This is a genomic window from Priestia sp. AB (assembly GCF_028369225.1).
Lineage (GTDB): Bacteria > Bacillota > Bacilli > Bacillales > Bacillaceae_H > Priestia > Priestia megaterium.
This window is the reverse complement of the sequence record NZ_JAQMYN010000006.1, coordinates 230,685-288,355: the sequence shown is the minus strand read 5'-3', so window position 1 is coordinate 288,355 and position 57,671 is coordinate 230,685. Positions and strand designations below refer to the sequence as shown.

Genomic DNA, 57,671 nt, shown 5'->3' with positions numbered 1-57,671 from the left:
TATTTAGCATCGTATGAACGGAATCTTCAATCGGTTTACCTTGATCAAAAATATTGTCAACGTGAAGGTCTTTGTTTTTCTTTTTTAGGCTATTCATTTTTTCTTTAATATCATTTACAACATTTACTGTGTTCGCATCCTTCGCTTTGACAACTTGTACAGCAATTGAAGGTTTTCCGTTCGTGCGAGAAATAGATTCTGCTTTCCCCGTCACTTTAATATCCGCAATTTCTTTTAATTTCACAGTTGGAATAGAAGCTGCGGACGGCGCCTGCTGAACGGCTCCTTGTGTCTGCTTCTGGCTCATTCCTTGTTGCTGATCTTGAGCAGCTCCTTCACTAGGAACAGCTGGAATCTCTAAGTTTTCCAAATCTTTTTCTGTTGTCATCTTTCCGTCTACCACAACAGATTTTTGAGATCCATCCATCGTATACGTACCAGCCGGCACTTTTGCATCAGATGCTTGGATAAGCTTTTTCACCGTATCTTCATCAAGTCCCAGCTGCTTGAGCTTGTCTTGTTTGAATACAAGTTCTGCTTCTTCAACTTGTTCTCCTGACACGCTGATCGAAGAAATCCCCTGCACTTTTTCAACTTGTGGAACAACGGTATTTTTTACATACTTCGTTAATTCTTCTAATGATTTTTTATCATCTGAAATGCTTAATGAAATAATCGGAAAATCACTAATGCTTTGTCTTGAAACATTTGGTTCCTCTACATCATCTGGCAGATCTACGTTTGAAAGAGCTCGTCTAACTTCGTCTTCTGCCTTCTCCATATCTTTACTAAAGCTATATTCAACTTGAATGGTAGCCATATTTTCATAAGAAGATGAGCTAACTGTGTCAACACCGCTCAGTCCCTGAAGCTTTTGTTCAATTGGCTTACTCACCTTATCTGCCACTTGTTCCGGAGTGGCTCCCGGATAAGTTGCACTGACTGTTACAACAGGCGTTGAAATATCAGGAATGGTCTCTAGCTTCATATTAAACCCTGAATACAGCCCTGCAATAATGACAAAGAGTGTTAACAGCCATACTGCAAATTTATTTTTCAATGAAAATTTAATAAACTTCCCCAATGCATATCCTCCTTCAAATATATGTATACTAATAAAATTGACTGATTGGTCACAACAACTTAAAATATAAATGACTAACCGGTCAGTGTCAACCCTAAGCAGGCTCTCTCCTGACTTGTTCATAATAAAGACATATTTACGATAAATCGTTTTTTAAAGGAACTGACTCCCGGTTTTAACTTTGATATATACCTTTATCTTTTTTAGTGTATGATACTATTATCTAACGAAATGAATGGCTAAATTGTTCAATAAAGGAGGTAGAATACATGAAAGAAAAAGAAAAGAGAATAATTGAAGCTTCGATTAAGCTTTTTGCAAAAAAAGGATTTAATGCTACCTCTGTGCAAGAAATTGTAGATGAATGCAACATTTCAAAAGGTGCATTTTACCTGCACTTCAAATCTAAGGATGCACTTTTATTATCAATTCTAAACTTTTACTATGAAAAGCTGTTTAGCTCTGTTTATGCGCTCGACGAGGAAGTAAACGATGCCCGCAGCCGCTATATGAATCAGCTTATCTATTTCTATGAATTTATTACGGAGCACAGAGATTTTATTATCATGCAAATTCGTGAAAAATCTATTCCATTTAACAAAGAAGTGGAGACCTTTGTTCATAAAATGCAGCGAGAAACGTTTTACTTCCATCGCAAAAGCCTCGTTAGCGTATACGGAGAAGACGTAACTCCTTATATCTCGGATTTAACGAAAATCATTGAAGGTATTCATCATTCCTTTTTAGAAATTATTATCTTCAATCAATTCGAACTTACATGTAAAGAAGTAGCACAGTACATAATGGACCGAGTTGATGTATTAGTAGAAGATTTATTAGCTAGAAAACCTCGTCCCCTTATTCCTGCTTCTTTTGGTGAAGATATATACGGAAAGGAAAGAACGACTTTTCTCAGTAAAAATGAGCAGGTAAAACAAGCTCTTGAGGAAATTAAACTTCTGCTAGACACCAGCGATCATATTTCTGATGAGCACGCAGACAGCTTTCACATTTTACAAACGGAGCTAAAAAAAGATAAGCCTACCGCTGCTATTGTAAAAGGCATGGTTGGAAATTTAACGGAACTTAAACCGTTGGAAGAACCGCTTAATCTTTTAACAGCCTTACTCCAACAAAAATAACAGAAGGCTTCAACAAGCCTTCTGTTATTTTTCTGTTTTTGAACTAGATACTCCCCCAGATAACACGAACTTCATAGCTTCTTCCGGCTTAATATCTAACCATTCAATTTCTTCTTTTGGAATCAAAAAAGTAAAACCGGCTACTTGAAAAGTTTGTGGAACATAGACGGCTACGTGGTCTTTTAACGAGTGAATCACCTCTTCTACTTCTTCAGAGGTCACAAACCCTATAACTTTCATTGACGTGCCGGGCATCGTCACTAAAGCGACTTTTGAAAAGGACTTTTTCTCTCCAAGAAAAGATTGAAACGTATCTTTAATAACGGTATATAGCGTTTTAACAAGCGGTATTCTTTCTAACAACCGGTCAATTAAGTTAATGATTTTCCCTGCAAAAAAACGAGTGGATAACCATCCTAAGAACGTAATTAAAAGAAGAGTCGCTAAGATCCCAACCCCCGGTATATAATCCTGCTTCATATAGGGCTTCAATACGTTTCCTAAAATGCTGTCTAAAAAATTAAACACTCTTACCAAAATATAAATAACAAGGATAATAGGGACAATCGTTAAGAGTCCATTAATAAAACTTTTTATGATTGCTTTCATGTCAACACCTCATTTTTTCTGACATACTGCTGTTCATTATACAATGGATTTGTTTTGCTGCGTCTCTTTATTTCTATTCGCACACGTATAAACTAACGACGTTTTATCAAAATAATAGATGGGTACATGAACATACATACTTATATATCTATTTTTGCGGAGGGATATAATTGGGACGTTTAGAATCAAAAATTGCAGTGATTACAGGATCAAGCTCTGGCATTGGAAAAGCAACTGCTGAGCGCTTTGCGAAAGAAGGAGCGGTTGTTATTTGTGCCGATATTAATTTAGACGGTGTGAAAAAAGCAGCACAAGAAATTAAAGATACTGGTGGTGAAGCCCATGCCTACTATATCGACGTAGCTGAAGAAGAAAAAGTAAAAGAGTTCACGGCGGAAATTGAAAAGAAATTTGGAAAAGTGGACATTCTTTTTAACAATGCCGGGACAGACACAGAAGGCGGCAAGCTTCACGAATATCCAGTAGAACTTTGGGATCGCTTAATGTCTGTTGATTTACGCGGAACGTTTCTTGTAAGCAAATACGTTATTCCGCTGATGTTAGAAAATGGCGGATCGATTATTAATAATTCATCCGTATCCGGACTGGCAGCAGACTTAGACCGTTCCGGCTATAACGCGGCGAAAGGTGCTATCACCAACTTAACAAGAACCATGGCAATTGACTACGCTCGTGAAGGTATTCGCGTTAACTCAATTGCTCCTGGAACAATCGAAACACCTCTTCTTGATGATTTATCAGGCGCTGAAGAAGGAAAAAAATTCAGAAAAGCATATGAATGGGTCGATCCGATGGGACGTCTAGGAAAACCGGAAGAAGTAGCCGGTGCTGTATTATTTTTAGCATCTGATGACAGCTCATATGTAACGGGTGATTGCATTACTGTAGACGGCGGTCATATGGCGTATACATGGCCTGGAAAAATGCTTTACGATAAAATGTGAGAATAAAATTAGCTCTATCCCATAAGGTATAGAGCTTTTCCGTTTGAACTTTTTCTTTAAAATAGGCGTGACATTATGTCAAGACAGATGTAAACTTAAAGCAAAATTCTTTGCTTCTAGGAGGAAGACATGAAAACAAAACAATTATCAGAACGTCAGCTTCTTGGCATCGCAGGACTCGGGTGGCTCTTCGATGCAATGGATGTTGGCATTTTGTCTTTTATCATTGCAGCTCTTCACGCTGAATGGGGACTTTCCCCTACTGAAATGAGTTGGATAGGCAGCGTTAACTCGATCGGAATGGCGGTTGGAGCTTTGGTGTTTGGGTTACTGGCTGATCGAATTGGGCGAAAAACCGTTTTTATTGTAACTCTTGTTCTTTTTTCAGTGGCAAGCGGCCTTTCGGCTCTTACTACTACCCTTGCTACTTTTTTAGTATTTCGATTTTTAATTGGAATGGGTTTAGGAGGAGAGCTGCCTGTTGCTTCTACACTTGTTTCAGAGACTGTGGCGCCGGAAGAACGCGGTAAAGTGGTCGTATTATTAGAAAGTTTTTGGGCGTTCGGCTGGCTACTGGCAGCGCTTATTTCTTACTTTGTAATCCCAGCTTACGGGTGGCAGCTAGCGCTTATCCTGACGGCTATCCCAGCGTTTTATGCCATTTATTTGCGCATCAAACTGCCAGATTCTCCTCAGTTTGTGGAAGCGACAAAAGAAAAGAAACCGTCGATTGCGGACAATGTAAGAAGCGTGTGGTCTAAGCCTTATCGTCAATCTACGATTATGCTGTGGGTTCTGTGGTTTTGCGTTGTATTTTCATATTACGGCATGTTTTTATGGCTACCTAGCGTCATGGTCATTAAAGGATTTAGCTTGATCAAAAGCTTTGAATACGTATTGATTATGACATTAGCTCAGCTGCCTGGCTATTATACGGCTGCTTGGTTTATTGAACGCATGGGCCGAAAATTCGTATTGGTCACATATTTGTTAGGTACGGCTGCTAGCGCATATATCTTTGGAAATGCCGAGTCACTTTGGCTGCTGCTAACAGCAGGTATGCTGTTGTCTTTCTTCAACTTAGGTGCTTGGGGTGCTTTATACGCGTATACACCTGAGCAATATCCGACATCTATCCGAGGCACAGGAGCTGGAATGGCTGCTTCTTTTGGACGAATTGGAGGAATTTTAGGACCTCTGTTAGTTGGATATATGTCAACGCAAGGTACGTCTTTAACCGTTACGTTCTCAATCTTTTGTGGAGCTATTTTAATCGGTGTTGGTTCGGTTGTTTTTCTAGGAAAAGAAACCAAACAAAAGCAGCTCGCATAAACAAAGACGCTCTTTTAGAGCGTCTTTGTTGTGCTTATTATTTATTTTCTACCAGCTCTTTTTCATCTGCCTCTACTTCCACGTCACGCTGAGCGAATACTTTCTTGGCTACGCTTAAAGCATTTAACACGCGAGGGAAACCTGTGTATGGGATTAATTGAATAATGCTCTCCACAATTTCATTCGGCTCTAGTCCAGCTGTTAAACCTGTATTTAAATGCAGCTCAAGCTGAGGCTCTGTACCCTGAGTGACCAATGATGAAATGGTAACTAATGCTCGTTGCTTATTGGTTAAACCCGGGCGTGAATAAATGTCTCCATAGGCAAATTCAATAATATATTTCCCAACGTCAGGAGCTAGATCTTTTAAGTCTTCTGTAATTTTTAAATGAGTTGAAATATCATCGTTACTCGTTAATGTATATTCCATTAATTTATCTAAACCTTTTTGATAACTATCTTGTGCCATGTAAAATCAACCTCCGTATTTTTTACTGACACCGCGCGGAATCAATGTTTGTTTTCTTGTATGTTTTCTACACTATCTACTTTAACGCACATTATCTCTTTCGTAAAATACATATATTCAATACAATATATGCATTTTATCTATATAAAGCAGAATGCTGTTCATTCATATAGTGAAGAAATTGCTTAGAGGCATATGAAATATATTTATCTTTTTTTAAAATCAATCCTAAATCCCATGAAATTGAGGGATTAGTAATAGGAACTGCCTTTACAATAGAGGAATCTACTTTTGCTGCAATGGACTGTGGAAAGATAGATACTCCTAAGTTTTCCGCAATCATTTCACCAATAAAATCCCATTGAGAGCTCTCGTAAGCTACGTTAGGTTCAAATCCCGCTTGTTGACATGCCTGAATAAGCCGGTCGTGAAGCGTAAAATCTTCATTAAATAAAATAAATTTTTCTTGGGCTAATTCATTAATTTCCACATGAGTTTTAGAGGCTAAAGGATGGGAATGGTGAACGTATAAAAGCATTTTTTCAGAGATAAAAGGATTAATATCAAAAAGATGTTCATTTACCGGAAGCACCGCTACACCTAAGTCTAACTCTCCTTTTTCTACTGCTTTTTGAACACGATTGGCTCCGTATTCAATAAGTTTAATCGTAATATCTGGATAGAGCTGCTGAAACCCTTTGATAATCTTTGGAAAGAACAGAACTCCAATCAATGGAGGAATTCCAATTTTAATCATCCCTTTCTTCAGATTCATCACATCATATAAATAAGTCGATAGCTCATCAATGGATGCCATGACTTTTTGTCCTTGCGCATACACCACTTCCCCGGCATCCGTTAAATCAATCTGTCGTGCGGACCGATCAATTAATTCTACTTCCAATTCTTCTTCTAAGTTTTTCACCATTTTGCTCAAGGTCGGCTGTGAAATATGGAGGCTTTGAGATGCTTTAGTAAAGCTCCTTAATTTAGCGACTTCTAAAAAATAATTAAGCTGACGAATATCCATCTCTGCTCCTCCTATAGATAAAACGAATATCTTTTATATTATTTATTCATTTTACCTATTATTTTTTAAGATATACAGTAAAAATATAAAGAAAAGATGGACACATAATAAATCAATTTAATCTAAATAAGGACAAATGGGATAAAGGTGCTAGTGTGGACCGCTTGTGACACCGCTGTTGATTTCCGTGCAAGGCTTTGCTTTCCGCGGGCATCGCTGAGCCTCCTCTTCACTTGCGCTCCTGCGGGGTCTCACCTGTTCCGATTTTCCGGCAGGAATCTTCGCCTTGCCCTCCAATCAATACCTAGAAGCTGCTACATGCATGAAACCTACGCTTACTATAACATCAAAAAATCCAAACGATTCATCGTTCGGATATACCTTCACCTAAAATACTGTTGTCCCGTCCTCTTTTACGAATATTATCTAAAATGTTTTGGCTGATTGTGCTGCTTGTTCTAGGCCACTTTCAATAATTTCTTGCGCACGATCTGGAAACTGATTATGTCCCTCAATAATAACAGAGTTCACATCCGTGATTCCAAAGAATTGAAGTACGCTACCTACATATTTAACGGCCATTTCGACCTCAGCTGCTGGACCTTCTGAATAAACTCCGCCTCGTGCATTTAATAACATCACTTTTTTATCGCCTAGTAATCCCACCGGACCTTCTGGCGTATACTTAAACGTTTTGCCTGCTTGATTTAAATAATCAAAGTACGTATGAAGCACGGCCGGCACAGTAAAATTCCAAAGCGGAAAGGCAATAACAATTTTATCTGCTCTCACAAATTGTTCTAAGTAGTAATTAGCAGTTTCTGCTGCTTTGTTCTCCGCTGCCGTCACTTCTAGCCCTCTTGCTAATTTAAACTGACCGTTTATCATGTCGGCACCTAAATAAGGAAGTTCTTCTTTAAACAAATTTAGCTCTATTATTTCTTCATCTTGGTGCGATTGTTGATAGCTTTCTAAAAATGCATCATATAATTTCACGCTAACCGCTTCACTTGCCGATCTGTCATTTGCTTTTATAAAAAGAGTATAACTCATACTAAAACCTCCACTGATTGTTGATACTCTTATTTTATTCGCTTTTTTCGTGCGTTTCGAACGACTTTATAATGAAATACCTTCATACTTTAGTCTGAAAAATCCTATATTAGATTTTATTAAAGAGCAAAAAAAACAAATTGATAACGATAATCATTATCATTAAAATTAGAGAGAATTTAATTATTACTATCATTTAAAGTAAGGGGAGCTTTTTATGTGGTCGAGTTTGGCTTTGTCGCTTCGTGAAGGTTTAGAAGCGTCACTTATTATTGGAATTATTTTAGCTCATGTTACAAAAATTGGCCGAAAAGACTTAAAGTATTCCGTCTTCATTGGCGCTGCTGCCGGCCTTATTTTCAGCTTAGTATTTGGCTTTATTGGCTTTAATGAGGCGAGAGAGTTAGAAGAAGAGTCAGAAGAAATTTTTGAAGGAGTCATGATGCTTTTAGCTGCAGGTCTTATCGCTTACTTTATTCTGTGGTTGCATCGGAGCAAAGAAATGACATCTTCGGTTACATCAAAAATTTCCAGAAGCTCTTCCAAATGGGGATTAATCGTTTTAGCCTTTTTATCTGTCTTTCGTGAAGGAACAGAACTAATTATTTTTAATCTGACACAAGTGAATCAACACGCCTCTTCTATTGTATTCGGCAGTATAAGTGGCATTTTGCTGGCCATCGTTATTACATACATTCTGTTCAAAACAGCTATTAAGCTGAACCTGTGGATTATTTTTAAAGCGCTTGGTGTTTTCCTTATTTTTATTGGAGGAGAGTTATGCGGTGAAGGTTTGGTTAAGCTATTTGAAGCTGGTGGAGAACCCCTTGAGATAATTGGATTTAGTGTATTTACAGTTGCATCACTGTATCTATTCTTCCAAACGGAGTTAAAAAAATTAAGAGTAAGAAAACAAAGATCAGCATCATAATCACACAAAAGCCGCCTAACGGCGGCTTTCTCAGTTTGTAGATGAAACGGGAAGGTGAATCACAACTTCCGTTCCTTGTTCTTCTTCACTTTTAATAAAAATCTCGCCTTTATGCTGACGGACAATAGTTTGTGCAATCGACAGTCCAAGCCCCGTTCCTCCCGTAGCTCTGCTCCTAGCTTTATCGACTCGATAGAAACGTTCAAAAATATGTGCAAGATCTTCTTTTGGAATGCCAATTCCATAGTCTTTTACTTTGATAATAACATCTTCCTGCTTTTTTTCAACGGTCACTTCAATTTTATCCGTACTGTATTTAATTGCATTATCAAGCAAAATAATCAACACTTGCTTCATTTTTAGTTCATCCACTTCAATCATAATGGGCGTTTGATCATAATGAAGAACTAATTCTCTTTTGTATACCTGCTGCAGCTGCTTAACGATTTGTTCAAAAATAAGAACAAGATCTGTTTGCTTCATATCAAGCGTTTGTTCTTTTTCCACACTTGCCAGATCAAGCAGCGTTTCAATCATTTTTTGCATTTTGGTTGCTTCCTCATAGATGGTGTCGATCGCATCGAGCGTAATTTCTTCATTTTTAATCCCTCTTCTTCTTAATAAATTAGAATAACTGCGAATAACGGTTAGAGGGGTTTTTAATTCATGAGAAGCATCGGAAACAAACTGATTTTGCTTTTCAATATTTTCTCGCAAGCGGTCAATCATATGATTAAAGGTAACGGTCATCCCCTGCAGTTCATCTCTCGTTTCGGTTTGAATGAGGACTTTTTTAGGAACACCGCTCTCTTCGATCTCTTTCATCGTTGTGACCATATTTTTAATAGGATGCATAATGACGCGTGATAACCATCTTCCTCCTAAAAGAGACAGTAAAATGGACACAAGCGAACAAAAAATCAAAATTGATAGCAAAATATCTTTACGGGTTTCAAAACCAGTTAGGAGCTCACCAATCTCAAGCGTTTCAACGACTTGATTATTGACTTTGACAGGCATGCGAATAACCAATACTTGCTTTTCTCTGATTTTGCGAAGTTTCACCTTTTTTTTCTTTGAAAATTCGGGCTTAATTTTCACCAGATGAGGATCATTTGATACTTGGTTAATGACTGTAGAATTTTCTGAGACTGTTCGGATAAATGAATGGTTGGTCAAATAAAACTTTAGTAACTCTGGCGAGAGCTCCACGGAATGATCTTGCTGACCTTTTTGAATAATCTCGCGTGCTTTTTCGAATAAAATGTCCTGTTCCATATTCACCGTAGATTTAGTAAAGGAGAAAAAAACAACGATGTTCATGACTAATAAAATAACCACTAGCCATGCTGTTGTCAGCAAATTAATCTTCGTCGTGATCTTCATGTTTCTCCTCTTTCATCATATATCCTACGCCTCGCACTGTATGAATGAGAGAAGTAGAAAAACCTTCATCTACTTTTTTTCTTAAGTGGCGAATATACACATCAATTACGTTCGTTTCTCCTTCATATTCATAGCCCCAAACGTTTGTGAGAATTCCTTCTCTCGTGACAATTTTATTTTTATTCGTAAGCAAATACACGACTAAATCATACTCTTTCGGTGTCAACGTAATGGATTCATTGTTTCTTAGGACTTCCCTTGTTTCAAGATTAATGGTCAAATCACTGATCGTTAAGAGCTCTGCTTCAGCTTCTTTCGTTCCTGATGCTTCTACGAGCGAACGATAGCGAATACAAGAGCGAACCCGTGCTAACAGCTCTTCAATTTCAAACGGTTTTGTCACATAATCATTAGCCCCTTGGTCTAATCCCATTACCTTATCTAGCGTCGTATTTCGGGCAGTTAATAAAATAACTGGCGTAAATACTTCCGCTTTCCGAAGTCTTCTTAGCACCTCAATACCGCTCAGACTTGGAAGCATCACGTCTAGCAAAATGAGGTCATATTGAGCGGATGTTGCCGTCTCTAACCCCGCTTTCCCGTCGTACTCAACATCTACTTCATAATCTTCAAATTCCAATTCAATCTTTAACACTTTCGCAATTTGCGCTTCATCTTCCACAATTAAAATTTTCTCTTTCATGTTATACACCTCTCACCACATGTCTTAAGTGAAAGAATAGCTTCTTTAGATAAAAAAACAACACCTTTTTCAAAAGATGTTTGTTTTTTTATCTAAACCCTACTTTTTCAACATACTTGTCTTTTAGCTTATCCTTATTGTTTGTAAACATGAATGTTTTACGCATGAAGACCAATCGTTTGCTTTTCGCCTAAAATCCAATTGACTACTGCTAAAAGTTCTTCAGGCGTTTGTGCTTCGATTTCTTTATGGTAAGCAGCAATCGCGTTATATAATGTGCTCATTTTATCAGTATCCTGCAGCACTGTCTGCAGCTGACTTTCTAACGATTGATCCGCCTTTAGTTCTTGAACTAAGTTTCGTTCTGTTAAATAGCGTAAATTCACTTCTTCTTGACCTGGTAAAGCAGAATGAACAAAAATCGGTAAATTCTTGCGAAGAGCTTCACTGACCGTTATACCACCTGGCTTTGTTACAATAGCATCCACTTGTTCATACAGTTCATTCATTTCTGTGCGTGATGAAATGTACGGAATCGGTGTAACGTGATGTAATTCCCATCCCTTGATTTCTTCATATAGCTTTTGATTTTTGCCGCATAAGACAAAGTAATGAAAATGGCGCGCATCTTTTAAATCATTGTAGAAATCCATAATATTGCCTAAACCGCTGCTGCCTCCAGCAATTAAAATATTTCGGTTACCAGGATGCTTAAATGTTCTTGTTTTTGTTATTTCTTCATGTACCGGTATTCCTGTGACCATCATATTTTGAAGTGGAATTTCACTTTGAGCACGAAGTCCTTTTTTTACTTCTTCACTAGGGAGAAAGTGAAAATCAATCTCTTCTTTTCCCCATAAATTATTAATAAAAAAATCCGTGTAGACATTTATAATAGGTACATCGCACTTGCCTTTTGCTTTTAATTGACTGAGCAAATAAGAAGGAAACCCATGTGTGCATATAATTAAATCCGGATTTTCTTCTTTAACTAAGTGCTCCATTTTTTTTGCGAATACGTGATGATACCATTTGAATGAATGAACAGGCGGTTCATAAAAGAGATGTTTGTATGCCATATTGTACGTTTCTGGAGCATAACGAATCCATTTCAAATATGTGCCTGTGACCACTTTTTCTAATAGTTCGTTTGTATAGCTTAATAAATCTATTTTTTTATAACAAATATTTGTTGTTCTTCTTTCCAATATATCCATTAACGCCTCTGCCACTTGATGATGGCCAGAAGGCATTTTTAGAAGAGGTAAAAATAAAACCTTTTTCAACTGTTTCATCTCCTATTCTAAAAGCAGTTTCTTCCTCTCCTTTTTATATCATTAAATGCCCTTGAATTTCGGATTTTAATTGATTTTTAATGTGAAATTCATCGTTTTTTTAGAGTGTCAATCTAAACTAAGAGTGAAAAGTACTGCATAAGGAGAAAACAAATGAACCTCAATTACGAAGTATTTCAATGGATTAACTCGTTTGCTGGTAAATCCAGCGCAATGGATTCTGTAATGATTATCATCACGAATAGCGTTCCTTATTTTATAATGGCTTGTTTGCTTTTGCTTTGGTTTAGCGGAAAAACAGAAAGAACAATTTATCACCGTTATACGGCTTTATACATGTTGTTTACAATTGTACTTTCTCTATGTATCAATGAAGTCATTCACCTAGTGTATTACCACCCGCGTCCGTTTGTGACTCATCACGTTCATAAACTGATTCCGCACCCGGCTAATTCATCTTTTGTGAGTGATCATTCAATTTTAGTCTTTTCTGCTGCTTGGATCATGTGGTTACGGAAAAACAAATGGAGAAGCATCATTTTTATATGGGCTGTCATTTCGGGCCTTTCACGTATTTACGTAGGCGTTCACTATCCAGCAGATGTACTTGGAGGCATGGTGATTGCGGGAGCTATCGGATGCTTTATTATATACGTTTCAGCTAAAACAGCTCCTTTTATTCAGCGATTATTCTGGATTCACGATTTGATTATCAAGCATATTCCGTTTCTATCTCCCTATACGCATGAACAGATTAGCAAAAAAAATCATTCAGCTTAAAGAGGCTGAGGCAAAAATAGTTTAGCTGAAGTGAAAAACGAACCACTAATCAAACAGTTTGATTAGTGGTTCGTTTTTTTTGTTATGGTGAACGTAGATTTTATCTGTTTCGTTCCTTCCAGCAGTTGATTGGAAGGCAAGGCGAAGACTTCTGGGGGAACAGTGGAACAGGTGAGACCCCCGCAGGAGCGCAAGCGACGAGGAGGCTCAGCGGCCGCCCGCGGAAAGCGAAGCCTTGCACGGAAATCAACTGCGGCCGAGCAAGCAGTCTAGATTATATATCCAGATTGTTCGCCTTTGGATGGGATTCATTTCGTTACGTCTCAGCCTCTTTCTTTGTTATTTTTAAAAAACAACGTTCACTTTCTTGACTTTCACTTTTATTTATTTTATATTAATTGATGTATCAAACATTGATGTATCAAATATTAATTCATCAATAAATATCATAGAAAAAGGGAGCGACTTTCTTGTCACATTCATGTTCTGAAAAAGCAAATGTTCTGTATGCTCTGCAAGAAGTTAATAAACAAATTAATCAAAAGTTTGAGCATTGTACCGGTGTTAGCCAATCACGTCTTGATATTTTACATCAGCTTTATGAAACAGGTGAAATGAGTCAAAAGGCGCTTCAACAGCAAGTAAACATTGACAATGCTGCAATTACAAGGCATTTAAAGCAGCTCGAAGAAAGAGATGTTGTATCACGCCGTAAAAACCCTGATGACAACCGCGTAACATTTGTAAAGCTTACGAAAAGCGGACATGAAAAAATCGGTGCATTTCGAAACGAAAAAGCTCGCTTTATTGATGAAGCATTTAAAGATTTCAGCGAAGAAGAACAGCTCCTGCTTTCCAAAATGCTCGAGCGTTTAAAAGTAAACATTTCGGCCATTGAACGGTCATAACATTTTTAACATAAAGGAGAGTTCATCATGACACAAACAAAAACACTAAACAATGATTTCCAAGATATTATTACAGGACGCAGATCTATTCGTTATTACGACCCATCTGTCAAAATCAGCCGTGAAGAAATGAAAGAAATTTTAACCGAAGCGACGCTAGCTCCATCTTCTGTTAATGCACAGCCTTGGCGCTTTCTAGTAATTGATAGCCCTGAAGGAAAGGCAACATTAGCTCCGCTTGCTAAATTTAATCAATCACAAGTAGAAACATCAGCAGCTGTTATTGCGATTTTCGGCGATTTAAAAAGTGAAGAAAATTTAGATGAAATTTACGATAAAGCTGTTGAACTAGGCTATATGCCACAAGAAATTAGAGATATGCAAATCCCTAAAATCAAAGCGCACTACGCAGCTGCTTCTGAAGAATTAAATAAAGAAACAGTATTAATTGACGGCGGTTTAGTATCTATGCAGTTAATGCTTGCTGCACGTGCTCACGGTTATGATACAAACGCTATTGGCGGTTATGAAAAAGATCAAATTGCCGAAGCATTCGGTTTAGACAAAGAGCGCTATGCACCGGTTATGTTACTTTCAATCGGCAAAGCAGCAAATAGCGGTTACCCGTCTGTACGTTTACCAATCGAAAAAGTAGCTCAATTTAGATAATAAAAAAAAGGTGCTGTATATTCAGCACCTTTTTTTATCCTCCACTAACGGGCGGAATAAATGCGACGGTATCTCCCGTTCCAATGGTTTCTTCATCTGTTACAAACTCTTCGTTGACTGCGGTCATCGTTTGCTTCAGAGAGGACAGCTTATACGTTTTTTGCACATATTCCTTTAATTCCTTCACTGTTATATCTTGCTTATCAACTGTTACTTGTTCCACTCCAGCCTCTTCACGTATAGCAGCGAAAAATAAGACGTTAATCATTTTTACATCTCCTTCATTGGCTTTCCTTCAGGATATTCTTTCGTTTCTAACTGATCTCCAATCCATTTTGTTCCGTCTTCCCAAAATTCCTTTTTCCAAATTGGCACAATTTGCTTAATACGTTCAATAGCATACTCGTTTGCTTCATAAGCTGTTTTGCGATGCGGAGAAGAAACGGCAATAACTACTGCGACTTCTGTTATTTCAAGCTTCCCGATTCGATGAGTAATAGCTGTCAAAGCATCGGGCCACTTTTCCTGAATTTCGTTACCAATTTGGCTAAGCATTTTCACGGCCATTGGCACATAGGCTTGGTATTCAAGAGAGAGCGTCTTCTTGCCTTTTGTAAATTCTCTTACCGTTCCAATAAATGTCGTAATAGCTCCCGCGTCTCTTCTAGAAACTTTTGTAATTATTTCATCTACGGCAATTGGCTGATTTACTACTTCAAATAAGTGCTGGTTCATCTTCTTTCCCCCACTTCTTTCAATAAAAAATTAAGATAAAGCTCGTCTTCTTGTAAGTGAAATATTGGATATGCTCGCTGCACTTCTTTTTTAAGCGGAACGTGACTAATCACGCACATAATATTGGTTAGAGAGGAAAGCAGAACAAGATCTTCTTCACTTCGAATCAAGACTGCTTTTGGATAGGATTCTTTTTTATATCCTTCAACAAAAATGACATCTGGCGAAAAAAATTGATAAAAATCAATCAGTTTTTTTAGGCTCCAGTCTTTACTATCTGCCGTAAGCTGAAGGATTCCACCTCCCTCTACACCTGCCACATCGGCACCTGCTTGCTGGTGGCGATGACTGTCTTTTAGCTCACTGCTGCTATCTGGAGGTCCGCCGTGTCCATGGTGCTTAATAGAACCTACACATAGATTGAATTGTTTCGCTCTTTTAATGAGCTTTTCCACTAAAGTAGTTTTTCCGCTGTTTTGAAACCCAACTACTTGTAAAACGGTACAACAAGCTACCAAGGCCATTCACTTCCCCGCACGTCATCTAGCAATAAGACGTCAACCAGCATTCCTTCTTTGTATCCTCTCGTCCCTCCAGGAAATATAATTAATGTATCCGCATGAGCTAAAGAAGAAACAGCACTAGATTTTGTAAAGCTTAATGGAGAAGCAATCAGCTGTCCTTCCCTGTATGAAAGCCTGCCAGATACAAATCGCATAAAAGGATTTGGCTTTAAGAAGTCCTTTCCTAACAAAGCTTTTTCTTTTCGAAGATGAGGGGTTCTTTTACCCGCATATGTACTGATTACCGGACGAGCCAGAAGTTCAAAACCGACATAGCAAGCTGTAGGATTTCCCGAGAGGCCAAATAAAAGCTTTTCTTCCATACGAGCAACCGTTGTTACACTGCCTGGTCTCATTGCTATTTTATTAAAAAGAACTTCGGCTTGTAATTGTTTATACACATCTGGTAGATAATCATAGTCTCCTACTGAAACGCCGCCTGTTGTAATCAGCATGTCCACTTCTGATAGTGCAGCTTTTACCGCATTGTAGCACTGACTTAAATCATCAGGCATAATACCAAAATAGTTCACTTCGCCTCCAGCTTTTTCAATTTGCGCACGCAGCATATGAGCATTGCTATTACGAATTTTGCCCCGTTCAACAGGATCACTCACTTCCACTAGTTCACTTCCAGTTGCAAGTAATCCAACTACAGGTTTTTTGAAGACAGCTACGTTACTATAGCCAAATGTGGCTAAAAGAGCTGCTACTCCCGGAGTGATATACGTTCCCTTTGAAGCTAACACAGTGTCTTTTGTTGTTTCTTCTCCTTGAAAAGAAATGTTATCTCCCTTGTTAAACGAACGCTTGATTTGAACGATCGGCTGATTGTCTTTCGTATATTCTTTTGTTACTTCAAGCATCGCAACCGCATCGCAGCCTTTAGGAATAGGAGCTCCTGTCATAATACGCACAGCCTGCATCGCGCTGACTGTATGTTCAAAAACAGAACCCGCTCCTATTTCTCCTCGAACAGCCAGTTCTACTGGATGAAGTGATGATGCTTCTTTCGTATCTTGCGACCGAACGGCAAAACCATCATATGGAGAACGATCAAAAGCAGGAATATCATGATCTGCTATTAAATCTTCAGCTAAAAATCTGCCGTGAGCTTCTTCAAGCGCAATGATTTCTTGCTTTCTGTTTTTTGCATACTGCATCACTCGTCCAACGCATTCTCCGACAGGGATAGGAGTTCGCTTTTCTCTCATTCTTTTCACTCCTTTACTCATCCTAGTAAACGATAATATAAGCTTCTCGCAAATTGAATATCATTCGTTCCATGAATAAATACACGGCCATCTTGAAAAATTACAAAGCGCTGCTGTGGAAGCTGACATGACAGAAGATATGGATTGCGATCCACTTTCCCCTGTTTTTTTAACCGTTTTTCCAATTCATCGAAGTTGTACAAATGGCGCTGCGAGGGTCTGATTTGAACCGTCTCTCTGCCGCACAGAACTTCTGTTTTAAGCTGATTTTCATACGCTAAGTACGGATATGTTTGGGTTGATCCGCAAGAAGAACATTTATCACTTTTCATTTTGCCCGTCTTAAATTCAGCATGCTGATTATTCCAGACGTCAAAGGTTAGAAATGTGTGGCGCAAAGCTTCAACATCTTCGACTAAAATTTTTAATGCTTCGGTTATTTGATAGGCTGCCACAATTTGAACAGCGGGACTAATAATTCCTGCTGTCTCACAGGTTGCTCCTCCGACAGGCACTTTTTTCAATATGCAGTGCAGACAAGGGGTTACATTTGGGATAACGGTATAAGTGGCGCCATAACTCCCTACACATGAGCCGTATATCCAAGGAACTTCATACTTATGTGACAAATCATTTAAAATAAAACGGATGTCGAAGTTGTCTGTCGCATCGATGATCACATCGGCTGTTTGGACGATACTTTCTAAATTAGCAGGCTGAGCATCCATCACCAGCGCTTCAATCTTCACTTCCGTGTTTATTTGACGTAAACGATTTTTTGCTGCTACAGCTTTAGGTAGTTTGTTTTGCGCATCTTGTTCTGTATAAAGCTGCTGACGCTGTAGATTACTCCATTCTACATAATCACGATCTACAAGAGTCAATTTTCCAATTCCAGCACGCACGAGGGCTTCTGCGCTAGCGCTGCCTAGAGCCCCTGCACCTACAACTAAAACATGCTTACTTCTAATTTGCTGCTGCCCTTTGTTTCCAACAGGCTGGAAAAGCTGCTGACGTGAATAACGTTCTGTCACTCTTTTCTCTCCCTTCCTCATTCAATCTCTGACCTCACTGTCTATTCCTTGGTCAAAGATATTTCTTTAAAAACATGCTATTATACACATAAAGCTACGCTGCTTTACGGAGGCTTTTTTGCATAAATATACAAATATATTTTGATGGAGGTATTTAATAAATGTCCATTGCAGGCATTGTATTAGCAGGAGGAAAATCTTCTCGCTACGGTCAACCCAAAATGTTTGAAACCTATAACAAGAAATCATTTTACGAATATAGTATAGATGCATTAAAAGAAAATCACGTCACACCTATACTTGTGTCTACCAACCAAGATTTACTCCCTTATTTTCAAAGAAAGGATGTTGCATTTGCAGTTGAAAAATGCCCGTATCAAGGTCCTTTGTATGCAATTCATCACGCTTTAACTGCGATCGATTGCTGCGCTGAATGGTTCTTTATTCTTTCTTGCGATATTCCTTTTATTAATGCTGAGTTTGTTCATCACATGATCACACTGACCCAAACGGACTCACCTGACATTGTTCTTCCTGTTCAGCCTGATCACATTCACCCGCTTCTAGCACTCTATCACCGTAGAACGCTTCCTCTTATTGAACAACTCGTTACACAGGGTGAAAGAAGGCTTACGCAATTGTTGAATCAGACAAACGTCCTTCGCGTGCCTTTTTCAGCAGAAGATCCCACTTTTATAAATGTGAATCACCGCAGTGATTGGCATGTATAAAGCTTCTTTGAATTATCCACCAATATGAGACATTTCCACTTTTTCAGCGCCTTGGACCTGTCTTCCATTAGCTCGTTCGTCTGAGTAACGATCTTTCCGATGATTCCAGATATCAGAAATGGTGTCACAAACAGTATGATCAGAGGCCTCTGACCGTATCAGTGTGCGGAGGTCATATCCTTTTGACGCGAACAAACAGGTATAGAGCTTTCCTTCAGCCGATACTCTTGCGCGTGAACAAGTGGAACAGAATGAATCTGTGACAGATGAAATGATACCAATTTCCTCTTCTGTCCCGACGTATCGATACCTGGTGGCTACTTCTCCCGTATAATGAGGTGTAATTTCTTCAAGAGGCATTTCTTGTCCAACTATATCAAGAATTTGTTTCTTTGTTATAACCTCATCCATTTTCCAGCCGTTTGAATTTCCAACATCCATATATTCAATAAAACGCAGCGTATGTTTTTTGTCTTTAAAATAGTGGGCCATCGGAAGAATATCCTGCTCATTCTTGCCTTTTTGGACAACCATGTTTATTTTGACTGAAATCCCCGCAAGAGCTGCTGCTTCTATTCCTTCTAATACTCGTTTTACGCTTCCTCGGTTTCCATTCAACTCTTGAAATCTCACTTCATCAAGCGAGTCTAAGCTAACGGTTACTCTTGATAATCCCGCTTTTGATAAGGCTTCTGCATGCTTCTTTAACAGTGAGCCGTTTGTTGTTATGGCAATATCATCTATACCCTCAATTTGCTTCAGACGATTGATTAGATCTGGCAAGCCTTTTCTTAGCAGCGGCTCTCCTCCCGTTATACGCACTTTTTTTACTCCTAGCGATGCGAATAATCTAGTGAGTCTCTCTAATTCATCAAACGAAAGAATGTTTTCGGCAGGTAAAAATGGATAGTCTGCCCCAAAAATTTCTTCAGGCATACAATATCGACAGCGAAAGTTACAGCGATCTGTTACTGACAAACGCAAGTCTCGTAAAGGACGCTTTAAAGTATCAACTATAGCGTATGACATCTGCCTCATCTCTCCTCTCTCTAGCTGTCAGCTTCTCCACAGCAGATTAACTCTCTCTTAAAATTCTTTCCGGGCATGTATAAATATTCAACGAATCATTTCGAATAAACCCTACCGTTGTAATTCCCAATTCTTCTGCTAGATTTAAAGCAAGTTCAGTCGGGGCGGATTTTGAAAGAACCACTTCACACCCGATCTTCGCTACTTTCAACAAAATTTCTGAAGAAATACGGCCGCTGAAAACGACTACTTTATCTCTAATTGAAATATGGTGTTTTAAGCAATACCCGTATAGTTTATCTAGAGCATTATGTCTACCAATGTCCATTCTGCTAAGCATAAAGCCATTTTTATCACAAATAGCAGCATTATGAACGCCACCCGTTTCTTGAAACGTAGCAGCAGATTGCTGCAGCTTATTCATCAATTGAAAACAATCCTTGATTGAAAGTTCTACCGATATATCGTTCATTTTTTTAGCAGTCAGTGCATCATTTATAAAGACAAACCCTTGTCTGCTCGCCCCGCAGCAAGACGTAATATATCGTTTATTTTGAAGGTTTTGAAAATACGGGTTTAATTTATCTATTGTAACATGAACATACCCTTCTTTTTCTTGAACCCATATGTTTTTAATGTCTGTGTATGCTCGAATAACCCCTTCAGATGCTAAATAGCCAATTACCATATCTTCAATGTATTGCGGGCTACATACCATCGTGACAAACTCTTCTTCATTAATTTTCACAGTCACAGGAAACTCCGTTACAATTTTATCTTCCACGCTTTCCATTTGACCATTTTTAAATCTAAGAACTGTACGCTTCTTAACGGTCGGGTTCATGTGATGTCTCCTTTTTTAAATAATGTTTTTATCAAAAACGAATACGGAAACCGCTATATTTTCTTTTATTTTCATATCTGAAAATAAATTAACCAACTTCGCTCCTACCAATTCTTCTAACCCTTCCGGCGGATTCGATGCATATACATCTTGGATCATTTTTGTTCGAGCTAGATGAACCATGTCACATCCTTCAGCAGTGCTTGCAATAAATGTTTCTGTCGGAGTTAAATTCCCATACAGTGTTGAGACAGCCATATTTTCAACAAAAACCGTATGTATTCTTTCCGGTCCTTTTCCAAATAAATCTTTTCGAAGCTTCCGAATAATATCATTAAATTCATGAATAGTTTTTGACATAATCAACGCTCTCCCACCGATTAAAATTAAATTGTGCATTTTATTCCTACAGTTTTTTTATCATAAATCAACACTTCAAAAAATAAAAGCCTAAAATCTTTGCAGCAAAACTTTTGAAGAGAGTTGGGTATTTAAAAAAGTTGTGCATTTAAAAACGTAGCGATATAATTATAAATAACCGAGATGGAATAATAATAATGAATTGTTATTACTCTATCACTTTTTCTTAACGATATAAATGGGCCGGATTGGCATATTAGTAAGACCTGCTAGTAAACTATTCCACCATGATTGCACTTCCCTTATTTATTTAGGCGTGTGTATTCATGGTGGTTTTTTGTTTTTATATAAAGGAGGAAAACAAATGAGTCGTGAAATCATCACTGTTCATATAAATGGCAACGAATACAAAGCAGCTTCAGGCTCTACCATACTTGAAATTATTAATCAGCAAAGCATTGAGCACCCTCAGATTTGTTATGTTCCTGAAGTGGATCCTATTCAAACTTGTGACACATGTATCGTTGAAATGAATGGCGAGTTAGTTCGTTCTTGTTCTACAAAAGCTGAAAACGGCATGAAGATTGAATTACAATCAGCACCCGCAAAAGCAGCACAGACGGAAGCAATGGATCGTTTATTAGAGAATCATTTGCTATACTGCACCGTTTGCGACAATAACAACGGAAACTGTAAATTACATAACACAGCCGAAATGATGGAGATTGAACATCAAAAATACCCCTATACGCCAAAGGCCTCAGAGAATGAAGTCGATATGTCTCATCCGTTCTACCGTTATGACCCTAATCAATGCATCGCTTGTGGACAATGCGTAGAGGTTTGTCAAAATCTTCAAGTTAATGAAACACTCTCTATCGACTGGGAAGCAAAACGTCCCCGCGTTCTCTGGGATGACGGTGTAGCAATCAATGAATCTTCTTGTGTGAGCTGCGGTCAATGTGTAACCGTATGCCCTTGTAATGCCTTGATGGAAAAATCCATGCTTGGAGAAGCTGGATTTATGACTGGGCTTCCAAAAGACGTTTTAAATCCAATGATTGATTTAGTTAAAGAAGTAGAACCTGGATACAGCGGAATTTTTGCTGTTTCAGAAGTGGAAGCCGCTATGCGCGAAACACGCACGAAAAAAACAAAAACTGTCTGTACATTTTGCGGAGTTGGATGTTCATTTGAAGTATGGACAAAAGGCCGTGAAATCCTTAAAGTTCAGCCTAGCTCTGATGCTCCCGCAAATGCCATTTCAACCTGTGTGAAAGGAAAATTCGGCTGGGATTTTGTAAACTCTGAAAAACGTATTACTAAGCCTTTAATCCGAAAAAATGGTGCATTTGTAGAGTCGTCATGGGAAGAAGCCCTCGACTTAGTAGCAAGCAGGTTAAGCTCTATTAATCAGCAGTATGGACATGGATCAGTTGGTTTTATTTCTTCTTCTAAGATTACAAACGAAGAAAACTATGTTATTCAAAAGCTGGCTCGCCAAATGTTTGAAACAAATGACGTAGACAACTGCTCTCGCTACTGTCAGTCTCCTGCAACTGATGGATTATTTCGAACAGTGGGAATGGGAGGCGATGCCGGCACGATAAAAGACATCGCAAAAGCTGGACTGGTTATCATCGTTGGAGCTAACCCTGCTGAAGGTCATCCTGTATTAGCAACTCGCATCAAACGCGCCCATAAGCTTCATGACCAAAAACTAATCGTCGCAGATTTGCGCAAAAACGAAATGGCTGAACGCTCTGACATTTTCATCAGTCCAAAACAAGGTACGGACCAAGTATGGCTGATGGCTGTAACAAAATACATGATTGACCAAGGATGGCACAATGAAAAGTTCATCCAAGAAAACGTCAACTATTTTGAAGACTTTCACTCTTTGCTTGAAAAGTACACGCTTGAATATGCTGAACAAATTACGGGTATTCCAGCAGCAACGCTCATTCAAATAGCTGAAATGATTCGAGACGCCGATGGAACCTGTGTGCTGTGGGGCATGGGCGTAACGCAAAATACGGGAGGCTCTGATACATCAGCGGCTATCTCAAACCTGTTGCTTGCTACTGGAAACTATCGACGCCCTGGAGCAGGCGCTTATCCGCTCCGAGGCCACAATAACGTCCAAGGAGCATGTGATATGGGAACTCTTCCTGCTTGGCTTCCAGGCTATCAGCACGTGACAGACTCAGTCGCCCGAGCGAAATTTGAAAAAGCATACGGTGTAAAAATTAAAGATAAGCCAGGGCTTGATAATATTCAAATGCTGCATTCAATTGATGAAGGAAAAATGAAGGCCATGTACCTTGTCGGAGAAGATATGGCTCTTGTTGATTCAAATGCTAACCATGTACACGAAATATTATCAAATTTAGATTTTTTTGTCGTCCAAGACATTTTCCTTTCGAGAACGGCTCAATATGCCGATGTTGTACTTCCTGCTGTTCCTTCTCTTGAAAAAGACGGAACATTTACCAATACGGAGCGACGTGTCCAAAGATTGTATCAAGCATTACCAACGCTCGGTGATTCAAAGCCGGATTGGTGGATTGTTCAAGAGATTGCCAACCGCTTAGGTGCGAACTGGACGTATACACATCCTGGTGATATCTTTGCAGAAATGGCTAGTCTATCACCTCTATTCAGCCAAGCCAGCTACGAAAACCTTGAAGGCTGGAATAGCTTCTTATGGGGGAGCTTAGAGGGAAAAAGCACGCCGTTACTTTACGTCGATGGGTTTAATTTCCCAGATAAAAAAGCGCGCTTTGCTTTATCACATTGGGTACTTCCCGCGGAATTCCCAGAAGAATATGATCTACACATTAATAATGGAAGAATGTTAGAACATTTTCATGAAGGGAATATGACCAATAAATCGAGCGGCATCCAATCAAAAGTACCGGAAGTATTTGTAGAAATTTCACCTCAGCTTGCCAATGAGCGTGAAATTGAAGAAGGTTCGCTTGTCAGATTAATTTCACCGTTTGGAGCAGTAAAAGTACAGGCATTAATTACAGAGCGAGTAAAAGCAAATGAGCTGTATCTTCCAATGCACTCTGTTCATAAAGATTCGGCTATTAACTTCTTGACGGGACCTGCAGTGGACCAACGAACAAATACGCCGGCTTACAAACAAACAAAAGTACGGATGGAAGTATTAAGTAAAGGTGGAGAAACGCCTTTACCGTCTACAAATCCGCGTAACAAAAAACGTCATCCTCAAAATGGGGTCGAGGTTCAGCGTAAATGGAACCGTCCTGGCTACGTCCATTTAACAAGTAAATAGGAGGAGAAAAGATGGCACAACCTATTACAGAAATTAAGAAACCTCTTCTAAGCGAGGAAGAAGAAAAACAACAAAAATTAGAAGATTTAACTTCTCTGCTGGCAGATAATGAAGAAGCGTTGAACCGTATTCTCGGTATTGTTGGCGAACTTAACGACATGGGTGTTCTTGAAGCTGCTGATTCAATGATTCAAGCGAAAGAAAAAATCTCAAAAATTGCGCTTCATCAAATTTCCAGAGAACCGGTAACCAATTTAATTAATACTCTTATGGGTGCAAGCAGCGGTTTGATGAAGGCAGATCCAGAGGTAACTGCTAAACTTGTAAATAGCGCAACAGCTGGTATGAACGAAGCGAATGAATATGTAAAAACAGGAAAAAAAGTAAGTGCATTAGCTCTTATAAAAGCGCTAAACGATCCAGATGTCAATCGTGCAATTGGATTTGGGCTTCACTTTTTAAAAGGAATGGGCAAAGCGTTGGAAGAATAAATGAAGCAGCGACTTGAAAGTTTTCCCCCTTTCAAGTCGCTGCTTTCTTTTTAGGAAGTCAAATTTAAAATGAACGTGATATAGTTATACTAAATTGCTTTACTACAACTAACTGAGGTGACACGATGCAACAATACTTTAAACCCTTACTCGCACTATTATTTTTAATTATGTTTACTGCTGCTTGTTCGAACGAAACAAATATCGATCAATCCGCAGCTCAGCACAAAAACATCAGCTTAACAATATCCGCTGCGGCCAGCTTAAAAGATGCGCTCACTGATATTCAAAAGCAATATGAAAAAAAACATCCAAATATAGACTTGAAATTTAATTTTGGAGCTTCAGGCTCGCTGCAGCAGCAAATTACAAACGGCGCACCTGTTGATTTATTTTTTTCAGCAGCAGAAGACAAGTTTGATGCACTAGTAAAAGCAGGAGCTATCTCCAAAGAGAATGGTGCTGACTTGGTTGGCAATGACCTTGTGCTTATCGTGCCAAAGAATAATACGTCTGTTATCACAAATTTTGAAGATCTATCAAAGCCGACTGTTCAAAAAATTGCACTTGGAATACCAGAATCCGTTCCTGCCGGACAGTATGCGAAGGAGACTTTTGAGCACATGAACCTCTGGAAAAACATTGAGCCAAAAACCGTCTATGCGAAAGACGTACGTCAGGTGCTTTCCTATGTGGAGACAGGAAACGTTGAAGCTGGGGTGGTTTATAAAACCGATGCCTTGATTTCAAAAAAGGTGAAGATTGTCGCTACTGCAGATAATAGCACTCACAAACCAATTGTATATCCTGTAGGCGTTATTAAGGATTCGAAACATCCACAAGAAGCAAAAGCTTTTTATCAATTTTTACAAAGTAAGACGGCTCTTGACACTTTAAAGAAATACGGTTTCACTGCAAATTGAGGCCGCTATGATTCAAGAATTTTTATCTCCTCTTCAGCTATCGCTTAAAATTGCATTAGTAGCAGGATTTGTCGTTATTATTTTAGGCACTGTTATAGGAAAACTGTTGTCCAGGAAACACTTTAAGGGAAAAGTGATGATTGAAACGGCGTTAATGCTCCCGTTGGTGCTCCCTCCGTCCGTTGTTGGATTTTTATTGATTGTCATATTCGGGAAACACAGCCTGCTCGGCCGGGCAAGCGAATGGGTCTTTCAACAACCCGTTATTTTCACATGGTGGGCAGCTGTTATTGCCTCCGTTGTCGTTGCGTTTCCGCTTATGTATCAATCTGCCAAAACAGGCTTTCAAGGCGTAGATTACGAAATTGAAGACGCAGCTCGAGTAGATGGTGCAAGCGAATGGAAAGTCTTTTTCTTTATTTCCATCCCTTTAGCTTCTAAAGCCATCGTAACAGGAGGAGTGCTAAGTCTGGCAAGAGCACTCGGGGAGTTTGGAGCCACTTTGATGTTTGCCGGCAATATTCCAGGTGAAACTCAAACTGTGCCTACCGCTATCTACGTAGCGATTGACTCTGGAAACATGAATCTCGCTTGGCTATGGGTTATTTCAATCGTCTTTCTTTCCTTTCTTATGCTGCTTTTTGTTCAGCTTAAACAAAAATAAAAGGATGCCTCTTTGTGTAAGAGGCATCCTTTTATTTCTTTCCTGCTTTTTTCAATTTTACATAAATCATAAATTATAAATTAAAAAGGAGCTAATCAAATGAAGAGTATACATTTGATTAACTCCTGTTATAAGTAAGGTAAGCCACCATACAATATGTATTGGTGGAGACGGTGGGAGTCGAACCCACGTCCAGAAATATCGCCACTTAAGCGTCTACGAGTGTAGTTGGCATATTGATCATTCGCGAGCTGTTCTGCCTACCAACAGGCGTCCCAGTCGCTAGTCTGATTATTCTCTTCCTTCGTCCTCAGACGGCGAACTCCGGCGTAGCCCACTTAAAGTGAGTCCCTTACCCTACCACATGGGCGATGGAGGGAGGAACCGCTAAGCTACTATTATGCAGCTAAAGCGAAGTTATTGTTAGATTTGCCAGTTATTATTGGCGTTGATGTTTTAACGAGGCCATCTCCTCGACTCGCAACCTAAGCTCGAACTACCCCTGTCGAATCCGTAACGTCCCCATATAAAAGGGAGTCGGAATGTGTAAGAAAAAATCTTACATCAGATAGCGACTTCAGTGTGCAAAATGAAATCTAACTGATAACAATACTTATTATATCACAAAATGAGCGTTTTGCAATTGTAAGATTTTGTAATGTTACATCTTTTGACGATCACGAAATGCTCGTTCGATATCGCGCTTCGCTTCTTTTCGCTTTAAGTCTTCACGCTTGTCATATTTCTTTTTACCCTTACCAAGCCCTAGTAAAACCTTTGCGTATCCATTTTTTAAATACACTTTTAAAGGAACTAATGAATAACCCGTTTCTTTTGAATAGCCAATTAGCTTGCTGATTTCACGCTTATGCAGCAATAGCTTTCGTGTACGCAACGGCTCATGATTGTATCGATTTCCTTGTTCGTAAGGACTAACGTGCATATTGTGTAGAAATACTTCACCGTTTTGCACACGAGCAAAAGAGTCCTTTAAATTTACACGCCCATTGCGAATTGATTTGATTTCCGTTCCTTGTAGAACAATACCCGTCTCATATGTTTCTTCAATAAAAAAGTCGTGGCGGGCTTTTTTGTTTTGTGCAATTAATTTCCCTTCACCTTTTGGCATAAAACGTTCCTTCCCTTCAGCCGTACTTACGTATATGTATGATATTATGTATCATTTTACTGTATGGAAATCTAAACAACAACTAAAACGTTTAATGGAGCTGTTTTGAAGCAGAAGGAATACCCTTCTGCTTCACTGCTGTCGATTTCGATTATTTACGCTTTTTCTTTTTGCGCTTAACATTTGGGGCACCCTCGAAGAATCTCTTTTTCTTTTTCTTCTTTGGCTTTTGAGTAGACCACTCTTCATTTTTGCTTCGGCTGCCCTCGCGACCTTTTCCTTTATCATCTTTGCGTGACTTTTGTTTTGCTTTAATCACTTTAGGACGGTCTTTAGATAAGCGTTTGCGACTTTCTTTCATTCCTACAATAATAAAGTCAACCGAACGCTCGTCTTTATTCACATCAGCAACTTTCACTTCAATTTCGTCTCCAATTCGGAAGACATTGCCCGTTTTTTCCCCAATCATCGCATAGTGACGTTCGTCGTAACGATAATAGTCATCAGTTAAGTCACTGACGTGAACTAAACCTTCAATCGTATTTTCTAGCTCCACGAACATTCCAAAGTTAGTAACAGAGCTAATAATACCATTAAATATTTCCCCAACTTTATCAGCCATAAACTCAGCTTTTTTCATATCGTCCGTTTCCCGCTCAGCGTCAACTGAACGACGTTCCATATTAGAAGAATGCTCAGCAACATCAGGCAGAAGCTCGCGCCATTTTTCTTGCGTTTGCTGATCTGTTTTTCCTTCAATTAAATACGTGCGAATGAGACGATGAACAATTAAATCCGGATAACGACGGATTGGAGATGTAAAATGCGTATAGAACTCAGCTGATAAACCAAAGTGGCCTAAACTTTCTGCTTCATATTTCGCTTGTTTCATGGAACGAAGCATAACAGTTGAAATAACCATCTCTTCAGGCGTACCTTTTACTTCTTCTAAAATATCCTGTAGCGCACGCGGATGAATATCGTTTCCTGTTCCTTTCACCGTGTAACCAAAGTTTGTAATGAACTCTAAGAAACGAGTAAGCTTCTCTGCATCTGGATCTTCGTGAATACGATAAATGAACGGTACGTTCATCCAGTGAAAATGTTCTGCTACTGTTTCATTCGCCGCTAGCATAAATTCTTCGATTAGCTTTTCAGCAACCGAACGTTCACGCAAAATAACATCGTGAGGATGGCCATCATCGTCTACTAATACTTTTGCTTCTTTGAAATCAAAATCAATGGCCCCGCGATCCATTCTCTTTTTACGAAGAATAGCTGCCAGCTTTTCCATACGCTCAAACATCGGAACAATTGGCTCGTAGCGTTCTAACACTTCTTCGTCTTTATCCACTAAGATTTTGTTAACGTCTGAATACGTCATTCGTTCTGTCGTTTTGATGACACTTTCAAAAATCTCATGTTTTACTACTTCACCCTGTGGATCGATTTCCATCTCACACGAAAGCGTAAAACGGTTAACTTTTGGATTTAATGAGCAAATTCCATTAGATAAACGGTGAGGAATCATCGGAATAACTCGGTCTACTAAATAGACGCTTGTTCCGCGCTCCGCCGCTTCTACATCAATCGGAGAACCTTCTTTAACGTAGTGACTTACATCTGCAATATGGACGCCTAATTTGTAGTTTCCATTTTCAAGCTCTGTAACTGTTACCGCGTCATCCAAATCTTTTGCATCTGCTCCGTCAATGGTTACAATAACTTGATCACGAAGATCGCGGCGGTTGCCGATATCTTTTTCGTCAATCGTTTCAGGTGTATCAATTGCTTGTGTTAAAGCATCAGCAGGAAATTCTTGAGGAAGACCGTGCTTATGGATAACAGAAATGATATCGATCCCCGGATCGTTTTTATGTCCAAGAATTTGAACAACTTTTCCTTCTGCGTTCATGCGGCCTTCCGGATAGGTTGTCAGTTCTACTACTACTTTATGGCCTTCAACTGCACCGTTTCTTGCTGCTTTGGGAATAAAGATATCACCTGCAATTTTTTTGTCATCCGCAATCACAAAGCCAAAATTTTTGCTTTGCGTATACGTACCTACAATTTGCTGGGTACCTCGTTCTAAGATTTTTACAATGGTTCCTTCACGACGAGCACCTGATGATTCTGATGACACTCTTGCAAGCACAATATCTCCGTGCATAGCATTGTTTGTTTCAGTAGGGGGAATAAATACATCACCCGCATCTTTTTCTTCAGGAACTACGAACGCAAACCCTTTTGCATGTCCGCTTACTTTCCCTTTGACAAAATTCATTTGTTCCGGCAGCCCGTAGCGATCGTTTCTTGCTCGGATAATTAAACCCTTCTCTTCCATAATAACAAGTGCCTTCACAAACTCTTTGAATGACTCTGCATCCTCAGTATTAAATTCTTTTGCAAGCTCTTGGACAGTCAAAGGTTTGTAATTATCCCTTTTCATAAAATCCAATATTTCATTTATATAGGGCTGATTTTCTTCTTTCACATCATGTCCCTCCTTTTTCTTTATTCGTATTATCTCTATCACCAATCAAGTGATTCCAAAAATGCATATACATCCTCGTGAAGCTGATCACGCTCTTTATCAAAGGTAATGGTATGACCAGATTCTTCGTACCATTTTATATCTTTTGTAGGAGACTCGACGCTATTATAAATAATATTGGCGCTGTCTGTATTAATCATATGATCATGACGACCTTGTACAACAAATGTCGGTGCATAAATCATATCAACTGAATTTCGCACTTCAGCGATTAATTCCTGTAAAGACTTTAATGTGTTCATTGGTGTTTGCTTGAACTCTTCCATTTCTTGTTCAATCTGTTCAGAAGATTTACCTTCACGCTTTTTATATTCGCGTGCATACGCTAAAACACCTTCATACATGACTTCTTCACTCTTTATATACATAGGGGCGCACATAGGCACAATACCCTTTATAGGTACAGTGTAACCTAATTTCAGTGAAAATACGCCACCTAGTGAAAGACCTACAGCGGCAATACTTTCATGACCTTTGCTTTTCAAAAACTCATAGCCGTCCATGACATCTTTCCACCAATCTTTTGGACCAGTATGAACAAGTTCTTCAGGCGCTACGCCATGTCCTTTGTAATGAGGTGCGTGGCATGTGTATCCTTTTTTCTCTAAAAAACGACCTAACATACGAACATCAGCAGAATTTCCGGTAAAACCATGAAGTAATAAAACAGCTTTTTCGCCGCCTTCAAATGTAAATGGCTTTGGTTGTGCAATTTTCATATATCATTTAACTCCTTTTAGTTATAATATCTGCAGTCCTAATAGAAAAAAACATGTATTTATGTGACGGTCATCACATAACAAGAGATGTAGCCATCAACTTTTACGCTTTTATACTATATTTAGTATTTTTTTCTAAAGCTATATTATATCATTACTTAAAAATGAAATTAAAGTATTCAACACGCCCATTAAAAAACCACCTAATACATAAGTTGGTATACACCAAGTACATATGCATTAGGTGGCAGTCTATCCAGTAACATATTAAAGTTTGAAATAAGATACAGCAAGTGTTAACACAAAGAATAAGATAGATAACACTACTGTCAAACGGTGTAAAACTAAGTCAATTCCACGTGCTTTTTGTTTCCCAAATAACGTTTCAGCTCCACCGGAAATAGCTCCAGATAATCCAGTAGTTTTACTTGATTGTAAAACGACCACAACAATCAAAGCAATTGAAACAATCACTAGCAAAGTAATCAGCAATGTATGCACTAAGACACACCTCCTACACCAAGTAATAGTCAATCAGCGGGGTTTCTTCATCCCTTCTGATTGGCATTACCGGGGATAAAGTACGCGCACTACGCTAAGGTTAATTTATCATAAAAAACCCTCTCGTACAAGTAATGGCAGTGAAATACAAAGGATTTTAACGTAAAAAAACGGATGACAATCGTCATCCGTTTTTTTATACTTTCAACTTATTTTTTTAAGTTGTAGAAAGATTTAGCGCCATCGTATACAGCTAGAACACCTAGTTCGTCTTCGATGCGTAGTAATTGGTTGTATTTCGCAATACGATCTGTACGGCTCATAGAACCAGTTTTGATTTGACCAGCGTTTGTTGCAACAGCGATATCAGCGATTGTTGCATCTTCAGTTTCACCAGAACGGTGAGAAACTACTGCTGTGTAACCAGCACGTTTAGCCATTTCGATAGCTTCGAACGTTTCAGTTAATGTACCGATTTGGTTAACTTTGATAAGGATAGAGTTACCTACGCCTTGTTCGATACCTTGAGCAAGTTTTTTCGTGTTTGTTACGAATAGATCGTCACCAACAAGCTGTACTTTTCCGCCAATGCGCTCAGTTAATAGCTTGTGACCATCCCAGTCATTTTCGTCTAAACCGTCTTCGATTGAAACGATTGGGAATTCGTTAACTAACTGCTCGTAGAAATCTACCATTTCAGCAGAAGTTACGCCTGTACGGCCTTCGCCTGCTAAATCATATTTACCAGTTTCTTTGTTGAAGAACTCAGAAGAAGCTACGTCCATACCTAATTGGATGTCTTTACCAGCTTCGTAACCAGCTTTTGTGATTGCTTCTACGATTACTTCTAATGCTTCACGGTTAGAACCTAAGTTAGGAGCGAAACCACCTTCGTCACCTACAGCTGTGTTTAAACCTTTAGCAGATAAAACAGATTTTAACGCGTGGAATACTTCAGCACCCATACGGATTGCTTCTTTGAATGTAGGAGCTCCTACAGGTAAGATCATGAATTCTTGGAAGTCAACGTTGTTATCAGCATGAGAACCACCGTTGATGATGTTCATCATTGGAGTTGGTAATTGCTTAGCGTTGAATCCACCAAGGTAACGGTATAATGGAAGACCTACGAAATCAGCTGCTGCGTGAGCTACTGCCATAGATACACCAAGAATAGCGTTGGCACCTAATTTACCTTTATTTTCAGTACCGTCTAACTCGATCATAAGGCGGTCGATACCGATTTGATCAGTTACGTCCATACCTACTAATTCAGGAGCGATAATTTCGTTTACGTTTTCTACTGCTTTTAATACACCTTTACCTAGGTAGCGAGATTTGTCACCATCGCGTAATTCTACTGCTTCGTATTCACCAGTAGAAGCACCACTTGGTACTAAAGCGCGTCCGAAAGCGCCTGATTCAGTATATACTTCAACTTCAACTGTTGGGTTACCGCGAGAATCTAATACTTCGCGTGCATAAATGTCAAGAATTGCTGGCATTTTAAAACTCTCCTTTATAATTAATTATTTAATTAATGTTTTACCTGTCATTTCTTTTGGCTGTGCTACATCTAGAAGAGTAAGCATCGTAGGAGCTAGATCTCCTAGAATACCGTCTTCACGAAGCTCTAAGCCTTGTTTGGTTACGATTACTGGAACAGGATTCGTTGTATGAGCCGTCATTGGATTACCTTCAAGCGTAATCACTTCATCAGCATTACCATGGTCTGCTGTGATGATTGCTGTACCGCCTTTAGCTAAAATTGCATCTACGATTTTGCCTAAGCACTCATCTACTGTTTCAATTGCTTTTACCGTTGGTTCTAACATACCTGAATGGCCAACCATATCAGGATTTGCAAAGTTTAATAAAATAGCGTCTTGCTTATCGCCTTCGATTTCTGCAAGCAACGCGTCCGTCACTTCATAAGCACTCATCTCAGGTTTCAAGTCATATGTTGCTACTTTTGGTGAATCGATTAAGATACGTGTTTCACCAGGAAACTCTGCTTCACGTCCACCGCTCATAAAGAACGTTACGTGAGGATATTTTTCTGTCTCGGCAATACGAAGCTGCTTTAAGTTATTTTGTGATAATACTTCACCAAGCGTGTTATCTAAGTTATTTGGCTTAAAGGCTACATATCCGTCAACTGTTTCGCTGAAGTGAGTTAAACATACAAAATGTAAGTTTTTCGGGTGTTTTTCACCGCGATCAAATGAACGGAAATCTTCGTTTGCGAACGTATTTGAAATTTGAATTGCGCGATCTGGACGGAAGTTGTAGAAAATAACTGCATCTTCGTCTTGAATTGTCGCAACTGGCGATCCGTCTTCTTTTGTAATAACAGAAGGTAAAACGAATTCGTCATAGATTCCATTTTCATACGAATCTTTTACGCACTCTTCAGCGCTTGTATATGATGGACCTTCGCCGTACACCATTGCGCGGTATGATTTCTCTACGCGCTCCCAGCGTTTATCGCGGTCCATTGAGTAGTAACGTCCTGAAAGTGTTGCAATTTCACCAACGCCGTACTCTTCAATTTTTTCATTAAGTTCTTTTAAATACGTTTCAGCAGATTGAGGTGCTACGTCACGACCATCTAAGAAGCCATGAATGTAGACTTTTTCTAAGCCTTCACTCTTAGCTAGACGCAATAATGCATATAGATGTTCGATATGACTGTGTACACCGCCATCAGATAAAAGACCGAAAAGATGAAGGTTTGTACCCTTTTCTTTTGCGTGCTTTACAGCTGCTAGAAGCGTTTCGTTTTGTTCAAACTCGCCTTCACGAATTGCTACGTTTACACGAGTTAAGCTTTGGTACACAATTCGGCCTGCGCCGATGTTTAAGTGACCTACTTCAGAGTTACCCATTTGGCCTTCTGGTAAGCCTACAGCTTCTCCAGACGCCTGAAGTGTAGCATGAGGATACTCGTTCCAGAAACGGTCGAAGTTTGGTTTTTTTGCATGTGTTACCGCATTACCTTTATCTTCATCGCGTAATGCAAAACCATCTAAGATGATTAATGCTACTGGCTTTTTACTCATTACTTACCAGCCTCCAAAAGCTGTAAGAAAGAATCTGCTTCTAAGCTTGCTCCACCTACTAAAGCTCCGTCAATGTCAGATTGAGACATATATTCTTTAATATTAGCAGGTTTTACGCTACCGCCGTATTGAATACGTACAGCATCTGCAACATCTTGAGAGAATTGTTCTGCAACAACGCTACGGATGTATGCACAAACTTCGTTTGCACCTTCAGCAGTTGAAGATTTACCTGTACCGATTGCCCAAATTGGCTCATATGCAATAACCGTTTGCTTTACTTGCTCATCAGTTAGACCAGCTAATGCTTTTTGTACTTGATTAGCTACAACTGTTTTTGTTTGATCTTGTTCGTACTCTTCGTTTGTTTCACCGCAGCAAACGATTGGTGTTAAACCGTGTTTGAATGCAGCAATTGTTTTTTGGTTTACTGTTTCGTCCGTTTCAGCAAACATTTCACGACGCTCTGAGTGTCCTAAAATGACATAGTTCACACCTAAGTCTGCTAAAGCAACAGGGCTCACTTCTCCAGTGAACGCACCGTTTTCTTCAAAGTGCATGTTTTGTGCACCAATTTTTAAGTCTGTGCCTTTAGTCGCTTCTACTAAACGATCTAAAAATAGTGCAGGTGCACATACTACTGAATCTACGTTTTCAGGAGATGGTACTGCTCCTTTTACTTCTTCAACAAAGCTAGTTGCTTCAGAAAGTACTTTGTTCATTTTCCAGTTTCCTGCAATAATTGGTTTACGCATGTATAACACCGTCCTTTGTTTATTGTGGGTTTTCCCTTCACGCGTTAGATGTCCAAGAGGGTGCTGTTAAAAGTGATTCGGTCCCTTTTATCTCTTGGTCACCCTTCTTCGCTGCTTGATAATTTTTTATATTATCAGTCGTCAGGTCGGTCCTCCGTCTTACTGAAACATAAACTTACTTATCGTTTAATGCAACTACGCCTGGAAGTTCTTTACCTTCCATAAACTCTAGTGACGCACCGCCACCTGTAGAAATATGGCTCATTTTATCAGCTAAGTTGAATTTTTCAACAGCTGCTGCAGAGTCTCCTCCGCCGATTACTGAATATGTGTCAGTTGCTTCTGCTAAAGCTTCAGCTACTGCTTTTGTTCCGTTAGCAAATGCGTCTAATTCAAATACACCCATTGGTCCGTTCCAAATAACTAACTTAGAGTTTTTGATTACGTCAGCATAGATTTCACGCGTTTTCGGTCCTGCGTCTAAGCCTTCCCAATCGCTTGGAATATCTTCAATTGATACAACTTGAATATTAGCATCATTTGAGAAGTCATCTGCTACTACCACGTCCACTGGCATGTAGAAGTTTACTCCGTTTTTCTTAGCTTTTTCCATGAAAGATTTTGCAAGTTCAATCTTGTCTTCTTCAAGAAGTGATTTACCTACTTCATGGCCTAGTGCCTTAATAAATGTGTAAGAAAGTCCTCCACCGATGATTAAGTTATCTACTTTATCAAGCAAGTGGTCAATTACACCGATTTTGTCTTTAACTTTTGCTCCACCAACGATTGCAGTAAATGGACGTTCTGGGTTTGATAATGCTTTTGAAAGCACATCAAGCTCTTTTTCCATTAAGAAACCTGCTACTGCTGGAATATGTTGTGCAATTCCTTCTGTTGAAGCATGCGCACGGTGAGCTGCACCGAATGCATCGTTTACGTACACGTCTGCTAATTCAGCAAATGCTTTTGCTAATTCAGGATCGTTTTTCTCTTCACCTGGGTAAAAACGTACGTTTTCAAGTACTAAAACATCGCCTTCGCTCATGCCGTCGATTGTTTTCTTTACTTCTTCGCCAAAAGCTTCGTCAGCTTTTGCAACGTCTTTACCAAGAAGAGCTTGTAAACGTTCTGCAACAGCATTTAGACGTAACTCTTCAACAACTTCGCCTTTTGGACGTCCAAGATGGCTAGCTAAAATTACTTTTGCACCTTGTTCTACTAAATATTGAATAGTAGGAATAGCTGCACGAATACGAGTTTCGTCTGTTACTTTTCCGTCTTTCATTGGTACGTTAAAGTCTACGCGACAAAATACTCGCTTTCCTTTTACATCGATGTCTTTCAACGTTTTTTTGTTCATCGTTAAAAGGCCTCCTTAAGTATTTATGGTACTAAGCAAGTAGGCTTCTATGTAATCATCAATCCACAAACCACCGTAGATTTCATTTTATATATTGGCGCCTTTCTATATAAAGTGAAACTCCAGTTAGCTGCTTATGACGCTTTTTCATGTAGAAGCCAATACATAAATCAAGGAAGAGGGGGTATGCCCCTCTCTTCCTTAGCAAGTCTTATTATAGTCGTTCTATTTTCAGATATCCAATAAAAAAGGAAAGTCTAGTCGATTTCTGTCTTATTGAATAAAATAGAAGCGAATTTTAAGTTATTCTTATAGTCCTTTAGCAGCGATGTATTGAGCAAGGTCTACTACACGGTTAGAATATCCGCTCTCGTTATCGTACCAAGAGATAACTTTAACCATGTTACCTTCCATTACCATTGTAGATAATGCATCGATTGTAGAAGAGTTGATGTTACCATTGTAGTCACCAGATACTAGTGGCTCTTCGCTGTAACCAAGGATACCTTTAAGATCGCCTTCAGCAGCTTCTTTAAGAGCGTTGTTTACATCTTCAACAGTTACTTCTTTGTCAAGTTCAGCAACTAAGTCTACTAAAGAAACGTTTGGAGTTGGAACACGCATAGCTCCACCGTTTAATTTACCTTTTAATTCAGGTAATACTAGAGATACAGCTTTAGCAGCACCAGTTGAAGTTGGGATGATGTTTTCAGCAGCTGCACGAGCACGACGGTAATCTTTGTGTGGTAAGTCTAAGATTTGTTGGTCGTTTGTGTAAGAGTGAACTGTTGTCATCATTCCGCGTTTAAGACCGAACTTGTCATTTAACACTTTAGCAAATGGCGCTAAGCAGTTAGTTGTACAAGAAGCGTTTGAAATTACGTTGTGGTTAGCCGCATCGTATTTGTCTTCGTTAACACCCATTACGATTGTGATATCTTCGTCAGATGCTGGAGCAGAGATGATTACTTTTTTAGCTCCTGCTTCTAAGTGTTTTGCAGCGTCAGCGCGTTTTGTGAAGAATCCAGTAGATTCAACAACGATTTCTACGCCTTGTTTGCCCCAAGATAATTGAGCTGGGTCACGTTCAGCAGAGATTTCGATTGTTTTACCGTTTACTACTAAGTTGCTACCATCTACTACTACTTCTGCATCTAATTTTCCGTGTACAGAATCATATTTTAAAAGGTGAGCAAGCATGTTAGCATCTGTTAAGTCGTTGATTGCTACTACTTCAACGTTATCATTTTTTAAAGCTGCGCGGAATACATTACGGCCGATACGACCAAATCCGTTAATACCAATTTTTACTGCCATGGGTATTTCCTCCTTGAATGTAAAAAGTATTTTTTATATGAGGGATTAATTAAAATCCCTTACTAACTCTTTTGCGGCGCCTTCATCTGTAATGAGAATCGAATCATGCGCTTGTTGCATAAACGCTTTAATTGCCTTTGCTTTTGATGAACCTCCTGCAACAGCAATAACACATTTATTGTTCTTTAAATCATCGAGTTGTATGCCAACTGTTTTAACTTTATGAACAACTTCGCCTTGATGATTAAAATAGTATCCAAATGCCTCACCTACAGCATGTCCATTTTTCACTTTTTCTAAGTCTGCTTGTGGTGTTTTACGGCGTTCTGCCATTGTCATAGCGTCTCCTATTCCGTGAACAACCATACCAGCGGACTTAATTAAATGAAGCATGTCTTTAATAGATGGTTCACCGATAATAGATCGGTATGCTTCATCACTAAGCTGATCTGGAACATGAAGCAAGCGATAGTGACTCATGGACTTTTCAGCCATCTTAGCACAAATCGTATTTGCTTGGTTTTGTACATTTTCCCCTAGCCCTCCGCGAGCAGGTACAAAAAGTACATCAGGGTGTTTTAAATCAGGTGTCATCATTTCGGCAACGGCGGCAAGCGTCGTACCACCTGTAACAGCAACGGTATTTTTTTTACCAACAAGGCGCTCCTTGATACACGAAACAGATGCTCGACCCATTTCATTTTTGACCCAAGGAGATTGATCACTATCTCCAGATACAACAACAACTTCTGATAAAGAAAACGCCTCTTTTAATGTTGTTTCCAATAACCGAAGTCCTGAAACTTCCTTCATTACTTCTTCTAATTCAGCCAGAAGGAGCTCTCCCTCATTTGTAAGCGTCATTCCACTAGAGTAAATGTCAATCAAATCTTGTTCTTTTAAGAATGTTACTTCGCTTCGTAACACACGCTCTGTTAGCCCAAGGCTTACAGCTAAGTTTCTGCGGCCAATCGGCTGCATTAAACGTATGTATTGCAAGATTTGATAGCGCTTTTGCATAACTGAGAGAAGTTCAGGTAATAATTTTCGTTGTACTTCTATTAAAGAACGCATGTTAAAATCCCCTTAAGGCATAAACTCGCTGGACATTTTTTGTCCCGTATAGACATATTATGTCCCACCTTGCGCAAAAAAAATTCACCCTGCTACAAAATCTATTCTAACAGGAGTGAATCCTTTATTCAACTCATGTGTTGCCTATTTTTAAAAGTAAGCGTTTTCTTAACAGAATACCTGTTATTTTTCCATATTCTATTTCTTCTCCATCCATTTCTACTACAGGAATGGCAAGATGATACTTTTCCAGCCACTCATCGTTTTTGTAAATATCTCGTTCAATAAGCTGAAAGGGAAACTCCGACTGCAGCCCTGCAAGCAGCTTCTTTGCATCATCGCATAAGTGACAGCCATTTTTAGTATACAGTACGATTTCCACATTCCCACTCCTTTACTGCGTGACAAAAAGTTTTCGTTGACTGGATGGTAGAACGTTTAATTGATCTCGATATTTGGCTACCGTTCTTCTTGAAATAGTAACGTTATAATTGCTTTGCAAAACGTTAGCCAACTGCTGATCTGAAAGCGGACGCTGTTTGTTTTCTTCTGCTACTAGCTTTTTAAGCAGTTCTTTTACGTGAGTTGTAGAAGTTGCTTCGTTGTTGCCCAGTTGAATACTAGTTGAAAAAAAAGATTTCATTGAAAAGGTGCCAAAAGGCGTTTGAATATATTTGTGCCGAGTAGCACGGCTAATCGTTGATTCATGCACAGACGTTTGTTCCGCTACTTCCTTCATTGTTAACGGCCTCAAATACGAAGGACCCTTTTTAAAAAATGCTTCTTGTTCAACGAGTAAGGTATTCATTAATGCATTTAATGTATCTTTGCGTGTGTGTAAACTTTTCATAATCCATTGGAATTCACGATATTTCTCTTGTAAATAAGAAAACATTTCTTGGTTCTGCCTATTTTTCAGCTGAAGTTTGTATTGTTCATTCACTGAAAGTCGAGGTTCCAAATCCTCATTTGCATAAGCAACGACATTTCCATCTTCAATTTTTACAATAAAATCCGGTACAATGAATCGTTCATTGGACTTCATATAAAACGATCCAGGACGAGGATTTAATTTCTTAATCTGTTCATGTAAGTGTTGAAGAGCTTCAAGTGAGATTTGACATAACTTTGAGATTTTCATCCATTTTTTATACGCGAATTCCTCAAAGTGATGTGTCAAAATTTGCTCTATTTTTTCTGTCCATTGATTATTCCTTTTTAATTGAAGCATTAAGCACTCTTGTAAACTTCTTGCCCCTACTCCTGCCGGGTCCATCTGCTGCACAAGCTGGAGAGCCTTTTCAACCTGCTCCTGATCTTGGCCAAGCTGGTTAGCAAGTATGATTAACTCATCGTGCAAATAGCCAGCATCATCCAGGCTATTAATAACAAACTCAACGGCTGCCTGCTCACATTCATCTAACTTTAATAATGCGGATTGATTCATTAAATGTTCGTACAGCGTTTCTTTAGGAGCTGGTATACTGCTCATATAATCTGTTGAATCAGAAGTTGCATGATTTTTTTGATTGTGAGATGTATAGACGGGCAGCTCTGAAAAATCTATAAGCGGATTTTGAAGCGCCTGCTCATGTAAAAACGCTACAATATCCATCGATGAATATTGTAAAAGAGAAATAGCTTGTGATAATTCTTTTGACATCGTCAGCTTTAACGACTGCTGCTGAAATAATCCAATCTCCATTATTTCTCCCCTCCCCTTCATCTATTTTACTATAAAAACGCTTTCAAAGAGCATGTAACTATTTTTTATATGTAATTTTTTCATCAAAAAATCTTCGTCAACCTTTGTTAACGAAGCGGTTCATCCTATTTTTAATTATTAACCATCAAAAAAGTAATAGAGCTATACACCTTTATAACTTTTCATTATAATTTGCACCAACCACATGATCCAAGTAATAATCCGACATGACGTTTTCTTCGTCATGTCGAATTTTCTGCATGTGTATAATATATAGAAAAATTGCTTATTGAATGGTTTGTGCCATTTGCATAAACTTGTCCAAGTTTTCTTCTTCATTTTTCGTGAAGATGGTTAGCTTCATTGGTTTCTTTCCCTTAACCAACACAGCGTTTACCGTATGATCGCCAGATGTGGCTTCATACCAAACAGAATCTTTGAAGATTCCATTCTCTTCAAGATTCTTTTTCTCTGCTGCATTTTTATTAACTGCTGTTGCCGTTTGTTTAACAGATTGAGCAGCGTCATCCATCGATACTTCTGATGAAAGCATTTCAATACGCATAAATTGAGAATCATCTGAAGTTAATACTAACGCATCTTTTCCTGGTTCTTCACCCGTTAGTTTATAACCGTCCATTACTTGAATAGAATAATCTTGTCCTGGGCTTTTTGTTAGTTTTGTTTCTGAAGAAGACGTTGACTGTCCATCTTCCGCTGTTTCGCTAGTTGATGATTGACTTCCTGAAGGTTTGGCTGAGACCTCGGAAGAATCCGCATCTTTTTTCGAATCTTCTTTTGCAGCGCCTGATGTTTGATCAGATTTAGAAGCTGTGTCCTGCTGAACATTTTCTGCTTGATCATTAGACTTCGACTGAGCAGAATCTTCATTCGTCCCGCATGCAGACAGCAATAGTGCTACCGATGCACTGACAATGAAAAGTTTGTTCATATATTTCATATTTATTCCTCCTCCGTGTTTCTTTTCCTTATATACTGTTTTATAGTATTCTGACAAATTCCGCAACCGGTACAATGGAATTAATTTCTTGCTTACTTACGCGTATAAAGGGTTATAGGAGGAAAATAAATATATTTTTTTGAGAAGGTGAGCCTTTTTACTCAAAATAAAAAACGTTGCGTAATCCGCAACGTTTTGAGACGCCCTCGACAGGATTCGAACCCACCCTAAGAGAACCGGAATCTCTTGTGCTATCCACTACACTACGAGGGCATATTTGTCACAACTTCCATTATAGGAGAGAAAACTTCTCTTTTCAATAGAATACTACGTTTATTTTTTTTAGAAGGGGGAAAAATTTTAATAATGTCAAAGAGGAATACATAGTCTTTTAAGCGAATATGTGTAGTAGAGGTTCTTTTGTTTGACCTTTATTGACCATACGTGTATTATAGGTACATAACAAATTATTCTTGTTAAGGAGGAATTTAATATGAACTTAATTCCTACAGTTATTGAACAAACAAACCGTGGTGAACGTGCTTATGACATTTATTCACGTTTATTAAAAGACCGCATTATTATTTTAGGTAGTGCTATTGACGATAATGTAGCTAACTCAATCGTTTCTCAGCTTCTATTCCTAGCTGCTGAAGATCCAGAAAAAGATATCTCACTTTATATCAACAGTCCAGGTGGCTCTATTACAGCTGGAATGGCTATCTACGATACGATGCAATTCATTAAGCCAAAAGTTTCTACAATTTGCATCGGTATGGCTGCATCAATGGGTGCTTTCTTACTGGCTGCTGGTGAAAAGGGCAAACGTTTTGCTCTTCCAAACAGCGAAGTAATGATTCATCAACCTCTTGGTGGTGCTCAAGGACAAGCTACTGAAATCGAAATTGCGGCAAAACGTATTCTATTCTTACGCGAAAAACTAAATTCAATTTTAGCTGAGCGTACAGGTCAACCGTTAGAAGTGCTACAACGTGATACAGATCGTGATAATTTCATGACTGCTGAACGCGCTTTAGAATACGGTCTAATTGACAAAGTATTAGAAAACGACCCTAAATAAAAAAAAGCCTTTCCCGCTGCGGGAAAGGCTTTTTTATGCATCGTTCTCTACGTAAGCTACTAACGCATCCATTGCTTCTTTTTCATCTACCCCTTCAACAATGAGCGTAATGAGAGAACCATTATTAATCGCTAAGCTCATTAACCCCATGATACTCTTAGCGTTGACTACTTTCTCATCTTTTTTCAAGTACACATCAGATGTAAAACGAGTTGCTTCTTGCACAAACAGTGCCGCAACACGAGCTTGTAATCCCGTTTTTAATTTTACTTCTACTTGTTTTTCCATGATAAAATCCTCCCCCTTGCAATTCCCCTTATGTGACTGGCTGACCGGCGCGAAGCTTGTCTGCTATTTGGTCAATTTTACGCAACCGATGGTTAATGCCCGATTTGCTAATTTGACCTCCAGATACCATCTCACCAAGCTCCTTTAACGTAACGTCTTGGTATTCCACACGCAAACGAGCAATTTCTCTTAGCTTTTCTGGTAAGATGTCTAATCCAGCTGTTTCATCAATATAACGAATGTTTTCCACTTGACGAATAGCCGCTCCGATCGTTTTATTTAAGTTAGCTGTTTCACAATTAACTAAGCGATTAACGGAATTTCGCATATCTCGGACGATTCTTACATCCTCAAACCGTAAAAGAGCGTTATGGGCTCCAATGATATTTAGAAACTCCGTAATTTTTTCAGCTTCTTTCAAATAGTTAATATAGCCTTTTTTCCGTTCTAATGTTTTACTATTCAATTGAAATTCGTTCATTAAATTGCATAAAGCTTCGTTGTGCTCTTCATACAATGAAAAGATTTCAAGATGGTACGATGATGTCTCTGGGTTATTAATAGAACCGCCGGCTAAAAATGCGCCTCTTAAGTAGGATCGCTTACAGCATTTTTTTTGTACTAGCTCTGGTGAAATACGATGTGTAAACGTGAACCCTTCTTCTACAATTTTTAAGTCTTCCAAAAGCATTCTCGTTTTTTCTACTAATCGAACAATATACACATTGTTTTTCTTCAACCGCATTTTCTTACGCACAAGCAGTTCTACTGACACATCATAATTTTTCTTAAGCAGGACATAAATGCGCCGAGCAATCGCTGCGTTTTCTGTTTGAACATCAACCGTGAATTTTTTATTCGAAAAAGAAAGTGAACCATTCATTCGAATTAATGCAGAAAGCTCTGCTTTTGCACAGCAATCTTTGACTTCTAAATTCGTTAACTCTTTTTTTGTTTCTGATGCAAATGACATAACTTCACCTCCAATCTACATACGGAAATAGTGTTAAACACCCGTATTCGCTTTACCTTGCAGCGATGTCAGCATAGAATACACAAGCTTTGCTACTTTTTTTGTATCATGCCTAATTACGCTGCCGTCATACTGAATAATTTGATCTTCAATCACTTCTAACTCTAATTTTAGCAATACTTCACGATCATATTCTACAGGCTGAGCCTGCTCTACTTGATATTTCTTTTTCAAAGGTGCTGGAATAGGTGCATTATTGACGATAATCGCATCTAAAAATGCACACGGCATATGATTGTAAAGCGCTTTAATATGATCACTTGCCTTAAAGCCTAATGTCTCACCCGGCTGCGTCATCACGTTGCATACGTACACTTTCTTGGCTTTTGTCGAACAAAGCTCGTTACAAATATCCTGCACCAGTAAATTCGGCAAAATACTTGTATAAAGACTTCCGGGCCCCAACACAATTAAATCAGCGCGTCGAATCGCTTTTATTGTCTCGACAAGCGGTTTCACATCAGCGGGCGATAAAAATACTTTATTAATTTTTTTATTAACTTCTGGAATTTTAGATTCACCTGTTACGATGGATCCATCTTGCATCTCCGCATGCAGCACAACACTTTGATTAGCTGCTGGAAGTACTTTCCCTCTGACGTTTAGTACTTTGCTCATTTCTCGTATAGCATGCACAAAATCGCCAGTAATAGACGTCATAGCTGCAAGCAACAAATTGCCAAGAGAATGGCCTGTAAGCTCATTTCCTGTATCAAATCGATGCTGAAAAAGCTCTTCAACTAGTGGTTCTACATCAGATAAAGCAACTAGCACATTTCGAATATCACCAGGAGCAGGGATTTCAAGTTCGTCGCGCAATCGGCCAGAACTTCCCCCGTCGTCTGCTACGGTTACGATGGCTGTAAGATCAAGAGGGTATTCCTTCAACCCTCTTAACAGCACTGGTAAACCCGTTCCTCCCCCAATGACGACAACTTTTGGAAGCTGTTCACTGCTCATCTATGATTTTCCTTTCTCCTCTCAATGTCACGATGAGAAATATGAGTTTTGTATTCATTCTGGAAATGGTGACCTAAATATTCAGCTAGTGTGACGGAGCGATGCTGTCCGCCTGTGCAGCCTATAGCAATGACCAGCTGGCTTTTACCTTCTCGCTTGTACTGTGGAAGCATAAACGAAAGTAAGTCTACTACTTTTTCAATGAACTTTTGAGTTTCCGTCCATTTTAATACGTAAGAAGAAACCTCTTCTTCAAGCCCCGTTTTAGGACGCATATGGTCAATGTAGTGAGGGTTTGGCAAAAAGCGCACATCAAAGACTAAATCAGCGTCAATAGGCACACCATATTTAAAACCAAACGACATCACATTAACAGTAAAAACCTGTGAAGCGTGCGACGAAAACTGAGTTAAAATTTTCTCTCTAAGCTCTCTTGGTTTTAACTCTGACGTCTCATAAATAAGCTGAGCTCTTCCCTTTAACTCCTCAAGAAGCTCACGTTCCATACCAATTCCTTCTAAAGGTAAACCCGAAGGAGCTAGCGGATGTGAACGTCTCGTTTCTTTATAGCGCGTCACCAATACAGAATCTTTTGCATCTAAAAATAAAATTTGTGGCGTGACCCACGTTGTTTCACTCATGTTATCTAATGCTTCAAACAAGCTTTCAAAAAACTCTCTGCCTCGCAAGTCCATAACAAGAGCAACTTTATTCATTTTATTCCCTGACTCTTTCATGAGTTCTAAAAATTTCGGTAGCAATGTAGGGGGTAAATTATCTACACAAAAGAACCCTAAATCTTCAAAACTCTGAATTGCTACTGTTTTTCCTGCACCTGACATTCCAGTAATAATCACTAATTGAATATCGCTTACAGACCCAGTACTCATTTTCCATCCCCCTCAATCTATGCATACATGTCTATTTATCATTAACAAGGATCAATTCGATAAGATAATAACTCGAAATCTGTTGTATACGTAAAGTTGCCATAAATAACACCCGACCCTTTTGCTACATAATCGATAATGTGATGATCTCCCGGTGCCATCGGCAATTCACTTACTTCACTCAAATTATGCCAACCGAGTTTGCCTTCTTCTGATTCTAGCACATTTGTCCCATCAAAATCTGTAGCAAAAAAAGTAAACATCATCCATTCAGATGAAATTTGATCGTTTTCTTTCATCGTAAAAGTAAAGATACCTTTTACAGTGGGATTTTTCAAATAAATTCCCGTTTCTTCACGAAATTCTCTTACAACAGAGTCTTTTACAGATTCTCCTTGCTCCATTTTCCCACCCGGGGCCACCCACCAGTTTCGTCGTGGCTTTTGAAGCAACAATACTTTATCATCTTTCATTAATACACAATTTGTGACCCTTTGCATGTTTTCCACCTCATCATATGTATACTGACATTTTCTTTTATTATACTACGAAACAAACTTCTCTCACAACGGAGATGAACTGACTATTACTAAATTTTCTGAAAATAATCCATTACTGTTATATACGTAAATTCAATCTGTTATAGTCACAAAAAAGAGGCATAGGAACACGTCCTATGCCCGACATATATATATTTTATAAAAGGGGGTCAATTACTATCTATATAGTACCCCATCAATGTTTCACAGGTGTTACAGAACAGTTAAAACCGAATTACGTTTTGTAAAAGATTGATTTCAGCCTTATTGCTGAATAGCTTTTAACTTTTCTTTTAACTCTTCTACATAGTGCTGAGCCGCTTGAGCAGCAATGCTGCCATCGCCTGTAGCTGTTACAATTTGACGAAGAGCCTTTTCACGAACGTCTCCAGCTGCGAACACACCTGGTACTTTTGTTTCCATTTGCTCGTTCGTTTCAATATATCCTTCTTTATTCGTGATGTTTAGGCTTTCGAATGGTTTTGTTAGTGGAACCATTCCAACATAAATGAATACGCCGTCCGCACCAAACTCGCGCTCTTCACCTGTTTTTGTGTCTACTAACGTTACGCTGCCTACTTTACCGTCTTTTTCATTTACTTCTTTGACCGTTGTATTCCAAATAAAGTCGACTTTTTCGTTATCAAATGCACGCTGCTGTAGGATTTTTTGCGCACGAAGCTCATCGCGTCGGTGAATAATTGTTACTTTTGTTGCGAAGCGTGTTAAATATACGCCTTCTTCAACCGCAGAGTCTCCACCGCCTACAACGACTAGCTCTTTACCTTTAAAGAATGCACCGTCACATACAGCACAATAAGATACGCCGCGGCCGCCTAGTTCTTTTTCTCCTGGCGCACCTAATTTTTTATATTCAGCACCAGTAGCAACGATTACTGAACGTGTTTTATATTCTTTGCTGCCTGCACGAACTGTCTTGTATTCTTCTCCGTCGATGATTTCTTTAATATCACCGTACGCATATTCCGCACCGAATTTTTTTGCATGCTCAAACATTTTGTTAGAAAGGTCAGGACCAAGGATATGATCATAACCTGGATAGTTTTCTACATCTTCCGTATTAGCCATTTGACCGCCTGGAATTCCGCGTTCAATCATTAATGTTGATAAATCTGCACGAGATGTATATACAGCAGCAGTCATACCTGCTGGGCCTGCCCCAATAATAATGACATCATAAATTTTTTCTTCTGTCATCGCTTTACACTCCTTTAGGAAATTCCTTCGTAGTTGATTCCAAATTTATGGATAATTATTTCGTTACCACTATCCTAATATGTTCTTCCTATTATCGTCTATTTTTTTGCTCAATTTAATAACGTATTCACAATTTTACTGTACTTTCTCACTGTTGCAGCGGAAATGGAATATTGTTTTGCCGCATCGGCTTGAGTAATAGACTGGTTTTGTTCTTTCGCCCATATATATGTGACGGCTGCGGCCCATGCATTTACGTTCACATGCTGAAAATCATAGGATTGTTTATATACCTGTACATATACATAAAACCAAAAGCTTAAAAGATCCTGGATATCACTTTCAGTCTGCGATTCCATCTCCAGTTCAATAACATCTGCCACCTCAAAAATCACATGGTGTTTATCCTGCCATACATACGTATATACTTCATCTAAAAGTGTACTCATATGTATGGACGACTTGATTTCTTCTAAAAGAAGCAGACGCTGTTGTTCAGGAAGCTTCTTCGCCATATACAGGCTGTAAAGCTGATCATGAACATTTTTTGTTGCACATTTCTTTTTCGCTGTAATATCCACTTTCGATTGAAAAACCTTCGCAGCTTTTTGACTGATGCGCCAAGGCTCCTCTCCTTCTTTATCAGGAACGTCTTCCAATGCCAGCTTCCACATTTCTTTAGCGAACGCTTCACGCCCGGTATAGTAAGAAGCATATGAGAGCCAATAATGAAATGAGTTGTCTCCTTGAAATCCTTGTGTATAAAGCTTTTTTAACCATCTGTATGATAGTTTGTATTGACCAATCAATGCAAATGTTGCTCCAAGCTTATAGCGGTGTTCAAATGACATTGGATAAACGCGGCTAAGCCCGTCTGTAAGCTCCTCAACTTCTTTATGCTTATGGCAATAATAATAGAAAATCAGCTGATTGCATAACGCATGAAGATTTCCAGGGTTTTTCTCCAATACTTCATTCAGCAAATCCATTGCCTTATCAATTTTATTTAAATAAAAATAAGCTAACGCTAAATTATTATATGCAGACCAGAATTCTGGATACTCATCAATTATTTCAGTTAACAAATCCACTGCTTCTTCAAAATTCGTTGCTTCAAGCAGTCTTTTTGCTTGTTCTTGTTTTATAATCAGCATGTCGCCTAGCTGATTTTTAGGCTCTTCATCTTCTTCATCCACATCAATTGATAGTAAATCTAACAGATCTGTAGCCGATCGAAAGAGGTCACCATTTGGAAAATGCTCAATGTAATACATCGCGTATTTTTTTGATTCTTCAAACAGTCCAAGATGCGCATAGCTGTTGGCTATATAGTAGTAACAGCTTCCTAATGTATCGTCCATGTGATGAATCACATGGAGAAAAAGCTCGTTGGCATCTTGATAATCTCCCTGCTCCGTTAAAGCTACTCCAACGTTTGTAAGAAGCTGTGGATTACGGGCATTTTCTTTGTTTGCACGCGTTAAATACTTGAGCGCTTTATCCGACTCCTCTTCTTCAAACGCCTGCAGCGCTTTTTCGAAATAGAAGTCACCCGTTTGCGAAAATGGAATTACTTGTGCCATTTTTTGAATTACTTTTGAGTGTTTTTCCATTAAGCCCTCCAAATAAGTTGATAATTTCGACGTTCGTAGTATATCACATTTGCCAAGAAGTTTAATACCTCTATTCAAAAAAGGAGCCTGTAAACAGTCGTTTCTGGACACAAATAAGAGAAGGTTTTGCCTCTTTTATCTAAAATGAGACAACTCCTTCTCTCTTTTCACTATGTAGCTATTAGCTAGAGTGACGCTCTTTTAATACTGATAGGACATCGTCTAAAGGCAGCTTTTGCTCACGAAGTAAAACAAGTACGTGGTACAATAAATCTGCAACTTCCCACTTCAGCTCATCATGGTCACGATTTTTTGCTGCAATAATCACTTCACCAGCTTCTTCTCCTACTTTTTTGAGGATTTTATCTACGCCTTTATCGAATAAGTACGTCGTATAAGCTCCTTCTGGCATTTCAGCTTCACGCTTAGCGATTACTTCTTCTAGCTCATTAATAATAGCAAAACGATTATCGTTTTGTTTATTTTCGCCAAGAATTGTTTCATTAAAGCAGCTGTAAGCGCCTGTATGACAAGCAGGACCTTGAGGCTCCACTTTTACAACAAGAGAATCAGCATCACAGTCATATGCCATGCTCACAATTTTTTGTGTGTTTCCAGAAGTTGCACCCTTGTGCCACAACTCTTGTCGAGAACGGCTGTAAAACCATGTTTCACGTGTATCAATTGATTTTTGAAGTGATTCTTCGTTCATATAAGCCAATGTTAAAACTTCTTTGCTCACAGCATCTTGTACAATAGCTGGCACAAGTCCATCACTGTTGAATTTAATGTTTTCAATCGTCATCGAATGCTCACTCCTTGTTGTTTTGCATAGCTTTTAATTTCTTTTACAGATGTTTCTTTATAGTGAAAGATCGAAGCCGCCAAAGCCGCGTCAGCTTCCCCTTTTTCAAACGCATCGACAAAATCTTGACCATTTCCTGCGCCGCCGGAAGCAATAACAGGAACGCTCACCGCTTGGCTGACTGCTTTAGTTAATGCTAAATCAAACCCTGACTTTTCACCGTCTTTATCCATACTCGTTAACAAGATCTCACCCGCACCGCGCTTCACTGCTTCTCTAGCCCAGTCGATTACTTCCCAGTCCGTTGCTTTGCGGCCTCCGTGTGTGTAGACTCGCCATGATTGTAAGCTTTCATCATACTTAGCATCGATGGCTACCACAATACACTGAGCTCCAAAAAAGTCGGACCCTTCTGTAATCAGTGTTGGATTGAGTACGGCCGCTGTATTTAACGACACTTTGTCTGCACCAGCACGAAGCATTCTTTTCATATCTTCTAATGCATTAATTCCTCCGCCCACCGTAAAAGGAATCGCTAGCTGAGATGCTACTTCTTCTACAACATGTACCATCGTTTTGCGTCCTTCATGAGAAGCAGAAATGTCTAAAAAGACTAATTCGTCTGCGCCTTCTTCATCGTAAAATTTCGCCAATTCTACAGGATCTCCTGCATCTCGAAGTTCCACAAACTGAACTCCTTTTACCACACGGCCGTCCTTTACATCTAAACAAGGAATGATTCGTTTTGTAATCATTACGCTTTCACCTCTTGAAGTGCTTCAGCTACTGTAAACTTATTTGTATAAAGTGCTTTCCCTACGATGGCACCAATAACGCCGTCAGCTTCATATTTCTTTAGTGCATCTAGATCAGCAAGTTTACTAACTCCCCCTGATGCAATCACACCTTTTCCAGTAGCCTTAGCCATTTCAACAATTCCTTCCACATTAGGACCAGACAGCATACCATCAGTAGAAATATCCGTGAAAATAAATGTTTCCGCACCAGCATTAGCCAATTCTTTTCCTAGTTCTGTCGCTTTGATTGTAGATGTTTCCACCCAGCCTTCCGTCGCAACATAGCCATCACGTGCATCAATACCAATAGCAATACGGGCACCATATTCCTTCAGCATTTTTTTCACAAATTCAGGATTAGAAATAGCTGCACTTCCTAAAATAACACGGTCAATTCCGCTTTCTAAATAGTAAGCAACGTCAGCTTCTGAGCGAATGCCTCCTCCAATTTGCACACGTACATCTAATTTCTTTTTCACGCCTAGCACAAATTCATCATTCACGCGCTTGGCCGCTTTTGCGCCGTCTAAATCAACCATGTGAATCCACTGAGCGCCTTCACTTGCGAATTGTGTGGCCATATCTACCGGAGAATCTCCGTACACCGTTTCTTTTGAGTAATCTCCTTGAAGCAAACGGACGCACTTTCCTCCGCGCATATCAATGGCTGGATATATTTCAAATTTGCTCATACGATGGGCTCCTTTTCTCTACGAAGTTTGCATAATTTTGCAGCATTTGCATTCCGATTGCACTGCTTTTTTCAGGGTGGAATTGAGTGCCAAATACGTGTTCTTTTCCAACAACTGCTGGAACTTCGACATCATAAGGACTTGTTGCTAAAAGCACGTCTTGATCATTTGTTTTTACGTAATAAGAGTGAACAAAGTACACATGACCTTCACTGATTCCATCAAGCAGAGCAGACTGCTGATGAAAATCTAAAGAGTTCCAGCCCATATGGGGAACTTTATATGTCTGTCCTTCGGCAGTAATGCCGGGAATACGCTCGACTCTCCCTTTTAACAGTTCCAGCCCTTTTGTTACGCCGTTCTCATCGCTTTCTTCAAATAAAAGCTGCATACCTAAACAAATTCCAAGCAAAGGCATTCCTTTTGCTACTTCTTCTTTAATAAAGTCCGTCAGTTTTGTTTGATTCAGCTGTTCCATCGCATCTTTGAATGCTCCAACTCCAGGAAGAATCAGCCCTTTTGCCTTTCTTAGTTCTGCAGGATCTGCCGAGATAATATAATCATAGTTTAATCGTTCAAGAGCTTTACTTACGCTGTATAAGTTGCCCATCCCATAGTCGATAATTCCAATCATTTACAACATCCCTTTCGTCGAAGGCACACCTTTGACACGCGGATCAATCGTTGTCGCTTCGTCCAAAGCACGTGCTAAAGCCTTAAACACCGCTTCAATAATGTGGTGCGTATTTTTACCGTAGTGTACAATTACATGTACATTCATGCGAGATTCTAATGCAAATTTCCATAAAAATTCATACACAAGCTCTGTATCAAATGTACCGACGCGCGACGCGGGAATATCACCTTTAAATTCAAAATGAGGACGATTGCTTAAATCTACTACCACTTGAGCCAACGCGTCATCCATTGGTACAAAAGCATTTCCATAGCGTTTAATTCCTTTTTTATCACCGAGCGCTTCTTTGAACGTTTGACCAAGGCAAATACCGATATCTTCCGTTGTATGGTGATCATCAATCTCCGTGTCTCCATCTGCTTTTACATCAAGGTTAAACTGTCCGTGTTTTGTAAATAAATCGAGCATATGATTTAAAAAAGGAACGCCTGTATCAATGCTCGCTTTTCCTTCTCCATCGATTCCAATCGCTAATGCAATATCCGTTTCGTTTGTTGTACGTTTAATACTTGATTCTCTCATTGTGAAACTCCTTTCAACTGTGCATGTAGTAAGTAAAGAAAAGAACATTTCTACTCTTTTCTTTTAATCTCCACCTTATTTTTTAAAGCGTTCTTCAACCGCCCTTGCATGAGCTTCTAGCCCTTCTAAACGAGCAAATGCTGCGATTTTCGGGACATTTTTCTGGAGAGCTTGTTGGCTGTATGAAATGATACTAGACTTTTTCACAAATGAATCAACTGATAAAGGACTTGAGAATTTTGCAGTCCCATTTGTTGGAAGAACATGGTTTGGTCCCGCGAAATAATCGCCAACAGGTTCTGAGCTGTATCTTCCTAGAAAAATAGCACCGGCATGACGAATGGAACCTAAAAGTTCAAGCGGACTTTCAGTCATAATTTCTAAATGCTCAGGAGCTAATTGATTAACAGCTTCAATCGCTTCTTCTAATGACCCGGTCACATAAATAGCGCCATGGTTATCAATAGAAGGTTTTGCAATTTCTTTACGAGGTAAAGATTCCACTTGTCTTTCCACTTCTTCTTTAACAGCTTCGGCTAATTTCATCGAAGGTGTAACTAAAATACTTGAAGCTAATTTGTCATGTTCTGCTTGAGACAATAAATCAGCGGCCACTTCGTTCGGCTTAGCCGTATCGTCTGCTAGTACGACAATTTCACTAGGTCCAGCAATTGAGTCAATGTCTACTAAGCCATATACTTCTCTTTTCGCTAATGCAACAAAGATATTACCTGGCCCTACAATTTTATCGACGGATTGAATTGTTTCTGTTCCATAGGCAAGTGCTCCTACTGCCTGAGCTCCCCCTACTTTATAAATCTCTTTGACCCCAAGCTCACTCGCTGCTACCACTACTCCAGCAGGAAGCGCGCCGTCTTTTCCTGGAGGTGAAACCATCACGATACGTTTTACACCTGCCACTTGAGCAGGAATGACATTCATCAAAACGGAAGAAGGATAAGCCGCAAGGCCTCCCGGTACATAAACACCTACTGCATCTAAAGGCGTTACTTTCTGCCCTAAAATGGTGCCGTCTTCTTTTGTTGTCATCCAAGACTGCTCGACCATTCTTTCGTGGTAATCACGAATGTTGTCAGCAGCTTCACGAATGATTGACAGCATATCTGCATCAACCAGCTCATAAGCACGCTTCTTTTCTTGTTCTGTCACAAGCAAAGAAGAAAGCTCAACGCCGTCAAATTGGGCTGTATACCTTTTTAAAGCTTCGTCTTTTTGCTCTTGCACCTGCTTTAAAATATTTACGACAATTTCTCTTTGAGCACTCGTTCCTTGATCAATCGTACGTTTTAAGCTCACTTGTTCTGTTACACGTGTAATTTTCAATGTATGTCACCTCTTTTATACAGGTTGAACCACTTGGGCTAAACGATTCACTAAATCATCAATTCGTTCGTCTTTTAAACGATAGCTCACAGGGTTCACAATCAAACGCGATGTAATATCTTCAATGTGCTCCAATTCAACAAGTCCATTCTCTTTTAGTGTTTGTCCTGTTGATACAATATCAACGATCCGATCAGCTAGGCCGATTAAAGGCGCTAATTCAATGGAACCATTCAATTTAATAATTTCTACTTGCTCTCCTTGCTCCCTGAAATAAGTAGATGCTACATTTGGATATTTGGTTGCCACTTTTTGAGCAATTTCTGATTTTTTAGTATTAGGCAAACCGGCAACGGCCAGATGACATTTACTAATATTTAAATCCAACAGCTCATAGACATCTCTTTCTTCTTCTAACATTACGTCTTTACCTGCAATACCAAGATCCGCTACCCCGTATTCTACATAAGTAGTAACGTCCATTGGTTTTGCTAAAATAAAGCGCATGTTCTCTTCAGGAATGTCTACAATCAGCTTGCGCGAATCGTCAAATTCTGGCGGCAATTGAAAGTCTGCTTGACGCAAAAGTTCAGCTGCTTCTTCAAAAATACGTCCTTTTGGCATTGCAATTGTTAATAGTTCACTCATTATTGTCCCCCCTTGCCTCGTTTTCCAATTAGAAACGTGACTTCTTCAAACTGTGCAGTAAATACATCAACATCATCAACGCCTGCAATTTCCTGAGTCACTACCCGGTATCCTTGCTTGCGCTGTTCAGCAGCTAAAGCTAGTGCCTCATCTAAACGCTCCTGGCTATATAATATGCCGTATACTGCTGAAGGCTCATATACTTCTTCGCCCAGCGCTTCAATTAAGCGGTCGAGCTGAATTCCAAATCCTGTAGCTGGTGTTTTAGACGCGAATTTTTCAAGAAGCTGGTCATAACGTCCTCCATTACCGATATGGAAACCAACGTTTTCAGCAAAGACTTCAAATAAAATACCTGTGTAATAGCTCATATGACTGACTAAGTTAAAATCAATTTTAATTTCATCCGTTACACCGTACGCATCAAGCATATTCCATAGCTTTTTCAAATCACCGGCTGCTTTTTTACCAGCTTCGTTTTCAACTAGTTCAACCGCTTCTTCAATCTTCTTTTCATCTCCGCGCAGGTTAAGCAGCTGAAGGAGACGCTGTTTATCAATAGAAGATAGATTCAAATCTTTTACATGATTACGATAACCCACGTAATTTTTCTCATATAAAAAGCGGCGAAGCACGTTAGCACGTTCTTCATTTCCGACAATTTCTAGAAAAAGCGAATTAACAAACCCGATGTGGCCAATTGCCACTTTAAATGATTTAAGTCCCGCTCTTTTTAAAGCGCCGATCATGAGAGCAATCACTTCAGCATCGCTGCTCATTGTAGCGTCTCCAATTAGCTCAACACCTATTTGTTCAAACTCCGCCGGGCGGCCGCCCTCACGCTGCTGAGCTCGGAATACATTTGCTTCATAAGCTAAGCGCAAAGGAGAATTATTTAAAAGTTTTGAAGCGGCCACACGTGCAAATGGCGTTGTTACATCCGGTCGCAGCACAAGCGTATGCCCTTCTTTATCTAAAAGTTTAAACAATTGTTGATCTAAAATAGCTGATGCGCTTCCTACCGTCTCGTAGTATTCCACAGTAGGCGTTGCCATATATTGATAGCCCCAGCTGCTGATTTCATCTGCCAGCTGATTGCGAACTTGTTTTTTTCTTTCAAAAAGAGCTGGCAGGGTATCTCTCATTCCAAGGGGTTTTTCAAACATAAATAACTTTGACATTCCGACACGTCCTTTAAGCTTGATTTTATCTATTATTGATAGGTTGATTTCGCTTTATCGCGCTAATGTATTAGCGAAATAACAAATTAAAGTTATTGATAGTTTACACCCGATAAAGTCAGCCGTCAACCGCCAGCTGTTCAAATTTACAAAAAAAACCACAGCTTAGTTCTTGCTAAGTTGTGGCTTTAGGCTCTGCTTCCTTACGCTTTTCCATTTCTTCTTTTGTATAGATGACACGCATAGGGTTACCTCCAACAAAGAAACCGGGTGCGACATCTTTATGAACCACCGTTCCAGCCGCTACAACCGCTCCGTTGCCGATTGTTACGCCTGGAAGGATGGTGCTATTTGCTCCAATCATCACTTCATCCCCAATGTTGACATCTCCAAGACGATATTCCGTTATCAGATATTCATGAGCGAGAATAGTTGTATTGTATCCGATAACCGTATTGCGTCCTACTTGTATTTTTTCAGGAAACATAATATCGAGCATCACCATAAGGGCAAAGGATGTTTGAGGTCCTACTTTCATCCCTAAGCACGCTTTGTACAGCCAGTTTTTCATCGAAAGAAAAGGCGTATAGCGAGCGCATTGAATGATTAGGAAGTTGCGTACTACTTTCCAAAAAGGCACGGTCTTATAGACATGCCAAAGGGAATTAGCTCCTTTAACCGGATAGCGCGTCGTTTTTCTCACTGACGTTCTCCTTTTAATATATCAATTAAATCCGTCATATTCTCTAAAATAATATCAGGATTATAAGAAGCGATATGATCTCTTCCTTTTGCGCTCCAAGCAACTCCAGCTGTTTTCGTATAAGCTCTTTGGCCAGAAACGATGTCATGATGGTTATCTCCCACCATCAGCGCTTCTTCAGGTTTAGCATTAAGCAGCTTCAGTGCTTTTTCTACTGGCTCAGGATGCGGCTTTGCATTTGTTACGTCTTCAATTGCAACAATCGTATCAAAGAACTGGTCTAACTTTGTTAACTTAAGCCCCATCATGACCGTATTTCTTTGCTTTGTTGTGACAATACCTAATTTATAATTCTGCTCGTGCAGCCATTTAACTGTTTCAAGTACGCCTTCAAATTCTTTAACAAGCAAATCATGATTAGCTAGATTATGCGTGCGATACATCTCAATCATTTCGTTTACTTTCGTTTTATCCATTTCTACAAACGTGTCGTATAAAGGAGGTCCCATAAACTGTAAAATATCTTCACGAGTATATTGTTCAGGATAATAGTGATTAAGCGTATGAGTAAACGAAGCAATAATTAATTCGTTTGTATCAATTAACGTACCGTCTAAATCAAACAAAACCGTATTAATCGTCATTATTCATTTCCTTCCCTTGCGTCAAATCAAGTTTGTGTAAATCCTGTAGCTTTTCTTCATTTACGCCTTAGATTGTGCTTCTTCATTCTCTAAGTATTTCTGTTTACTCATGCCCGTCACGCGGCGGACAATAATTAAAATAATGGCTATTACAATCAGTGCAAGTGAAACAACTTGAGCGATTCTGAGTGTATGCGTCAGCATTAAACTATCCGTGCGAAGCCCTTCTACAAAGAAGCGTCCAACTGAGTACCAGATTAAATAAGATAAGAAAATTTCTCCTTTTCGCAGACTGGTGCGGCGAAGTGCCATCAACAGGATAAATCCGGCAAAATCCCATAATGATTCGTATAAAAACGTAGGATGATAGTATGTACCGTTAATATACATTTGGTTAATAATAAAATTTGGAAGGTGCAACCCTTCTAAAAAAGCACGGGTAACCGGCCCCCCATGTGCCTCTTGATTCATAAAGTTTCCCCAGCGCCCAATGGCTTGGCCAAGGATTAAACTAGGCGCAGCAATATCAGCCAACTTCCAAAATGAAATCTTTTTTACTTTCGAATACACAATGGCAGTTAATACGCCTCCGATTAAGCCCCCATGAATGGCAATCCCACCTTGCCAAATC

General features: G+C 39.2%; 60 protein-coding genes, 1 tRNA gene and 1 other RNA gene (2 of these 62 cut by a window edge). 13 read left to right on the top strand and 49 right to left on the bottom strand.

The genetic code is table 11. From position 1 onward, the window contains the following. Positions 1 to 1,084, bottom strand: partial view of an efflux RND transporter permease subunit gene (locus POF52_RS19685; RefSeq protein WP_271994263.1) — the 5' portion only. 2,027 nt of this gene lie to the left of the window's left edge; only the first 1,084 of its 3,111 coding nucleotides appear in the window; it begins with the start codon at positions 1,082 to 1,084; its stop codon lies beyond the left edge, outside the window. A gap of 269 nt (positions 1,085 to 1,353) precedes the next feature. Between POF52_RS19685 and POF52_RS19680 the strand changes: the two genes are divergently transcribed. Further along, positions 1,354 to 2,226 carry a TetR/AcrR family transcriptional regulator gene (locus POF52_RS19680; RefSeq protein ID WP_271994261.1) on the top strand — a complete coding sequence of 291 codons (873 nt, stop codon included), beginning with the start codon at positions 1,354 to 1,356 and terminating at the stop codon, positions 2,224 to 2,226. A 24-nt stretch (positions 2,227 to 2,250) separates the two neighbouring features. Here POF52_RS19680 and POF52_RS19675 read toward each other — a convergent pair whose 3' ends face one another. Then, positions 2,251 to 2,835 carry a DUF502 domain-containing protein gene (locus POF52_RS19675; RefSeq protein WP_013085360.1) on the bottom strand — a complete coding sequence of 195 codons (585 nt, stop codon included), beginning with the start codon at positions 2,833 to 2,835 and terminating at the stop codon, positions 2,251 to 2,253. A 170-nt stretch (positions 2,836 to 3,005) separates the two neighbouring features. Between POF52_RS19675 and POF52_RS19670 the strand changes: the two genes are divergently transcribed. After that, a complete protein-coding gene (locus tag POF52_RS19670; protein ID WP_271994259.1) occupies positions 3,006 to 3,800 on the top strand; it encodes an SDR family oxidoreductase in 795 nt (264 codons plus the stop codon). Positions 3,801 to 3,929: 129 nt separating this feature from the next. Next, entirely contained in the window at positions 3,930 to 5,132 is a 1,203-nt protein-coding gene (locus POF52_RS19665) for an MFS transporter (RefSeq protein WP_271994257.1), read from the top strand. Between the two features lie 37 nt (positions 5,133 to 5,169). Here POF52_RS19665 and POF52_RS19660 read toward each other — a convergent pair whose 3' ends face one another. From POF52_RS19660 to POF52_RS19650, 3 genes are all read right to left on the bottom strand, one after another. Next, a complete protein-coding gene (locus tag POF52_RS19660; RefSeq protein WP_013085363.1) occupies positions 5,170 to 5,601 on the bottom strand; it encodes a carboxymuconolactone decarboxylase family protein in 432 nt (143 codons plus the stop codon). Positions 5,602 to 5,737: 136 nt separating this feature from the next. Continuing rightward, positions 5,738 to 6,631 carry a LysR family transcriptional regulator gene (locus POF52_RS19655; RefSeq protein WP_129705302.1) on the bottom strand — a complete coding sequence of 298 codons (894 nt, stop codon included), beginning with the start codon at positions 6,629 to 6,631 and terminating at the stop codon, positions 5,738 to 5,740. A 426-nt stretch (positions 6,632 to 7,057) separates the two neighbouring features. Next, a complete protein-coding gene (locus tag POF52_RS19650) occupies positions 7,058 to 7,684 on the bottom strand; it encodes an FMN-dependent NADH-azoreductase (protein ID WP_271994253.1) in 627 nt (208 codons plus the stop codon). A gap of 217 nt (positions 7,685 to 7,901) precedes the next feature. Between POF52_RS19650 and POF52_RS19645 the strand changes: the two genes are divergently transcribed. Next, complete coding sequence (locus tag POF52_RS19645; RefSeq protein WP_271994251.1) at positions 7,902 to 8,615, top strand: FTR1 family iron permease; 714 nt, start codon at positions 7,902 to 7,904, stop codon at positions 8,613 to 8,615. Between the two features lie 30 nt (positions 8,616 to 8,645). Here POF52_RS19645 and POF52_RS19640 read toward each other — a convergent pair whose 3' ends face one another. The 3 genes from POF52_RS19640 to POF52_RS19630 all read right to left on the bottom strand — a co-directional run bounded on the left by POF52_RS19640 (position 8,646) and on the right by POF52_RS19630 (position 11,999). Further along, on the bottom strand, positions 8,646 to 10,001 hold the full coding sequence (locus POF52_RS19640) for a sensor histidine kinase (RefSeq protein ID WP_271994249.1): 1,356 nt from the start codon (positions 9,999 to 10,001) through the stop codon (positions 8,646 to 8,648). Further along, positions 9,979 to 10,704: a response regulator transcription factor gene (locus POF52_RS19635; protein WP_013059676.1), complete on the bottom strand. Its 726-nt coding sequence runs from the start codon at positions 10,702 to 10,704 to the stop codon at positions 9,979 to 9,981. The genes POF52_RS19640 and POF52_RS19635 overlap by 23 nt, the downstream gene beginning before the upstream one ends. Positions 10,705 to 10,862: 158 nt before the next feature. After that, on the bottom strand, positions 10,863 to 11,999 hold the full coding sequence (locus POF52_RS19630; protein ID WP_271994246.1) for an MGDG synthase family glycosyltransferase: 1,137 nt from the start codon (positions 11,997 to 11,999) through the stop codon (positions 10,863 to 10,865). Positions 12,000 to 12,152: 153 nt separating this feature from the next. On the opposite strand from POF52_RS19630, the gene POF52_RS19625 reads away from it, so the two are divergent. The 3 genes from POF52_RS19625 (at position 12,153) to POF52_RS19610 (ending at position 14,356) form a co-directional block, all read left to right on the top strand. After that, entirely contained in the window at positions 12,153 to 12,779 is a 627-nt protein-coding gene (locus tag POF52_RS19625; RefSeq protein WP_271994244.1) for an undecaprenyl-diphosphatase, read from the top strand. Between the two features lie 470 nt (positions 12,780 to 13,249). Then, a complete protein-coding gene (locus tag POF52_RS19615) occupies positions 13,250 to 13,687 on the top strand; it encodes a MarR family winged helix-turn-helix transcriptional regulator (RefSeq protein WP_013085370.1) in 438 nt (145 codons plus the stop codon). A gap of 27 nt (positions 13,688 to 13,714) precedes the next feature. Next, positions 13,715 to 14,356: a nitroreductase family protein gene (locus tag POF52_RS19610; RefSeq protein WP_013059680.1), complete on the top strand. Its 642-nt coding sequence runs from the start codon at positions 13,715 to 13,717 to the stop codon at positions 14,354 to 14,356. Between the two features lie 34 nt (positions 14,357 to 14,390). On the opposite strand, the gene moaD is transcribed toward POF52_RS19610, so the two are convergent. From moaD to POF52_RS19585, 5 genes are read right to left on the bottom strand one after another with little or no spacing between them, the layout of a single operon-like run. Next, positions 14,391 to 14,624 carry a molybdopterin converting factor subunit 1 gene (gene moaD / locus POF52_RS19605; RefSeq protein WP_013085372.1) on the bottom strand — a complete coding sequence of 78 codons (234 nt, stop codon included), beginning with the start codon at positions 14,622 to 14,624 and terminating at the stop codon, positions 14,391 to 14,393. A gap of 2 nt (positions 14,625 to 14,626) precedes the next feature. Continuing rightward, positions 14,627 to 15,091 carry a molybdenum cofactor biosynthesis protein MoaE gene (locus tag POF52_RS19600; protein WP_013085373.1) on the bottom strand — a complete coding sequence of 155 codons (465 nt, stop codon included), beginning with the start codon at positions 15,089 to 15,091 and terminating at the stop codon, positions 14,627 to 14,629. Then, entirely contained in the window at positions 15,088 to 15,615 is a 528-nt protein-coding gene (mobB, locus tag POF52_RS19595; protein WP_271994238.1) for a molybdopterin-guanine dinucleotide biosynthesis protein B, read from the bottom strand. Before mobB ends, POF52_RS19600 begins: the two co-directional genes overlap by 4 nt. Then, a complete protein-coding gene (locus POF52_RS19590; RefSeq protein WP_271994237.1) occupies positions 15,603 to 16,868 on the bottom strand; it encodes a molybdopterin molybdotransferase MoeA in 1,266 nt (421 codons plus the stop codon). The genes mobB and POF52_RS19590 overlap by 13 nt, the downstream gene beginning before the upstream one ends. Positions 16,869 to 16,885: 17 nt before the next feature. After that, positions 16,886 to 17,902, bottom strand: coding sequence for a molybdopterin-synthase adenylyltransferase MoeB (locus POF52_RS19585; RefSeq protein WP_271994235.1), 1,017 nt, complete (start codon positions 17,900 to 17,902; stop codon positions 16,886 to 16,888). A 161-nt stretch (positions 17,903 to 18,063) separates the two neighbouring features. On the opposite strand from POF52_RS19585, the gene mobA reads away from it, so the two are divergent. After that, complete coding sequence (gene mobA, locus POF52_RS19580) at positions 18,064 to 18,633, top strand: molybdenum cofactor guanylyltransferase (protein ID WP_029319293.1); 570 nt, start codon at positions 18,064 to 18,066, stop codon at positions 18,631 to 18,633. Between the two features lie 12 nt (positions 18,634 to 18,645). On the opposite strand, the gene moaA is transcribed toward mobA, so the two are convergent. The 3 genes from moaA to POF52_RS19565 form a co-directional block, all read right to left on the bottom strand. Further along, positions 18,646 to 19,662, bottom strand: a complete 1,017-nt coding sequence (gene moaA / locus POF52_RS19575) for a GTP 3',8-cyclase MoaA (protein ID WP_013085378.1) — start codon at positions 19,660 to 19,662, stop codon at positions 18,646 to 18,648. Between the two features lie 46 nt (positions 19,663 to 19,708). Further along, entirely contained in the window at positions 19,709 to 20,455 is a 747-nt protein-coding gene (gene fdhD / locus POF52_RS19570; protein WP_370506938.1) for a formate dehydrogenase accessory sulfurtransferase FdhD, read from the bottom strand. Between the two features lie 66 nt (positions 20,456 to 20,521). Next, on the bottom strand, positions 20,522 to 20,866 hold the full coding sequence (locus POF52_RS19565) for a DUF2294 domain-containing protein (protein WP_013085380.1): 345 nt from the start codon (positions 20,864 to 20,866) through the stop codon (positions 20,522 to 20,524). Between the two features lie 364 nt (positions 20,867 to 21,230). Between POF52_RS19565 and fdhF the strand changes: the two genes are divergently transcribed. From fdhF to modB, 4 genes are all read left to right on the top strand, one after another. Next, entirely contained in the window at positions 21,231 to 24,170 is a 2,940-nt protein-coding gene (gene fdhF, locus POF52_RS19560) for a formate dehydrogenase subunit alpha (protein WP_176585253.1), read from the top strand. 11 nt (positions 24,171 to 24,181) lie between these two features. Then, on the top strand, positions 24,182 to 24,661 hold the full coding sequence (locus tag POF52_RS19555; protein ID WP_013085382.1) for a DUF1641 domain-containing protein: 480 nt from the start codon (positions 24,182 to 24,184) through the stop codon (positions 24,659 to 24,661). 125 nt (positions 24,662 to 24,786) lie between these two features. Next, on the top strand, positions 24,787 to 25,584 hold the full coding sequence (gene modA, locus POF52_RS19550) for a molybdate ABC transporter substrate-binding protein (RefSeq protein WP_271994227.1): 798 nt from the start codon (positions 24,787 to 24,789) through the stop codon (positions 25,582 to 25,584). Positions 25,585 to 25,591: 7 nt separating this feature from the next. Continuing rightward, positions 25,592 to 26,248, top strand: a complete 657-nt coding sequence (modB, locus tag POF52_RS19545) for a molybdate ABC transporter permease subunit (RefSeq protein ID WP_271994225.1) — start codon at positions 25,592 to 25,594, stop codon at positions 26,246 to 26,248. Positions 26,249 to 26,410: 162 nt separating this feature from the next. Here the strand turns inward: modB and ssrA are convergent. From ssrA to POF52_RS19470, 15 genes are all read right to left on the bottom strand, one after another. Then, positions 26,411 to 26,772: a transfer-messenger RNA gene (gene ssrA / locus POF52_RS19540) on the bottom strand. 137 nt (positions 26,773 to 26,909) lie between these two features. Beyond that, entirely contained in the window at positions 26,910 to 27,377 is a 468-nt protein-coding gene (gene smpB / locus POF52_RS19535) for an SsrA-binding protein SmpB (RefSeq protein ID WP_013059694.1), read from the bottom strand. A 151-nt stretch (positions 27,378 to 27,528) separates the two neighbouring features. Next, positions 27,529 to 29,871 carry a ribonuclease R gene (gene rnr, locus POF52_RS19530; RefSeq protein ID WP_271994223.1) on the bottom strand — a complete coding sequence of 781 codons (2,343 nt, stop codon included), beginning with the start codon at positions 29,869 to 29,871 and terminating at the stop codon, positions 27,529 to 27,531. A 38-nt stretch (positions 29,872 to 29,909) separates the two neighbouring features. Further along, positions 29,910 to 30,650 (bottom strand): alpha/beta hydrolase, encoded by a 741-nt coding sequence (locus POF52_RS19525; protein ID WP_013059696.1) that lies wholly within the window; start codon positions 30,648 to 30,650, stop codon positions 29,910 to 29,912. Positions 30,651 to 30,917: 267 nt separating this feature from the next. After that, on the bottom strand, positions 30,918 to 31,151 hold the full coding sequence (secG, locus tag POF52_RS19520; protein WP_013059697.1) for a preprotein translocase subunit SecG: 234 nt from the start codon (positions 31,149 to 31,151) through the stop codon (positions 30,918 to 30,920). Positions 31,152 to 31,360: 209 nt separating this feature from the next. Continuing rightward, on the bottom strand, positions 31,361 to 32,656 hold the full coding sequence (gene eno / locus POF52_RS19515; RefSeq protein WP_013059698.1) for a phosphopyruvate hydratase: 1,296 nt from the start codon (positions 32,654 to 32,656) through the stop codon (positions 31,361 to 31,363). A 24-nt stretch (positions 32,657 to 32,680) separates the two neighbouring features. Then, complete coding sequence (gene gpmI / locus POF52_RS19510) at positions 32,681 to 34,213, bottom strand: 2,3-bisphosphoglycerate-independent phosphoglycerate mutase (RefSeq protein ID WP_013085384.1); 1,533 nt, start codon at positions 34,211 to 34,213, stop codon at positions 32,681 to 32,683. Next, positions 34,213 to 34,968, bottom strand: coding sequence for a triose-phosphate isomerase (tpiA, locus tag POF52_RS19505; protein WP_271994219.1), 756 nt, complete (start codon positions 34,966 to 34,968; stop codon positions 34,213 to 34,215). The genes gpmI and tpiA overlap by 1 nt, the downstream gene beginning before the upstream one ends. Positions 34,969 to 35,143: 175 nt before the next feature. Then, entirely contained in the window at positions 35,144 to 36,328 is a 1,185-nt protein-coding gene (locus POF52_RS19500; RefSeq protein ID WP_013059701.1) for a phosphoglycerate kinase, read from the bottom strand. A gap of 309 nt (positions 36,329 to 36,637) precedes the next feature. Further along, complete coding sequence (gene gap, locus POF52_RS19495) at positions 36,638 to 37,645, bottom strand: type I glyceraldehyde-3-phosphate dehydrogenase (protein WP_013059702.1); 1,008 nt, start codon at positions 37,643 to 37,645, stop codon at positions 36,638 to 36,640. Positions 37,646 to 37,690: 45 nt separating this feature from the next. Further along, entirely contained in the window at positions 37,691 to 38,719 is a 1,029-nt protein-coding gene (locus POF52_RS19490; protein ID WP_271994212.1) for a sugar-binding transcriptional regulator, read from the bottom strand. Between the two features lie 133 nt (positions 38,720 to 38,852). Continuing rightward, positions 38,853 to 39,101, bottom strand: coding sequence for a glutaredoxin family protein (locus tag POF52_RS19485; RefSeq protein ID WP_271994210.1), 249 nt, complete (start codon positions 39,099 to 39,101; stop codon positions 38,853 to 38,855). A gap of 12 nt (positions 39,102 to 39,113) precedes the next feature. Further along, on the bottom strand, positions 39,114 to 40,424 hold the full coding sequence (rpoN, locus tag POF52_RS19480) for an RNA polymerase factor sigma-54 (RefSeq protein ID WP_271994208.1): 1,311 nt from the start codon (positions 40,422 to 40,424) through the stop codon (positions 39,114 to 39,116). Between the two features lie 286 nt (positions 40,425 to 40,710). Continuing rightward, positions 40,711 to 41,385 (bottom strand): hypothetical protein, encoded by a 675-nt coding sequence (locus tag POF52_RS19475; protein WP_271994207.1) that lies wholly within the window; start codon positions 41,383 to 41,385, stop codon positions 40,711 to 40,713. A gap of 201 nt (positions 41,386 to 41,586) precedes the next feature. Next, positions 41,587 to 41,658 (bottom strand) — tRNA-Arg (locus tag POF52_RS19470). Positions 41,659 to 41,878: 220 nt separating this feature from the next. Here POF52_RS19470 and clpP point away from each other — a divergent pair. Then, positions 41,879 to 42,466, top strand: a complete 588-nt coding sequence (clpP, locus tag POF52_RS19465) for an ATP-dependent Clp endopeptidase proteolytic subunit ClpP (RefSeq protein ID WP_013059707.1) — start codon at positions 41,879 to 41,881, stop codon at positions 42,464 to 42,466. Between the two features lie 33 nt (positions 42,467 to 42,499). Here clpP and POF52_RS19460 read toward each other — a convergent pair whose 3' ends face one another. The 18 genes from POF52_RS19460 to lgt form a co-directional block, all read right to left on the bottom strand. After that, the gene (locus POF52_RS19460) at positions 42,500 to 42,754 is read right to left on the bottom strand and encodes an HPr family phosphocarrier protein (protein ID WP_013059708.1); all 255 of its coding nucleotides are present in this window, start codon (positions 42,752 to 42,754) and stop codon (positions 42,500 to 42,502) included. A 28-nt stretch (positions 42,755 to 42,782) separates the two neighbouring features. After that, positions 42,783 to 43,727, bottom strand: coding sequence for a DNA-binding protein WhiA (gene whiA / locus POF52_RS19455; protein ID WP_013085390.1), 945 nt, complete (start codon positions 43,725 to 43,727; stop codon positions 42,783 to 42,785). A 33-nt stretch (positions 43,728 to 43,760) separates the two neighbouring features. After that, positions 43,761 to 44,747, bottom strand: coding sequence for a gluconeogenesis factor YvcK family protein (locus tag POF52_RS19450; protein ID WP_271994204.1), 987 nt, complete (start codon positions 44,745 to 44,747; stop codon positions 43,761 to 43,763). Further along, positions 44,744 to 45,637 carry an RNase adapter RapZ gene (gene rapZ, locus POF52_RS19445; protein WP_013059711.1) on the bottom strand — a complete coding sequence of 298 codons (894 nt, stop codon included), beginning with the start codon at positions 45,635 to 45,637 and terminating at the stop codon, positions 44,744 to 44,746. The genes POF52_RS19450 and rapZ overlap by 4 nt, the downstream gene beginning before the upstream one ends. Positions 45,638 to 45,678: 41 nt before the next feature. Then, positions 45,679 to 46,137: an 8-oxo-dGTP diphosphatase gene (locus tag POF52_RS19440; protein WP_013059712.1), complete on the bottom strand. Its 459-nt coding sequence runs from the start codon at positions 46,135 to 46,137 to the stop codon at positions 45,679 to 45,681. Positions 46,138 to 46,440: 303 nt separating this feature from the next. After that, a complete protein-coding gene (gene trxB / locus POF52_RS19435; protein WP_013059713.1) occupies positions 46,441 to 47,394 on the bottom strand; it encodes a thioredoxin-disulfide reductase in 954 nt (317 codons plus the stop codon). Between the two features lie 110 nt (positions 47,395 to 47,504). Then, the gene (locus tag POF52_RS19430; protein ID WP_271994199.1) at positions 47,505 to 49,007 is read right to left on the bottom strand and encodes a tetratricopeptide repeat protein; all 1,503 of its coding nucleotides are present in this window, start codon (positions 49,005 to 49,007) and stop codon (positions 47,505 to 47,507) included. Positions 49,008 to 49,188: 181 nt separating this feature from the next. After that, positions 49,189 to 49,812, bottom strand: coding sequence for a bifunctional phosphoribosyl-AMP cyclohydrolase/phosphoribosyl-ATP diphosphatase HisIE (gene hisIE / locus POF52_RS19425; RefSeq protein WP_013059715.1), 624 nt, complete (start codon positions 49,810 to 49,812; stop codon positions 49,189 to 49,191). Next, positions 49,809 to 50,567, bottom strand: coding sequence for an imidazole glycerol phosphate synthase subunit HisF (hisF, locus tag POF52_RS19420; protein ID WP_176585246.1), 759 nt, complete (start codon positions 50,565 to 50,567; stop codon positions 49,809 to 49,811). Before hisF ends, hisIE begins: the two co-directional genes overlap by 4 nt. Continuing rightward, positions 50,567 to 51,301, bottom strand: coding sequence for a 1-(5-phosphoribosyl)-5-[(5-phosphoribosylamino)methylideneamino]imidazole-4-carboxamide isomerase (gene hisA / locus POF52_RS19415; protein ID WP_097824889.1), 735 nt, complete (start codon positions 51,299 to 51,301; stop codon positions 50,567 to 50,569). The genes hisF and hisA overlap by 1 nt, the downstream gene beginning before the upstream one ends. After that, positions 51,288 to 51,935 carry an imidazole glycerol phosphate synthase subunit HisH gene (gene hisH, locus POF52_RS19410; protein WP_016765871.1) on the bottom strand — a complete coding sequence of 216 codons (648 nt, stop codon included), beginning with the start codon at positions 51,933 to 51,935 and terminating at the stop codon, positions 51,288 to 51,290. Before hisH ends, hisA begins: the two co-directional genes overlap by 14 nt. Beyond that, positions 51,936 to 52,520, bottom strand: coding sequence for an imidazoleglycerol-phosphate dehydratase HisB (hisB, locus tag POF52_RS19405; protein ID WP_025752581.1), 585 nt, complete (start codon positions 52,518 to 52,520; stop codon positions 51,936 to 51,938). It lies immediately after the preceding gene. Positions 52,521 to 52,595: 75 nt separating this feature from the next. After that, positions 52,596 to 53,864 carry a histidinol dehydrogenase gene (gene hisD / locus POF52_RS19400; protein ID WP_271994194.1) on the bottom strand — a complete coding sequence of 423 codons (1,269 nt, stop codon included), beginning with the start codon at positions 53,862 to 53,864 and terminating at the stop codon, positions 52,596 to 52,598. Positions 53,865 to 53,879: 15 nt separating this feature from the next. Beyond that, positions 53,880 to 54,512, bottom strand: coding sequence for an ATP phosphoribosyltransferase (gene hisG, locus POF52_RS19395; RefSeq protein ID WP_271994192.1), 633 nt, complete (start codon positions 54,510 to 54,512; stop codon positions 53,880 to 53,882). Further along, complete coding sequence (locus tag POF52_RS19390) at positions 54,512 to 55,693, bottom strand: ATP phosphoribosyltransferase regulatory subunit (protein WP_043977360.1); 1,182 nt, start codon at positions 55,691 to 55,693, stop codon at positions 54,512 to 54,514. Before POF52_RS19390 ends, hisG begins: the two co-directional genes overlap by 1 nt. Before the next feature lie 175 nt (positions 55,694 to 55,868). Beyond that, on the bottom strand, positions 55,869 to 56,396 hold the full coding sequence (locus POF52_RS19385) for an acyltransferase (RefSeq protein ID WP_271994187.1): 528 nt from the start codon (positions 56,394 to 56,396) through the stop codon (positions 55,869 to 55,871). Further along, entirely contained in the window at positions 56,393 to 57,040 is a 648-nt protein-coding gene (ppaX, locus tag POF52_RS19380) for a pyrophosphatase PpaX (RefSeq protein ID WP_028409653.1), read from the bottom strand. The genes POF52_RS19385 and ppaX overlap by 4 nt, the downstream gene beginning before the upstream one ends. Positions 57,041 to 57,100: 60 nt before the next feature. Beyond that, a protein-coding gene (gene lgt, locus POF52_RS19375; protein ID WP_176585241.1) for a prolipoprotein diacylglyceryl transferase crosses the window boundary here: on the bottom strand, positions 57,101 to 57,671 show its 3' portion. It continues 263 nt past the right edge of the window; the window shows 571 of its 834 coding nt (coding positions 264–834); its start codon lies off the right edge, out of view — the gene reads right to left on this strand; the stop codon is at positions 57,101 to 57,103.

Excerpts from the sequence above, each read along its gene's own strand:
- ppaX (WP_028409653.1), bottom strand. The coding sequence starts at position 57,040 with ATGACGATTAATACGGTTTTGTTTGATTTAGACGGTACGTTAATTGAT.
- POF52_RS19645 (WP_271994251.1), top strand. The coding sequence starts at position 7,902 with ATGTGGTCGAGTTTGGCTTTGTCGCTTCGTGAAGGTTTAGAAGCGTCA.
- modB (WP_271994225.1), top strand. The coding sequence starts at position 25,592 with ATGATTCAAGAATTTTTATCTCCTCTTCAGCTATCGCTTAAAATTGCA.
- hisH (WP_016765871.1), bottom strand. The coding sequence starts at position 51,935 with ATGATTGGAATTATCGACTATGGGATGGGCAACTTATACAGCGTAAGT.
- POF52_RS19430 (WP_271994199.1), bottom strand. The coding sequence starts at position 49,007 with ATGGAAAAACACTCAAAAGTAATTCAAAAAATGGCACAAGTAATTCCA.
- POF52_RS19635 (WP_013059676.1), bottom strand. The coding sequence starts at position 10,704 with ATGAAAGAGAAAATTTTAATTGTGGAAGATGAAGCGCAAATTGCGAAA.
- POF52_RS19650 (WP_271994253.1), bottom strand. The coding sequence starts at position 7,684 with ATGAGTTATACTCTTTTTATAAAAGCAAATGACAGATCGGCAAGTGAA.
- modA (WP_271994227.1), top strand. The coding sequence starts at position 24,787 with ATGCAACAATACTTTAAACCCTTACTCGCACTATTATTTTTAATTATG.
- POF52_RS19475 (WP_271994207.1), bottom strand. The coding sequence starts at position 41,385 with ATGAAATATATGAACAAACTTTTCATTGTCAGTGCATCGGTAGCACTA.
- POF52_RS19640 (WP_271994249.1), bottom strand. The coding sequence starts at position 10,001 with ATGAAGATCACGACGAAGATTAATTTGCTGACAACAGCATGGCTAGTG.
- rpoN (WP_271994208.1), bottom strand. The coding sequence starts at position 40,424 with ATGGAGATTGGATTATTTCAGCAGCAGTCGTTAAAGCTGACGATGTCA.
- POF52_RS19600 (WP_013085373.1), bottom strand. The coding sequence starts at position 15,091 with ATGAACCAGCACTTATTTGAAGTAGTAAATCAGCCAATTGCCGTAGAT.
- moaD (WP_013085372.1), bottom strand. The coding sequence starts at position 14,624 with ATGATTAACGTCTTATTTTTCGCTGCTATACGTGAAGAGGCTGGAGTG.
- hisB (WP_025752581.1), bottom strand. The coding sequence starts at position 52,520 with ATGAGAGAATCAAGTATTAAACGTACAACAAACGAAACGGATATTGCA.
- POF52_RS19675 (WP_013085360.1), bottom strand. The coding sequence starts at position 2,835 with ATGAAAGCAATCATAAAAAGTTTTATTAATGGACTCTTAACGATTGTC.
- smpB (WP_013059694.1), bottom strand. The coding sequence starts at position 27,377 with ATGCCAAAAGGTGAAGGGAAATTAATTGCACAAAACAAAAAAGCCCGC.
- whiA (WP_013085390.1), bottom strand. The coding sequence starts at position 43,727 with ATGTCATTTGCATCAGAAACAAAAAAAGAGTTAACGAATTTAGAAGTC.
- POF52_RS19610 (WP_013059680.1), top strand. The coding sequence starts at position 13,715 with ATGACACAAACAAAAACACTAAACAATGATTTCCAAGATATTATTACA.
- gap (WP_013059702.1), bottom strand. The coding sequence starts at position 37,645 with ATGGCAGTAAAAATTGGTATTAACGGATTTGGTCGTATCGGCCGTAAT.
- mobA (WP_029319293.1), top strand. The coding sequence starts at position 18,064 with ATGTCCATTGCAGGCATTGTATTAGCAGGAGGAAAATCTTCTCGCTAC.
- fdhD (WP_370506938.1), bottom strand. The coding sequence starts at position 20,455 with ATGGAAAGCGTGGAAGATAAAATTGTAACGGAGTTTCCTGTGACTGTG.
- POF52_RS19680 (WP_271994261.1), top strand. The coding sequence starts at position 1,354 with ATGAAAGAAAAAGAAAAGAGAATAATTGAAGCTTCGATTAAGCTTTTT.
- POF52_RS19625 (WP_271994244.1), top strand. The coding sequence starts at position 12,153 with ATGAACCTCAATTACGAAGTATTTCAATGGATTAACTCGTTTGCTGGT.
- clpP (WP_013059707.1), top strand. The coding sequence starts at position 41,879 with ATGAACTTAATTCCTACAGTTATTGAACAAACAAACCGTGGTGAACGT.
- POF52_RS19630 (WP_271994246.1), bottom strand. The coding sequence starts at position 11,999 with ATGAAACAGTTGAAAAAGGTTTTATTTTTACCTCTTCTAAAAATGCCT.
- POF52_RS19555 (WP_013085382.1), top strand. The coding sequence starts at position 24,182 with ATGGCACAACCTATTACAGAAATTAAGAAACCTCTTCTAAGCGAGGAA.
- POF52_RS19655 (WP_129705302.1), bottom strand. The coding sequence starts at position 6,631 with ATGGATATTCGTCAGCTTAATTATTTTTTAGAAGTCGCTAAATTAAGG.
- gpmI (WP_013085384.1), bottom strand. The coding sequence starts at position 34,213 with ATGAGTAAAAAGCCAGTAGCATTAATCATCTTAGATGGTTTTGCATTA.
- mobB (WP_271994238.1), bottom strand. The coding sequence starts at position 15,615 with ATGGCCTTGGTAGCTTGTTGTACCGTTTTACAAGTAGTTGGGTTTCAA.
- POF52_RS19590 (WP_271994237.1), bottom strand. The coding sequence starts at position 16,868 with ATGAGAGAAAAGCGAACTCCTATCCCTGTCGGAGAATGCGTTGGACGA.
- POF52_RS19665 (WP_271994257.1), top strand. The coding sequence starts at position 3,930 with ATGAAAACAAAACAATTATCAGAACGTCAGCTTCTTGGCATCGCAGGA.
- rapZ (WP_013059711.1), bottom strand. The coding sequence starts at position 45,637 with ATGAGTACTGGGTCTGTAAGCGATATTCAATTAGTGATTATTACTGGA.
- moaA (WP_013085378.1), bottom strand. The coding sequence starts at position 19,662 with ATGTCATACGCTATAGTTGATACTTTAAAGCGTCCTTTACGAGACTTG.
- eno (WP_013059698.1), bottom strand. The coding sequence starts at position 32,656 with ATGCCAGCAATTCTTGACATTTATGCACGCGAAGTATTAGATTCTCGC.
- POF52_RS19440 (WP_013059712.1), bottom strand. The coding sequence starts at position 46,137 with ATGCAAAGGGTCACAAATTGTGTATTAATGAAAGATGATAAAGTATTG.
- POF52_RS19390 (WP_043977360.1), bottom strand. The coding sequence starts at position 55,693 with ATGTCAAAGTTATTTATGTTTGAAAAACCCCTTGGAATGAGAGATACC.
- hisIE (WP_013059715.1), bottom strand. The coding sequence starts at position 49,812 with ATGACGATTGAAAACATTAAATTCAACAGTGATGGACTTGTGCCAGCT.
- hisA (WP_097824889.1), bottom strand. The coding sequence starts at position 51,301 with ATGAGCAAATTTGAAATATATCCAGCCATTGATATGCGCGGAGGAAAG.
- hisG (WP_271994192.1), bottom strand. The coding sequence starts at position 54,512 with ATGAGTGAACTATTAACAATTGCAATGCCAAAAGGACGTATTTTTGAA.
- POF52_RS19460 (WP_013059708.1), bottom strand. The coding sequence starts at position 42,754 with ATGGAAAAACAAGTAGAAGTAAAATTAAAAACGGGATTACAAGCTCGT.
- POF52_RS19490 (WP_271994212.1), bottom strand. The coding sequence starts at position 38,719 with ATGCGTTCTTTAATAGAAGTACAACGAAAATTATTACCTGAACTTCTC.
- trxB (WP_013059713.1), bottom strand. The coding sequence starts at position 47,394 with ATGACAGAAGAAAAAATTTATGATGTCATTATTATTGGGGCAGGCCCA.
- POF52_RS19565 (WP_013085380.1), bottom strand. The coding sequence starts at position 20,866 with ATGTCAAAAACTATTCATGAATTTAATGATATTATTCGGAAGCTTCGA.
- tpiA (WP_271994219.1), bottom strand. The coding sequence starts at position 34,968 with ATGCGTAAACCAATTATTGCAGGAAACTGGAAAATGAACAAAGTACTT.
- POF52_RS19660 (WP_013085363.1), bottom strand. The coding sequence starts at position 5,601 with ATGGCACAAGATAGTTATCAAAAAGGTTTAGATAAATTAATGGAATAT.
- POF52_RS19450 (WP_271994204.1), bottom strand. The coding sequence starts at position 44,747 with ATGAGCAGTGAACAGCTTCCAAAAGTTGTCGTCATTGGGGGAGGAACG.
- POF52_RS19525 (WP_013059696.1), bottom strand. The coding sequence starts at position 30,650 with ATGAAAATTGCACAACCAAAGCCATTTACATTTGAAGGCGGCGAAAAA.
- fdhF (WP_176585253.1), top strand. The coding sequence starts at position 21,231 with ATGAGTCGTGAAATCATCACTGTTCATATAAATGGCAACGAATACAAA.
- POF52_RS19500 (WP_013059701.1), bottom strand. The coding sequence starts at position 36,328 with ATGAACAAAAAAACGTTGAAAGACATCGATGTAAAAGGAAAGCGAGTA.
- hisF (WP_176585246.1), bottom strand. The coding sequence starts at position 50,567 with ATGATTACAAAACGAATCATTCCTTGTTTAGATGTAAAGGACGGCCGT.